Consider the following 57,015-nt stretch of genomic DNA (forward strand, 5'->3'; position numbering starts at 1 on the left):
GCCCGGCGCGACGGACGGAACGGATCGGCATCACCACGGCGTTGCAGCCCTCGCCTGCTTCGGGCCAGGCCTCGGTGCCATGGGTCTGCAGCACGGCCCGCGCCGTCAACTCGCCCGTGTCGCGGCCCATGGCGCCCGGCAGCCAGCTATCGAGCCGCCCCACCGACAAGGGCTCGCCCTGCCAGCAGAGCCGCATGACAGCGCCCGGCCCGTCCTCTTCCTCGATGACGATGCGGAAGGCACTTGCCAGCCCTTCGCCCGCGATCCGACCCGCCAGCCAGGCCCAGAAGGCGACGATCTCGAACCCGTCGACCTGCAGGATCAGGTCCAGGCTTTCCGTCTCAAGACTGAAGCCATCGGCCTGAAACCGGCCCTTCAACCCGTCGAGCAGATCGCCCGAGCGGGTGTTCATCAGCGGCCGCCAATCGGTCTGGATCGCGTCATAGCGCGCGCCGAGCTCGGTGATGGCCAGCGTCAGCGCCTCAATCTCGGCCCGCATCGCGGCCGACAGATCGGGCGCGTCCTCGGCCCCCTCCAGTTCCGAGAGCACACCGATCACCGTCTGCAGATTGGCCGCCGGACGCCGCACGCGGTCGAAGACTTCGGACAGCAGCGCGTCGCGGCTGGTATGGGCGGCGATATCGGCGGTGACGTCGCGCAGCGTCAGCACATAGCCCGGCGCCACGCCCTCCTCCCGCCGTCTGAGCACCCGCATCCGGCCTGCCAGCAACCGCGCCCCGGTGACCGTGGTACAGAGAAGGTCCGAAGCCGCATCCGGATCCCCCGCCCCGGCCAGCCGGTCATAGGCATGGCGGATCGGCCCTTCGCGCAGGTAATCCAAGAGGTTGCGGTCCAGCCCCGGCGCGGTGCCGCCGCCGAGAATGTCTACCGCCTGCCCGTTGTAGAACGCCAGCTGATGCTCGGACGAACAGAGCAGAACCGCCACCGGCACATCGGCCAGCAGCGTCTCCAGCCGCGATTTCTCGGCGGCGAGGCGGGTGGTCTCCCGCGCGACGCTTTCGGCCAGGGCATTGCGGGTCTCGACCAGCGAGCGGGTCACGGCCTCGGCCGCGGGGGCGAGATCGCCCAGATAGCGCGCCGCCTTCGCCTCGGCCGCCAGATCGCGCTCGATCCCGGCATGCGCCCGGGCGCGGATCGCCGCGGCCAGCGTGTCGATGGCCCGGGCGACGTTGTGATCGAAGAGGAACCAGACCCAGACCACCAGCCCGAGGATCGCGAAACCCGCCACCAGCGCGCCCTGCACCGCCTCGGGCGCAAGCCCGCCGTGGCGCGCCGCGACCCAGAGGCCCGCCGCCACCGCCAGCACCGCACCGCCCGCCAGCAGCGCGAAGAACAGCAGGATCCGAAGCCTCAGCCCCAGCCGGTCAAGCATGGCGCGCCTCACCGGGCGCGCGGCTGGCATCGGGGTTGTCTTCGGCCGGCTCCCCGGCCAGGATCCGGCGAACCTCGGCGCGCAAAGCCTTCAACTCGAAGGGTTTCGAGATGAAGCCATCGGCGCCCATCGCCAACCCCTTGCGCCGCTCCATGGCCGAGCCGCGGGCGGTCATCATCAGGATCTTCACCGCGTTCAGCGAGGGGTCGAGCCGCACGTTCTGGCAGATCTCGTAGCCCGAGACCTCGGGCAGCATCACATCGAGCAGCACCAGATCCGGCCGCGTCTCGCGGATCAGCTCGACCGCGCCGGCGCCGGTGGCGATGCGCTGCTGGCTGTAGCCCTCGCGCGTCATCAGGTAATCCAGCGCGACGGCGATATTGTCCTCGTCCTCGACGACAAGGATGCGCTTAGGCTCCGTTGGCTGGTTCATTGCTCCCCTCCTCCTGAGCCGCGCAGGCGACGGCCAGCACCGCGTCATCGGCCTCGACCGGCACCCAGGTGGCCCCCTCCAGCGTGCCATCGGCATTGAGGCTCACGCCCTCGATCAGATCAGCCCGGGCGGGCGCCCGGCAATCGTAGACCACGGTCACGGCACGGATCGGCTCCCACCGGCCGATCAGCACTACGCGGGTCATCACCAGACCGGGCTGTTCGGGATGGGTGCGGGTCTGCGAGCGGTCGATGGCGATCATCCGCGTGGTGCGCGGGAAGACATAGCTCCAGGGCCGGTAGAAGGCAGGCGACCCGCTTTCGCGCGCCAGTTCCAGCTGCGGCATGGCGGCGATGGTGCGGTCGGCCCAGGTGTATTCGGCCCAGACCGTATAGCTGACCATGCCCAGCGCCACCGTCGCCGGATAGATCCATCGCCCGATACGGCCGCGCAGGAGCACCCGGTTGACCAGCAGGACCAGCCCCAGAAGGCCCAGTCCAGCGGCCAGCGCCCCGATCAGATCAAGCAGCATCGCGCGTCCCTTCTCTTGTCATCCCAGAACCCCGCTGCGCTGCCCCAGCGCCGATTGCATGGTGCGGATCACCACGAAGGCGTCCCGCAGGTGGCTGCGCTCGAAATCCGACAGATCCGAGGGCGCGAGGAAATTGTCGGGCTTGCGCCCCGCCTTGACCAGCGCCGCCTGGTTTTCCAGCCGAAGGCGGGCGATCAGGTCATAAGCCTCGATCAGGTCCCGCGCGCCCGAGACGGAGACGACGCCGACCGCTTCAGCCGCCTCGATCCGGGCGCGGGTGTTGACCTCGGTCAGTTCGCCGCGCAGGGCGTAGACCCGGGCGATGTCGGTCACCGGCACGACGCCGTTGTGCTTCATGTCGATGTGGTTCTTGTGCTCGCCCGAGCGGATCGTGGCGAAGCCCCGCAGCAGGCCCAGGGGCGGCTGGTGCTTCAGCGAGTTGGAAATCATGTGGGCGACGAAGATCGAGTTCTTCGCGGCCAGATGCAGCGTCTCTTCCTGCAGGTCGCGGAAGAGGGCGACGGTGCCGCCAATCGGCCGCAGGTCGAACATGACCGAAGCCAGCATCTGCGCCTCGGGGCTCGGCGTGTCGATCCAGCTGCGGAAATAGCGCCGCCAGACGGCCTTGGGCTGGCACCAGCGCTCGGCCGTGGCCATCATGTCGCCCGGGCAATAGACATAGCCCGCCAAGTTCAGCCCGTCCGAGACATAGCGCGCCAGTGCCTGGAAATAGGCCATGTCCGCCGGGGTGACGGCATCGTCGAGCACCAGGCAATTGTCCTGGTCCGAAACGCCGGTCTGCTCCTGCCGCCCCTGGCTGCCGCAGGCGAGCCAGACATAGGGCACGGGCGGCGGGCCAAGTTCGGCCTCGGCCAGTTTCAGCAGCCGGCGGGTCACGGTATCGGCCACATCGGTGATGAGCCGCGTCACCACCTCATGCGCGCTGTTGGCGGCGACCAGTTGCACCAGCAATTGCGGGATGCGGGCGGTGACGGCGGCCATTTCCTCGGGCGACTCGCCGGTCGCGGCATCGCGGACCAGCTGGGCGGAACTCACCGCCTGGAACCGGGTAAGGTCGGTCTGGGTGACCATGCCCTTCAGGCGGCCGTCCTGCACCACCGGCAGATGGCCGATCCGGCGTTCCAGCATCGTGTGCAGGATGTCCGAGCCCAGCGCATCGGGGCTGAGTGACAGGGGATCGGGGGTCATCACCGCGCTCAGCGGCGTGGCGCCCGGCAATTCCTCTGCCAGCACCTTTTCCGTCAGGTCGCGGGTGGTGACGAGGCCCAGCAGCATCTCGTCGCGCGTCACGGCGACGGAACTCACATGGCGCTCGCGCATCAGGCGGGCGGCCTCGGTTACGCTGGCCTCGGGCGGCAGGGTGATCGGCGCGCGGGCCATGAGGTCGGCGACCTTCAGCGTCGACAGGTCATTGCCCCGCGTCTCGGCCGAGCGGTTGCGGCTGAAGAAGCGCTCGAAAGCCGGGACCGTGGCGATGAGCTGGCGCCAGCAGACCTCGGGCAGGACCAGCACGACGGAGGGCTCGACCGCGGTGGCCGTGGTCACCGCCAGCCCGTCGCGCAACAGGCCCCGCTCGCCGAAGGAATTGCGCGGCCCGAGGATCGAAACGGTGACGCCGTTGCGGTCCGTCACCTCGACCGAGCCGCGCTTGATCAGATAGAGGCCCTTGAGCGGTTCACCCGCGGCATAGATCTCGTCACCGGCGAAGTATTCCCTGCGGCCGAAGGAGGCGGCGACCCGCGCCATCTCGTCCTGCGGCAGGCTGTCGTAGGGATGCACGGTTTCGAGGAAGGCGAGGATCGTCTCGATCTGCGTTTCCATCGGCATCTCCCGAAGTCGGAGGGGGGTGGAGGGGCGCGCAGGGCGCCCCTCCGGGTGATCAGGCGGGCAAGGCTCAGTGCGACTGGGCCGCACCGGCACCGCGCGGCACGCGGATCGATTCCACCAGCTCCTGGATTTCCGCCGGCGCCGGCTTGGTCATGGCGAGCACGACATAGGCGACGAGGAAGTTCAGGATCGCGGCGACCACACCGAACGAGGCCGGCTGGATCCCGAAGAGCCAGTTGTCGGCGGTGTTCGGCAGGGTGTTGGTGCCGGGGATGAAGAACCAGCCGAGGTAGGTGAAGATGTAGACCATCTCCACGACCAGACCGGTCAGCATGCCCGCGACGGCGCCCGTCGAGTTCATGGTCTTCGAGAAGATGCCCATCATGATGGTCGGGAACAGCGAGGCTGCGGCCAGACCGAAGGCGATGGCGACCACCTGGGCGGCGAAGCCCGGGGGGTTCAGACCGAGGATCGTGGCGATCAGGATGGCGATGGCCATCGAGATCCGCGCGGCCAGCATCTCGCCCTTTTCCGAGATACCCGGATTGAGCACCGACTTGATGAGGTCATGCGACACGGCCGAGGAGATGGCCAGCAGCAGACCCGCCGCGGTCGAGAGGGCAGCGGCCAGACCGCCTGCGGCGATCAGGGCGATGACCCAGCCCGGCAGACCGGCGATTTCCGGGTTGGCCAGCACGAGGATGTCACGGTTGAAGGTGGTCATCTCGTTCCCGGCCCAGCCCGATTCCGCGGCGATCGCCGGAGCGTTCGCTTCGTTGTAGTACTGGATCAGGCCGTCGCCGTTCTTGTCCTCGAACGCCAGCAGACCGGTGTTTTCCCAGTTGGTCATCCACTGCGGCTGGTCGGCATAGGCCAGCGGCGTGCCGGTGACCCCGTTCGGGTAGATGGTGTTGATGATGTTGAGGCGCGCCATGGCACCGACGGCCGGGGCCACGGTGTAGAGGAGCGCGATGAACACCAGCGCCCAGCCGGCCGAGGCGCGGGCATCGGACACTTTCGGCACGGTGAAGAAGCGGATGATCACGTGCGGCAGACCCGCGGTCCCGATCATCAGCGCCATGGTGAAGAGCACCATGTCGAGCGTGTTGGCGTGGTGCTCGGTATAGGTGCGGAAGCCCAGCTCGGTCAGCAGCCCGTCAAGGTGCGTCAGCAGCGGGGTGCCCGAGGCGTCCGAGCTGAAGAGGCCGATCTGCGGCAGGAAGTTGCCGGTCAGCTGCAGCGAGATGAAGATCGCCGGGATGGTATAGGCGACGATCAGCACGCAATACTGGGCAACCTGGGTATAGGTGATGCCCTTCATGCCGCCGAGAACGGCGTAGCAGAACACCACGGCCGAGGCGATCCACAGACCCGTCGAGCTCGACACTTCGAGGAAGCGCGAGAAGGCGACGCCGGCACCGGCCATCTGGCCGATCACATAGGTGATCGAGATGACGAGCAGCGCGATGACCGCCACGATCCGGGCAGTCTGACTGTAGAAGCGGTCACCGATGAAGTCCGGCACCGTGAAGCGGCCGAACTTGCGCAGATAGGGCGCAAGCAGCAGCGCCAGCAGCACGTAGCCGCCGGTCCAGCCCATCAGATAGGTCGAGTTGTCGTAGCCGACGAAGGCGATGATGCCGGCCATCGAGATGAAGGACGCAGCCGACATCCAGTCGGCGGCGGTGGCCATGCCGTTGAGCACGGGATGCACGCCGCGGTTGGCGGCGTAGAATTCCGACGTGGACCCGGCACGGGCCCAGATCGCGATCCCGATGTAGAGGGCGAACGACAGGCCCACCACAATCAGGTTAAGGGTAAATTGATCCATCTGTCCCCTGGCTCCCGGTTATTCGTTCACGCCGAAGTCGCGGTCGATGGCGTTCATCCGCGCGGCATAGAAGAAGATCAGCACGATGAAGGTCAGGATCGAGCCTTGCTGGGCGAACCAGAAGCCGAGATCCGTACCGCCGATGGCGATGCCCGAGAGCAGCGGGCGAAGCAGAATGCCGAAGCCGAAGGAGACGACGGCCCAGATCACCAGGCAAATGGTGATGAGCCGGATATTCGCCGCCCAGTAGGCACTGGCCGATTTGTCAGACATGATTGTCCTCCCGGTTTTTCCTCCTGCAGACGCCCCGGCACGGGACGCCCGCCTCTTTCACCAGCCGCCGCCCCTCCGTCCTGCGGGGCGGCGACGGTCAGGCCGTCACCTGCCCGACGATGGCGCCGAGCTCGGCCGCGATCGTGTCGATGGCTCCCATGCCATCGACCGTCCGCAGCACTCCGCGCGTCTCGTAGTAAGCGATGAGCGGCGCCGTCGAGGCGTGGTAGGCCGTCAGCCTGGCCCCCACCGTCTCGGCGTTGTCGTCGGCCCGGCGTTTGAACTCCGTGCCGCCGCATTTGTCGCAGCACCCGGCCACCGCCGGCTGCTTGAAGCTGTCGTGATAGCCCTCGCCGCACTGGGCGCAGGTGTAGCGGCCCGAGACCCGCGTCACCATGGCCGCGTCGTCAACCTCCATCGAGATCGCGGCCGAGATGGCGAGCCCCTGCTCGGCCAAGAGCGCATCGAGCGCCTCGGCCTGACCCGGGGTCCGGGGGAAACCGTCCAGGATCACCCCCTTGGCGGTATCGGGCTCGGCCATGCGGTCCTTCAGGATCGCCAGCACGATCTCGTCGGACACGAGGCCTCCCGCCTCCATCACCGACTTGGCCGCGCGCCCGGCCTCGGTCCCGGCCGCCACCGCGGCGCGCAACAGGTCGCCCGTGGACAGCTGCACCAGCCCGAATGTCTCTTCCAGCATGCGGGCCTGGGTGCCCTTTCCCGCGCCGGGCGGACCCAGCAGGATCAGCACGGCGGCCTGGGTCAGGGTGTCGTTCATGGCAGCCTCGGTCATGCGCGGTTCATCCGGTTCTCGATCAGCTCGTCGACGACCGAGGGATCGGCCAGCGTCGAGGTATCGCCCAGCGCGCCGTAATCGTTCTCGGCGATCTTGCGCAGGATGCGGCGCATGATCTTGCCCGAGCGGGTCTTGGGCAGGCCCGGCGCCCATTGGATCAGGTCGGGGCTGGCAATCGGGCCGATCTCGGTCCGGACCCAGGCGACCAGCTCCTTGCGCAGCGCGTCCGAGGGTTCGACATCGTTCATCAGCGTGACATAGGCATAGATGCCCTGCCCCTTGATCGCATGCGGGTAGCCCACAACCGCGGCCTCGGCGACCTTCTCATGCGCGACCAGCGCGCTTTCGACCTCGGCCGTGCCCATCCGGTGGCCCGAGACGTTGATCACGTCATCGACGCGCCCGGTGATCCAGTAATAGCCGTCCTCGTCCCGGCGGCAGCCGTCGCCGGTGAAGTAATAGCCGCGATACTGCGCGAAATAGGCTTCCTGGAAACGCTCGTGATCGCCCCAGAGGGTGCGCATTTGCCCCGGCCAGCTGTCGGCGATGCAGAGCACGCCTTCCGCTGCGGTCGCGCTCTGGATCTCGGCCGAGGCCGCGTCCAGCACCACCGGCTGCACGCCGAAGAAGGGCTTGGTGGCCGAACCGGGCTTCGTCGGGATCGCGCCGGGCAGCGGGGTCAGCATGTGGCCGCCCGTCTCAGTCTGCCAGAAGGTGTCGACGATGGGGCAATTCCCCTTGCCGACATGGGTATTGTACCAGTTCCAGGCCTCGGGGTTGATCGGCTCGCCGACCGAGCCCAGCAGCTTCAGCGACGACAGGTCGTATTTCTCGACCCATTCCGGCCCCTGCCCCATCAGCGCGCGGATGGCGGTGGGCGCGGTGTAGAACTGGTTGACCTTGTGCTTTTCGCAGACGGCCCAGAAACGGCCCGCATCCGGGTAGGTCGGCACGCCCTCGAACATCACGGTGGTGGCGCCATTGGCCAGCGGCCCGTAGATGATGTAGCTGTGGCCGGTGACCCAGCCCACATCCGCCGTGCACCAGAAGATGTCGCCGTCGTGGTAATCGAAGGTCATCTGCTGGGTCATCGAGGCATAGACCAGATACCCGCCCGAGGTATGCACCACGCCCTTGGGCCGCCCGGTCGAGCCCGAAGTATAGAGGATGAACAGCGGATCCTCGGCGTTCATCTCGGCATAGGGGCAATAGGGGCTGGCCTCGGCCATCTCGGCCTTGAGGTCGATGTCACGGTCCGAGATCCAGGTGGTCTGGTCGCCGGTATGCTTGACGACGAAACACTTCACCTTTTCCGAGCAATCAAACAGCGCCTTGTCGGTGTTCGACTTCAGCGGCGTCTTGCGCCCGCCGCGGGGGGCGAAATCGGCGGTGATGACGGCTTTCGCTTCCGAGTCGTTGATCCGGTTGGCCAGCGCATCGGGCGAGAAGCCGGCGAAGACCACGGAATGGATGGCGCCGATCCGGGCGCAGGCCAGCATCGCATAGGCCGCTTCCGGGATCATCGGCAGATAGAGCACCACGCGGTCGCCCTTGCCGATGCCATTGGCCTTCAGCACGTTGGCCATGCGGCTGGTCTGTTCCAGCAGCTGCGCATAGGTGATGTGCTGGGCCTCGTGCGACAGGGGATCATCGGGTTCGAAGATGATCGCCGTCTGGCTGCCCCGCGCCGCGACATGGCGGTCGATGCAATTGGCCGAGACGTTCAGCGTGCCGTCCTCGAACCATTTGATGTCGACCTTGCCGTATTCGAAGGTCGTGTTCTTGACCTTGGTGTAGGGGCGGATCCAGTCGATGCGCTTGCCGTGCTGGGCCCAGAAAGCCTCGGGGTTCTTGATCGAGGCGGCATACATCTCGTCATAAGCCTTGGCGTCCACATGCGCCTTGGCGACGAACTCCGCCGACGCTGGGTAAACCCCGGTTTGAGCCAGATCTGACATACGCAATCCTCCTGCCATGAGGCATTCCCGACCGCGAACCGCGTTGTCAGGGAATGCACCTCCTCCATCCACGGACAGCATACTCCACGGGTCAATTTTTGTGTAACTCTTTTTTTCTCAACGAGTTTTTTGTAAATTTCTTCACCGGATATCCCGGCAATCTGTAAACGCCCGCCAAGGAGGCCACAATTCCGCCATGTTTTTCAGCCGCCTGCGGGTCACGGAAAAGTCAACGCGATGACGCTAGGTCACGGCCCCGGCGGGCCCTGAACCGCCCGCGCCCGCCGACCCGCGCAAACCCGCCGCAAAGCGGCATCGCGCGCCGCCGCAGCGCGGCAAAACCGTGAGCGCTCGCAGTCAAGGTGATTCGCCTCTGACGCGAACCACCCGCTAGCGCCAACGCAAAACGCCGGCATCCTGGGGATGCCGGCGCCTGTCGCGCGATGCTTGCAACTGGGTCAGAGCGGGTTGTCGACCCGGATCGTCACCACCGCCCGCCCCCGCGTGGCGCTGGGCCAGGTCAGGCGCACCTCGTTCTTGTTGGTGCCCTGCTGGATCATCACATAGGGCATCGCCGTGCGCACCTCGTTGGTGGCCGAATTGGGCTGCCCCTCCATCACCAGGGCGCTGACGGTGCGGGCCCAGCCGTCGAAGGGCAGCCGGCCCTCGGTGCCGATGGTCCAGTTGGCCGCCGCCGAGCTCTGGTTGTAGCGCAGGGTCATCGGGCTTTCGGGCTGGATGGTGATGCCGTTATAGGTGTTCTCCTGCCAGATCACGTTGCGGAACCGCGAGTAATCGAGGTCGGCAATCGAGGTATTGACCGCATCGGGCCGGGTAGGCGAGGCATTGACCGCGCGGAACACATTGCCGGTCACCACCTGCCCCGACAGGAAATGCCCCGTGCCATAGGGCTTGACCACGACGAAGCGGAAGCTGGAAATCACGTTCGACACCAGGAACACGTTCGAGGTGATGCTGAGCCCGCCGAAACTGTACTCACCGCTCCAGTTCGGGGTGGAATCGTATTCGTTGGTATGCTCGATGAAGGTGTTGTCGACGTAATTGCCGGTGAAGGTCGACACCGTGTTCGGCGCGGCGAAGACCATCCCCGACTGGCGCACCGCGTTCGATTCATTGTCGCCGTGGTAAAAGTGGTTGCCCTCGACCAGGTGATAGCCCCCGCCCATCACCGCGAATTTGGCGAAGCGCTGCACCAGGTTCGAGCGCAGCTTCACGTCATTGGCGTTGACGTTCAGCGCGATCGAGGTCCGGTCCTGCGAGCGGTCGGGGGATTCGGCCGACAGGAAGATGCAATTGTCCACCAGCATGCCCTGACAGCCGCGGTCGATCGAGGTGATCGCCTTGTCCTTGGGCCGGTTGAAGGTGCAATTGCGCAGCGTGAAGATCGGCCCGTCGGTGGACAGGTTCAGCGTCGAACAGATGCCCTTGCACTGGAACTCGACCGAGTCGATCTCGAACCGCTCCAGCGTGCCGAAGCCCGACATGTCCAGCATGTACTGGAAGCGCCGGAAGGTGAAGGTCTGGGTCCCCACCGCGTCATAAAGCGGCTGGCTCAGCTGCAGGGTCTGGGCCGAGACATTGCGCGAGCGCACATAGATCTCGCGCCCGACGCCCACCCCTTCGACCCGAGCACCCACCGGGATGTTGGCGACATTGGTCACGCCGGTCAGCACGTAGGACTGGCTGGTCGAATAGGTCGCCTGCGAGGTCACGGTGACCGTGTTCCAGGCCGAACCCTCATTGGCCTCGATCAACCCGTTCTTCAGCACCCGCCGGATGGCATAGGAGGTCAGGCCCGTCGTCTCGGCCAGGTCGATGGGGGCATCGAGCAGGATGCGGCGGCCCTTCAGGTCGAACGTGTCGTGATCGGTGTACCAGAAGAGCGCCTCGAGCCCCTTGCGCAGCCCCAGCCCTTCGGAATTGAAGGCCGCGGCATAGGTCGGGAAGTCGAAGCTCTTGGACAGCTGCAGCCGGGCGCCGCCCGGCATGCTCAGATGCCCCTGAAAGCGCACCGGCGCCTCGATGGTCAGCGTCTGGCCGATGTAGTAATTCCCCTCCGACACCAGCAGCGACCGGCCCGAGGCCTCGGCCGCGTTGCTGGCGGCCACGAAGGCGGCGTAATCGTCGGTCGAGCCGTTGCCGATGGCGCCGTAATCGCGCACATCGACCCAATCCATCATGTCGCGCAGCCAGTAGCTGGTCACGTCCTCGACGCTGATGTCGTCGATCCGCACCACGCCGCCATTGGCCCCGGTCAGATCGAGCCCGATATGCCCATGATGCGCCCCGGCCCAGTTCATGTCGACGCCGGTGCGGCTGGCGGTGGCGATGATGGCGCTAACCTCGACCACCTGGCCATAAGTGGTGAGCGTGGTGCTGGGACCGCTGACCACCGCGCCCGGCACCGCCGCATCGCCCGCCGTCGCGGCAAAGCCCGCGATCCGCACCGAGGGCAGCGCCCCCGACATCGCCTTCACCCGCGCGGTGACCCGCAGATAGAGGCCGTTGATCACCGGCGTATTGCCCTTCCAGCGCAGTTTCTGCGTGCTCTGGGTCTTCAGCAGTTCCAGGCAGCCCTCGAAATCCGGGTCCGACGGCACATAGGCCGCATTCGGAGCCCCGTCATAGGTCGCCGAGCCCGGCGTGCCGTCACCACTCGACCAGACGCTCAATCCGCTGGCGAAGGGCGGCGGCATCAGGATCAGCCCCTCGGTCACTGCCTTGTTCATGTCAGACCCCTGTCTTGAAACCTCGACGCGCGGGCCGCAAGGGACGCGGCCTGTCGGTCACAGGGGGTAACAAGCGGGGCTTAAGGCGCCTTGAGGCGAGCGGGCGTTGCGGCCGGGCTCAGACCCCGGTCCCGGTCTCGGGCAGAAGCCGCACCCCGGCGATGCGCCGCGAGGGCCCCTCGCCGATGAACAGGTATTCGAGCAGGAAGACCGCGCCCGCCCGGTCCTCGATCAACACATTCTGCACCTCGAACCCGGCCCTCTCGCCGTGATCGAGGTAACGCACCTCGGCCGGGTCCAGCACCATCGGATAGCCGGTCTCGATCATGCGGCCGAAATTGCCGGGCGTGCCGAAGATCTCGTGCAGGGCGGGCGCGGCGAAGGTGAAGGCGGTCTCGTAATCGCCCTGGCGCAAGGCCTCGATCTGGGCGTCGATGACCTCGGTCGCGGATTGCCCGAGGGCGGGTCCGGCAAGGCTCAGGAACAGGGGCAGAAGCAGGGTCTGGCGCATGGGACTCTCCTGGCTGTGGGTCGGATACGCAGCCCGTAGCCTATCAGATTACCCGCCGCCTGTATCGCCCGAGACAAACGCGCACCCGCCATGGCAGGATGGGCCAATGCTGCTGCGCGTGACCCTCCTGGTGGCGCTCGCTTTCGCCGCCCTTCCCGCCCGCGCCTGCCGCCTGGCGCTGGCGCTGGGTTTCGACGTCTCGCGCTCGGTCGATGCGCAGGATTATCGGTTGCAGATCGACGGCATCCTCGCGGCGCTCTTCGACCCCGAGATCCGCGGCCTGATCCTGGAGGGCAGCGCGCCGGTCGCCATGGCGGTCTTCGAATGGGCGGGGACGCGCGAGCACCTGCTGGTGGCCGACTGGGCGCTGCTGGACAGCCCCGCCGCCATCGACCGGCTGGCGCAACAGGTGCTGGTCCATCAGCGCCAGGCCCAGGGCCTGACCGCGGTGGGCACCGCGCTCAGCTACGCCCGTGCGCTGATGGACCGCGCGCCCGACTGCCTGTGGCACACGCTCGACATGGCGGGCGACGGGCAGAACAATCAGGGCGACGAGCCGCAGCGCGTCTACGCGGCCGAGGATTTCAGCGAGATCACCGTCAACGGCCTGGCCATCGGCGCCCATGAATCGGGCGTCTTGCGCTGGTTTCAGGCCAATCTCCTGCACGGGCCGGGCGCCTTCGCCGAATACGCCCCCACGCATGAGGCCTTTGCCGAGACCTTCCGCCGCAAGCTGATCCGCGAATTGTCGGAGCACGTCATCGGCGCCCTGCCCGGCCTCCTGCCCTCAGGCCAGCCAGCGGAAAGCCCGGGTCAGTTCCGCCACGCCGTTCTCGGGATACCAGCGGCCATGCGCCAGGATCACCCGCTCGGGCCCCCAGTCGATCACCCGGGCGATGGCCTCCCGCGCCGCCTCGCGCCCCTTGCGGAAGGTGCGGCGCATGTCGACCGGCGCCTTGCCGTCGGGGTCGAGGTTGCCCGCCATGAACAGCAGCGGCACCATCCAGGCTGACACCGCCCTGCGTTCGAAATTCTCGATCAGGTCGGTCAGGATCAGCGTGGTCGTCGGCCGGTGGAAGAAGACCGCCTCGTGATGGGCGGAACTGCCCGGGATGACCAGCTGGTCGATGATCCCGGCCCATTCCGCGGGCGCCTCATCCGTCAGCTCGGCGTCGATGCGGATTGCCACATCGCGCGAGGCGGCGCGCTCGCGGACCCCGGGCGCGGCCCAGCAGCGGGCGTCCGGGTAGCGGTCCTGCCAGGCGCCGACGAAGGCGTAGTGGATCCAGTTGGGTGCGATCAAATAGCGGACCGGGCCCAGCGCCTCGACCTCGGCCATCAAGCCGGGATCGGGGGCGATGGGCGAATGCACCCAGAGCCCGCCGTCCGGCAGGCGGATCAGGGTCATGCGGGTGGTGAAGGGCAGGCCGTAGAAGCGGATCGGCGGGCCGTCGACGATCCAGACCTCCTCCGCCACCCTTTTCAACACGTTGAGCGGGGCATAGGGCGGCGGCGGGGCGTAGGCGGGATCAAGGCTCATGCCCCGTCCTAACGCAAAAGGGGAGGAAGGTCTCCCCTCCTCCCCCTGCTTTTTCGGCGAAGCGACCTCAGGCGACCAGCGCGCCCGACAGACCCTTCTCGATCAGCGCCACCGTCTCGGCCACGCCGTAAAGCGCGATGAAGCCGCCGAAGCGCGGCCCTTCGGAGGCACCGAGCAGCACCTCATAGAGCGCCTTGAACCAGTCGCGCAGGTTCTCGAACCCGTGGTCCTTGCCGACCGCGAAGACCATGGTCTGCAGGGCTTCGGCGTCGAGGCCCCCGTCCCAGACCTTCAACCGCGCCACCAGATCCCCCATCGCCGCGCGTTCCTGATCCGTGGGCAGGCGGAACACCCGCTTCGGCGCCACGAAATCGGTGAAATAGCGCACGGCGAACCCGGCCGCCTGATCGAGCTGCGGGTTGGCCTCGGGCGACGCCTCGGGCGCATAGCGCTTGATGAAGCCCCAGAGCCCCGCCGCATCTTTCGCCCCCGCCACCGAGGCGAGGTTCAGGAGCATCGAGAACGGCACCACCATGTCCGACGCCGGCGGGTTGCCGCCGTGGATGTGCCAGACCGGGTTGGCCAGTTGCTGATCGACCGACTGACCCGGATAGGCGCGCAGCTGCTGGTGGTATTCGTCCACTGCCTTGGGGATCACATCGAAATGCATCCGCTTGGCGGTCTTGGGCTTGAGGAACATGAAATAGGACAGGCTCTCGGTCGAGGCATAGGTCAGCCATTCGTCGATGGTCAGCCCGTTGCCCTTGGATTTCGAGATCTTCTCGCCGTTTTCATCCAGGAACAGCTCATAGGTGAAATGCTCGGGCTTCTTGCCGCCGAGGATCTCGCAGATCCTGTCATAGATCGGCGTGTTGGTGCTGTGGTCCTTGCCGTACATCTCGAAATCGACGTCGAGCGCCGCCCAGCGCGCGCCGAAATCGGGCTTCCACTGCAGCTTCACCTGCCCGCCGGTGACCGGCAGCGTCCATTCGCGCCCGTCCTCGTCGTCGAAGGTGATGGTGCCGTCCTTGGCATTCACCTCCTTCATCGGGACATAGAGCACGCGCCCGGTCTCGGGATGGATCGGCAGGAAGCAGGAATAGCTCTGTTGACGCTCCTCGCGCAGGGACTTCAGCATGACCTCCATGATTGCGTCATAGCGTTCGGCCGCGCGCAGCAGCACGGCGTCGAACTGGCCGGTCTTGTAGAATTCGGTCGCCGAATAGAATTCGTATTCGAACCCGAAGGTATCGAGGAACCGGCGCAGCATGGCGTTGTTATGCCCGCCGAAACTGTCGAACTGCCCGAAGGGATCGGGGACCGAGGTCAGCGGCTTCTGGATATTGGCGCGCAGCATCTCCTGGTTCGGCACATTCTCGGGCACCTTGCGCATGCCGTCCATGTCGTCCGAGAAACAGATCAGCCGGGTCGGGATGTCCGAGATCACCTCGAAGGCGCGGCGGATCATCGTCGTCCGCGCCACCTCGCCGAAGGTGCCGATATGCGGCAGGCCCGAGGGGCCGTAGCCCGTCTCGAACAGGACATAGCCCTTTTCGGGTGCCTTCTTCTCATAGCGTTTCAGCAGGCGGCGGGCCTCTTCGAAGGGCCAGGCCTTGGAGGTCATCGCGGCGTCGCGCAGAGAAGTCATGATCACGATCCTGTGGCGGGGGGGATCCCCGTTAGACCCCGGCTTCCTATTGCCGCCCCCCGCCCCAGTCAATATTCTGTCTCCCATGACCGAGACAGGACCCCAGATGAACGAAGCCGCCCCCCCGATGTCGCCGCAGGATTCGCTCGTTGCGGTGATGCTCACGGTTTCCGTGGCCGATTCGGCCATCCGCACCGAGGAATTGCTGGCCATCGAGCAGGTGGTGAACCAGCTGCCGGTCTTCGCCGGCTACGATGCCGACCGGATCAAGATCGTCTCGCAGACGGTTTTCGACCTGATCGAGGAAGAGGACGGGCTCGACGCCCTCTTCGGCCTGATCCGCGCCGCCCTGCCCGAGCGTCTTTATGAGACCGCTTATGCGCTGGCCTGCGATGTGGCGGCCTCGGACGGGATGCTGCGGCAGACGGAACTGAGGATGCTGGAAGAGATGCGGCACGAGCTGAACCTCGACCGGCTGCACGCCGCCGCCATCGAACGCGGCGCCCGCGCCCGTTTCGCCCATCCTTGAGCGGGGGCCGGGCGGCCCATCGGCACCGCCCGTGATGCGCAAGGCGATGGCCTGCGGCCTCAGCCGTGCAGGCCCGCCCAGCGCTCGATCAGATCCTGTTGCAAGGTCCTCGCCCGGCCGGTCCAGGCCCGCGCCCCGGCGGGACGCTCGCTTTCCTCGCTGCGGGTGCTCTCACGGCGCGGCAGATCGGCGCTGACGATGGCAAAGGCGATGGGCCGCCCGCCCCGGGGCTGGGCATAACCCGCCAGAGCCGAGACGAAATCCAGCGTCCCGGTCTTGGCGCGCACCTCGACCGGGTGGTTGGTCTGCGGGCGGCCATTGGCGTCGCGCATCTGGTGTTCGCGCAGCAGGCCCGGCAGGATCCCCTCGCGCCGTGCCGCCACCAGATAGGAAGCCATCGAGCGTACCGACACGCGCGAGGCCTCGGCCAGCCCGGAATGATCCTGCAGCGCCAGCCCCGAGGCGCCATAGCGCTCCGCCACCCAGGCATTGAGCCGCGCGGCCGAGGGCGCCAGCCCCTGCACCGCCCGCCCCTGCCGGAAGGTCGCCGCCAGACCCGCGCATTCGGCGGTGATGTTGGTCGAATAGCGCAGCATGTCGCGCAACACGCCCGGCAGCGTCTCGGACCGGTGCTCTGCCAGGATCTGCCCGGGCGGCACCGATTGCTGCCGCGGCTCGGGCAGCTGACAGCCGCGCGCCGCCAGCAGCATGCGGAACACGTCGCCCGCATAGGCCGCGGGCCTGCGCACCGGCAACCAGCGCGATCCCGACTGGTTCAGCGCCGAGGCGGCGACCGTCCAGCGCTCGCGCCCGCCCCGGCTGGCATAGGTATAGACCGGCAGATTGCGCGACACCGCCTCGATGCCGATGACCGAGACCGGCGGCACCTCGCGGTCGGACCGCGCATCCATCGACAGCTGCGTCCGGCCATTGGCCACTTCCCAGCCGAAATAGACCCGGTTGAAATTCAGGTTCAGCCCGGCGATCCCGGGATTGTAGCCCGCCGCCACCGGCTGTTCGGGGTCGATCTGCTCGATCGAGGGCAGCGCCTGATCGTCGACGATGAACCGCCCCTCGATCCGCCGCAGCCCGCGCTCGACCAGTTCCGCCGCCAGCCGCGCCAGATGGTCGGTCTGCAACGTCGGATCGCCGCCGCCCCTGAGGATCAGATCGCCCCTGAGCGTGCCATTCTCGATCCGCGCGCCCGTGCCCGTCTCGACGCGGGTCGTGAAACGGAATTCGGTGCCCAGCGTCTGCAGCGCATACATCGTGGTCAGCGCCTTGGCGGTGCTGGCGGGCGGCACCCGCAGATCGGCGCGATGCTCCTCGATCACCGCGCCTGTCTCGGCATCGACGGCGATCACCGTGGTATCGCCGGTCAGACCCGCGCGCTCCAGCACCGTGCTCAGCGCCCCGGTCGGCGCGCTGCGCGTGGTCCCGGCCTCGGGCGCCAGCGCGGCGATCTGCGCCGAGGCGGGCCGCGCGGGCGGGCGCGGGGATCGCAGCGGGGCTGTCGCCAGGACGGGGGTTGCAGCGCCGGCCAGAAGGCCTGCCAAAACGGATCTCCGGCTCAATGCCGATCGGTCGCGAAGCATTTCAATACCTTGACGTCAACCAATGCGTGTGGGCCCGCAACGGACCGCTTGCATCCATCTTACATGAAATTTCGTCACGCAAATCGGTTAATCTGCGGCGCAAAGCAGGCAGTCACGGGGCATTTCGCCGGGCCCGCCGGATCGCGGTCGAGGATTCGGGCCGCATCGGCATATCGAGATAGAGCCAGACTGGCGGCGCGATCCGCCCCAGCCGCTCGGCATCGCGGGCGGGCAGCCGCTCCAGCCGGAAGCGCTGCGCCGCGTGCGAATGCAGCGCCCGCATCCGCTGGCCGGGCCGGGCCAGCACGGCGACAGGCACCCGGGCCATGATCTCGGGCCAGCGGTCCCAGGTGTGGAACTGCGCCAGATTATCCGCGCCCATCAGCCAGACGAAGCGCACCAGCGGATAGGCGCGCTGCAATTCCCTCAGCGTATCGGCCGTGGCCCGCGTGCCGAACCCCGCCTCAAGATCGGTCACCTTCACCTTGGGGTGGCGCATGATCCCCCGCGCGGCCGCCATCCGCTCGGCCAGCGGCGCGGGCGGGTTCGGCTTCAACGGGTTGCCGGGGCTCACCAGCCACCAGACCTGATCCAGCCGCAGCCGCTTCAGCGCTTCCCGCGTCAGATGCACATGCCCGGCATGGGGCGGATCGAAGGATCCCCCCAGCAAGCCCACGACCTGACCCGGTGCCGCCCAGGGTTTTCCCATGCCAAACTCCCGCCTCTGCGGCGAAGATGGCCCGGATCGGCGGCGGCGCCAAGGGCTGCTGTCACGAAAAGGTCAATACCATTGGTCCGCAACGGCCTGTTTTCGCTGCCGAACGAAGTCTTTCAGCGCCTCGTCCAACCCCTCGTCCAGCGCCGGCGCCTCGTAGGTCGCAAGCTTGCGCTTCCAGAGCGTATTGGCCCGCGTCGCCGCATCCGTCTGCCCGGCCGCCTCCCATTTCTCGAAAGGCTCGTTGTCGGACAGTTCGCTGTCCCAATAGGCCGTCTCGTAATGCCTCAGCGTATGCTGGGTGCCGAAGAAATGCATCCCCGGCCCGGTTTCCTCGAACGCGTCCATCGCCAGATCCTCGTCGCCGACCGGCACGCCCTTCAGATAGGCATGCATCGCCCCGCAGAGGTCGCAATCCAGCACGAATTTCTCGTAGGACATCGACAGCAGCCCGTCGAGGAACCCGGCCGAATGCAGCACGTAATTGGCCCCGCATTGCACCGCGGCCAGCATCGACATCGTGCCCTCCATCATCGCCTGCGCGTCGGGCAGCTTCGAATTCGAGAAATTGCCCGAACACCGGAGCGGCAGGTTCAGCCGCCGCGCCAGCTGCCCCACGACCATGCTGCCAATCGCCGGTTCCGGCGTCCCGAAGGTGGGCGAGCCCGACCGGAGCGCCGTGGACGACAGGAAATTCCCGAAGATCACCGGCGCCCCCGGCCGTTCCAGCTGGGTCAGCGCGCAGCCTGCCATGGTCTCGGCCAGAGATTGCGCGATGGCGCCCGCGTTGGTCACCGGCCCCATGGCCCCGCCCAGGATGAAGGGCACGACCACCACCCCCTGATTGGCCCGCGCATAGGCGCGCATCCCCCGGGTCATCGTCCCGTCCCAGACCAGCGGCGAGTTGACGTTGAAATTGCCCATGATGACGCAGTTCTGATCCGCGAAATCGCGCCCGAACAGCAGCCGGGCCATGTCGATACTGTCCTCGGCGCGCTCCTCGGCGGTAACCGAGCCCAGAAACGCCCGGTCCGAATACTTGATATGGGCATAGACCATGTCGAGATGGCGCTTGTTCACGGCGATATCGGTGGGCTCGCAGATCGTGCCGCCGGAATGGTGCAGCCAGGGGCTCGATTGCGCCAGCTTCACGAAATTCTCGAAGTCCTCCAGCGTGCCGAAGCGCCGCCCCTTGTCCAGATCCATGACGAAAGGGCTGCCATAGGCCGGGGCGAAGACCACGTTCTTCCCGCCGATCCGCACGTTATTGGCCGGGTTGCGGGCGTGCTGGGTGAACTCTGCCGGTGCGCTCTTAAGGATCTCCCGCAACAGCCCCTTGGGGAAGCGGACCCTGAGGCCATCGACCTCGGCCCCCGCCCGGCGCCAATGGTCCAGCGCCACCGGATCGTCGCGGAAATCTATCCCGATCTCGGCCAGGATCCGGTCGGCGATGGCCTCGATCCGCAGCAGACTCTCCTCGCCCAGAATGTCATAGGTCGGGATCCCCCGCACGATATAGGGCGCACGCAGCACCGAAGGGGCGGCGCGTTCGGCCCGGCGCGCTGCGCGGCCAGAGCGGGGTCGGGGAGCTTCGGTCAGGGTCATGGCGGCACCTGTGACAAGGGAATGGCTCAGGCTAGGCCCGGACACGCCCCCTGTGACGCGCAGAAATGCACCCGCCTTGAATGACCTGTGCTTATGCCTGCGCCGCCTCGAACGCGCCGACCAGCCAGTCGGTGAAGACCTGCGCCTGCCGGGATGCCCGCCGCTGGGTCGGCACCAGCAGCATATTGGCCTCGTCCGGCACCACCTCGGCGCTGCCCAGCCGCACCAGCCGCCCCTCGGCCAGATGGCCGCCGACCAGCGCCTGCCAGCCCAGCGCCACCCCCTCGCCGCCGATCGCCGCATAGATCGCGTCGGAATATTGCGTGAAGCGCAGCGCGCTGGGCCGGGTGATCGGCGGCAGACCCGCAAGTTGCGCCCAGCGTCGCCAGCCGAGCCACGAGGGTTCGACCCATTCGCAGGCGATGAGGGGCAGCGATTCCAGGGGCTTGCCCGCCAGCACCGGGGCGCAGACCGGGAACACCCGCTCGGGCAGCGCGGCGAGGCAGCGCGCGCCCTCCACCGGCGGTTTGCCATAATGGATCAACACATCCACCGCGTCGCGCCTGAGGTCGAAGCCGGTGTCCTGCGACACCAGCCTGAGCTGCACCTCGGGATGCGCGGCGCGGAAGGCGGGCAGCCGGGGCAGCAGCCAGAAATGGGTGAAGGCCAGCGTCGCCGCCACCGTCACCACCTTGCCCGCCACCGGGCGACGAATGGTGTCCAGGGCCTCGGCCACCTGGTCGAAGGCCCCGGTCAGCGCCCGTGACAGCACCAGCCCGGCGGGTGTCAATTCCACCCGCCGGTGGCCCCGCACGAAGAGCGGCATGTTGAGTTCGGCCTCCAGCAGCTTGATCTGGCGCGAAACGGCGGCCTGCGTCACGCCCAGTTCCTCGGCGGCGCGGGTGAAGCCCATGAGCCGCGCCGCCGCCTCGAAAGTGGCCAGCGCCCCCAGCGAGGAAACCTCGCGCCGAAATCCCGCCATTGCCCGATCCTCACATAAGCCCCACTCATGGCAGTCTGGCGCGGATTTCGGCTTGAGGGAAGTCCCGGCGCAGGCCAGTCTGGGTCCAGACCAGCAAGGAAGCCCCATGTCCGCCGCCGACCCTCTGCTCCAGCCCTTCCAGCTCAAGCACCTGACGCTCAGGAACCGCGTCTTCATCTCCGCCCACGAACCGGCCTATGCCGAGGACGGCATGCCCAAGGGCCGCTACCGCGCCTATCACGCGGAACGGGCCAAGGGGGGCGTGGCGCTGACCATGACCGCCGGCTCGGCCAGCATCTCGCGCGACAGCCCGCCGGTCTTCAACAACATCCTCGCCTGGAAGGACGAGGTCGTGCCCTATGTTCGCGACCTGACCGATGCGGTGCACGAGCATGGCGCGGCGGTGATGATCCAGATCACCCACCTCGGCCGCCGGACCCGCTGGGACAAGGGCGACTGGCTGCCGGTCCTCAGCCCCAGCCACGAACGCGAACCCGCCCACCGCGCCTTTACCAAGCAGATGGAGGAATGGGACATCGAGCGGGTGATCCGCGACTATGCCGATGCCTGCGAACGGATGCAGGCGGGCGGCATGGATGGGGTCGAGTTCGAATGCTACGGCCATCTGATGGACCAGTTCATCTCGCCCCTGACCAACCACCTGCCCGCGCCCTGGGGCGGCGATCTGGACAACCGCATGGCCTTTCCGCTGGCCGTGCTGAAAGCCTGCCGCGACCGCGTCGGCCCCGATTTCATCCTGGGCGTGCGCTATGTTGCCGACGAGCGCCTGCCGGGCGGCGTCGAGGCCGCCGAGGGGATCGAGGTCGGCCGCCGCTTCAAGCAATCGGGCCTCGTGGATTTCCTCAACGTCATCCGCGGCCATATCGACACCGACCCGGGCCTGACGGATGTGATCCCGATCCAGGGCATGCCCTCGGCCCCGCATCTGGACATGGCGGGGGCGGTGCGGCAGGCGGTCGATGTGCCGATCTTTCATGCCGCGCGGGTGCCGGACGTGGCCACGGCGCGCCATGCCATCGCCGCGGGCAAGGTCGACATGATCGGCATGACCCGCGCCCATCTGACCGAGCCGCATCTGATGCGCAAGATCCGCGACCGGCAGGAGGACCGCATCCGCCCCTGTGTCGGCGCCAATTACTGCCTGGACCGGATCTATCAGGGCGGTCTGGCCCTGTGCATCCACAACGCCGCCTCGGGCCGCGAGGAGAGCCTGCCGCAGGACATCCCGCCCGCGGCCGAGCGCAAGAAGGTGGTGATCGTCGGCGCCGGTCCCGGCGGGCTGGAAGCCGCCCGCGTCGCCGCCGCCCGGGGCCATGAGGTGACCGTCTTCGAGGCGGCCGACCGACCCGGCGGCCAGATCAGGCTGACCGCCCAGAGCCACCGCAAGAAGGAAATGATCGGCATCATCGACTGGCGCATGGCCGAATGTAGCGCCCTGGGGGTTAATTTCCGGTTCAACACCTATGCCGAAGCCGAGACGGTGCTGGCCGAAAACCCGGACATCGTGATCATCGCCACCGGCGGCCTGCCCAATACCGAGATCCTGGAGCGCGGCAACGAGCTGGTGGTCAGCGCCTGGGACATCCTCTCGGGCGATGCCAAGCCCGGGCGCAACGTGCTGGTCTTCGATGACGCGGGCGATCACGCCGGGATGCAAGCGGCTGAAATGATTGCCGAGTCGGGCGCGAGGGTCGAGGTGATGACTCCCGACCGCGCCTTCGCGCCCGAGGTGATGGCGATGAACCTCGTCCCCTATATGCGCAGCCTGCAGGCCAGGGATGCGACCTTTACCGTCACCTGGCGGGTGAAGGCGGTCGAACGCGCGGGCAACCAGCTCAGGGCGGTGATCGGCAGCGATTACGGGCCGATGCAGCAGGAACGGCTGGTCGATCAGGTGGTGGTCAACCACGGCACGCTGCCGCTCGACGAGCTTTATCTGGCGCTGAAGCCGCAATCGTCGAACCTGGGCGCGCTGGACCATGAGGCGCTGGTCGCGGGCCAGCCGCAGACCCGGGTGGACAACCCCGAGGGGCGCTTTGCGCTGTGGCGGATCGGCGATGCCGTCGCCTCGCGCAACACCCATGCGGCGATCCTGGACGCCCTGCGGCTGATGGCGGTTCACTGAGCGGGCCGGGTCAGGGGGGCCGTCTGCCCCCCTCGCCCTGCGGGCTCACCCCCCGAGGATATTTGCCGAACGAAGAGGGGCGCAAGGGGCGCGTTAACCTTAATGGGTGGTCACCCGCCGGATCCGGCGGGCGCGATGGTGCGCCACCGAGACCCCGGCGCCCCCCGCCCGTCATCACCGGGATCGGCACGCCCGCCGCCCCGCGCTTGCCTTTCGTCCTGCCACCGCTAAGGTCTTGGGCAAAGGATGTTCCATGCACCAGCTGACCCTCGGCCGCGACGGCACCGCGATCCCCGATTTCTGCTTCGGCACCATGACCTTCGGCCGCCAGACGCCCGAGGCGGAGGCCTTCCGCCAGCTGGACATGGCGCGCGAGCGGGGTCTCACCTTTCTCGACACCGCCGAGATGTACCCGGTCAACCCGGTCGAGGCCGGGACCCGCGGCCTGACCGAGGCGATCCTCGGCCGCTGGATGGCGGCGCGGGGCGGACGCGAGGGGCTGGTCCTTGCCACCAAGGTGACCGGCGAGGGCAGCGCGGTGATCGAGGGAGGCTCGCCACTGATCGACCGGGCGCGGCTCAGGACCGCGGTCGAGGGCTCGCTCGGGCGGCTCGGCACCGACCACATCGACCTTTTTCAGCTGCATTGGCCGAACCGGGGCTCCTATCATTTCCGCAAGCATTGGTCCTACAGGCCGGGCGCCGGTGCCGCGGGGGTCCGCGCCCATGTCGAGGAGGTCCTGACCGAGGCGCAGGCTCTGATCGCCGAGGGCAAGATCGGGCGGCTGGGGCTGTCCAATGAAACCGCCTGGGGCCTCGCGCAGTGGATCCGCGCGGCCGAGGAGCGGGGCTTGCCGCGCATCGCCTCGATCCAGAACGAATATTCCCTGCTGTGCCGGCTCTTTGACACCGATCTGGCCGAGGCGAGCGTCATGGAGGAGGTGCCGCTTCTGGGCTTCTCGCCGCTCGCCACCGGGCTGCTGACCGGCAAATACGCGGGCGATGTGACGCCCGAGGACTCGCGGCGCGCGCGCAACCCCGACCTCAGCGGACGGATCACGCCGCGGGTCTTCGAGGCCGTCGCCGCCTATCGCGGGCTGGCGCTGGACTGGGGAATGGATCCGGTGGTCATGGCGCTGGCCTGGTTCCGCAGCCGCCCCTTCACCGCGATCCCGATTCTGGGCGCGACGACGGCGGCGCAGCTGGAGCAGCAACTGCCCGCGCTGGAGACCGTCCTGCCGGAGGCGCTGGTCGCGGCCATCGACCAGGTCTACCGCGCCCATCCCCTGCCCTATTGAGCGGCCGATGCGGGGGCTGCTGATCACGGTGCTGGTGGTGGGCTTGCTGGCCGGATGCCGGATCGCCGGGCCGGGCGGCGATGCGGCGGCGCCCGCAGGCAACGTGATCACCGAACAGACCCTGCCGCCGCAGGCCGAGGCGCCCCTACCGGAGGTGCAACCGGAACCCGAGCCCGCCTTTCTGGCCGAACAGCGCCGTCTTTGCGAGCGCGGCGGCGGGCAACTGTCGGCCCGGGGCCGTGGTGTCGTCGCCTGCGTGCGCCCGACCCGCGACGGTGGCCAGCGCTGTCAGGCCGCTGCCGATTGCGAGGGTCTGTGCCTGGCGCGCTCGGGCAGCTGCGCGCCGATCTCGCCGCTGTTCGGCTGTCAGGAGGTCTTCACGGCCCGGGGCCTGCGCGAGACGCTCTGCACGGAGTGATTGACGCGCCCGCGGGCCGGGCGTAGGACACCCCTCGCGCGGATGGCCGGACGGCCGCGGGTCTTCGGATCCGAGGAAAGTCCGGACTCCATGAGGCAACGGTGCCGGGTAACGCCCGGCCGGGGCAACCCGAGGGAAAGCGCCACAGAGAAGAGACCGCCCAAGCCGCGAGGCGCGGGTAAGGGTGAAACGGTGGGGTAAGAGCCCACCGCGGGACGGGCAACCGGACCGGCAAGGCAAGCCCCACCGGGAGCAATGCCGAATAGGGGCCTCGCGCGGGCATGATCGGGTCTCCCGATATCGCCGCAGGGACGCGTCAGCCCAGAGGCCCGGGTTGGCAGCTCGACCCCGCCGGTAACGGACGGGGCAGATGAATGGCCGTCGAAGGGGGCAACCCCGGAACAGAATCCGGCTTACAGGCCATCCGCGCAAACCGGCTTTTTCGTCGAATTCCAGCCAATTGCCACATTTGTGCCCGATGGCCTGCTTAGCGTTCAAGCGTTCAACGGGGGCTGGCCGCGATTCGGCTTGGCCCGGCCCTGCCATCGCGGGGTGGAAGGTGAGTTCATGACCGAGACCGCATCGCGCAAACGCCTTTTTACCGAAGCCAACCGTCGCCGGCCCTGGACCGGCCGGGCGCGGCCCCGTCTTTTGGGCGGGCAGGCACAGGCCGCGGCGCAGCGGCTGAGCCGCCCGTCGATGAAGCCGCAGGTGCTGGGCTATCTGCAGTTCTGCGTCGATGTGCTCTCCGTGGGGCTGGCGGGGCGTCTGGCCTTCCCGCTGGTCGAGGAGGCGATCTTCTCCGACCTGCAGCGGCTCGAGGTGATCTGGCTGGGCGCGCTCAGCGTGGCGCTGGTGGGCCGCATCGCCGGGGCCTATGGCTTTCGCTGCATGCGCAGCCTGTGGCGGGCGACGGCCACCGCGCTGGCCTCGCTGATCATCGGCCTGATGCTGCTGGCGGGGCTGCTCATCCTGGCGGGTCTGCCGAGCGGCACGGTCGAGGCTTCCCTGCTCTTCTGGTTCATCGCCGCGGCCGGGTTCATGCTGACCTCCCGCGTGGCGATGGAATTGCGCATCGCCCATCTGGTGCAGACCGGGCGGCTCGAACATCGCATCGTGCTGGTCGGCGGCGGCGACACGCTGGAGCCCCTGGTGCGCGAGATCGACCGCGAGCGGCGGCGCGGACGCAGGCTCTGCGCCTTCTTCGACGAACGCATGGACGACCGCTCGCCCGCCATGGTCGCGGGTCACCACAAGGCCGGAGATGTCGACGATCTGGTCGAATTCGCCCGCCTGGCCAAGATCGACACCGTGATCATCGCCATCCCCGGCGCCTCGCAACAGCGGATCCGCGAATTGCTGGGCCGGCTCTTCGTGCTGCCTGTCGACATCCGCGTGCTGGACGGCGCCGAGATCCCCGAATTCTCGCGCAAGCGGCGCTCGCGCATCGGCCCGTTCCAGCTGATCGAGATCTACAAACGCCCGATCGGGGGATTCGCCGCCGTGCAGAAAAGGGCCTTCGACATCGTGCTGTCCCTGATCGCCATCGCCCTCTTCGCGCCGTTGATGCTGGCCGTGGCCATCGCCGTGCGGCTTGAAAGCCCCGGTCCCGCGCTCTTCCGCCAGAAGCGGCATGGCTACAACAACAAGCCCATCGAAGTGCTGAAATTCCGCTCGATGTTCACCGACCAATGCGACCCCACGGCGGTCAAGGCCGTGCGGCGGGGCGATTCCCGCGTGACCCGGGTCGGCCGCTTCATCCGCCGCACCTCGATCGACGAATTGCCGCAATTCTTCAACGTCCTGAAGGGCGATCTGTCGATGGTCGGACCACGGCCCCATGCCCTGACCGCGCGCACCGGCGACATCGTCTATGACCAGATCACCGAGGCCTATTCGGCCCGCCACAAGGTCAAGCCTGGCGTTACCGGCTGGGCCCAGATCAGCGGCTGGCGCGGCGAGATGAACTCGCCCGAGAAGATCCGCGCCCGCATCGAGCATGACCTTTACTACATCGAAAACTGGTCGCTCTGGCTGGATCTGAAGATCGTTCTGCTGACGCCCTGGAGCCTGGTCACCACGAAAAACGCCTATTGAGCGAAAACCCCGTCCCGAGGGCCCATTCGCCCGTTGACTCTGGCGCTTCCATGCGTAAAAGGCGGGCTTCATAGGAATTCATCGGCAGCTGTTCGACTGCCGTGCGCAGGAGATACCGATGGCGAAGCCGACGACGATCAAGATCCGTCTGAATTCGACGGCGGGCACTGGCCACTTCTACGTGACCAAGAAAAACGCCCGGACGATGACTGAAAAGATGACCATCCGCAAATTCGACCCGGTGGTCCGTCAGCACGTGGAATACAAGGAAGGCAAGATCAAGTAAGATCCGCCTCCACTTCCGACTGGGGCCGTTCCTTCGGGAGCGGCCCTTTTCGTTTGCCCTGCCCCCAATTGACGCCCCCTCGCCCGGGCGCTACGACGGGGCCATGGAAAACACCCTGATCATCGCATGCTTCTGGTGGCTGGCTCCCTGACAAGGCGGCCGGACCAGCAGATGTATCCCGAGGCCGCCGCTGGGGCGGCCTTTTTGTTTTCCTCGCGTCCCCCGCGGCCCTCTTCGCTCCAAAGAGAGACGCACCATGGACAAACCCGTCATCCTCACCGGCGACCGCACCACCGGGCCGCTTCATATCGGCCATTACGCCGGTTCGCTCGCCAACCGGCTGCGCTATCAGCAGACGCATGAGCAATTCCTGCTGCTGGCCGATACCCAGGCGCTGACCGACAACGCCCACGACCCCGGCAAGGTGCGCCGCAATGTGATCGAGGTGGCGCTCGATTACCTCGCCGTCGGCATTGACCCCGCGCAATCGACGATCTGCCTGCAATCGCATCTGCCGGCGCTGGCGGAGCTGTCGATGCTCTACCTCAACTTCGTCACAGTCGCCCGGCTGGAGCGCAACCCGACGATCAAGGACGAGATCCGCGCCCGGGGCTTCGGCCGCGACATTCCCGCGGGATTCCTCTGCTACCCCGCCGCGCAGGCCGCCGACATCACCGCCTTCAAGGCCACCGTGGTCCCGGTGGGCGAGGATCAGGCGCCGCTCATTGAACAGACCAACGAGATCGTGCGCCGCATCAACGCCACCGCGGGCAGCGCGATCCTGCCCGAGGCGCAGGCGGTGATCCCCGCCGCGGGTCGGCTGCCCGGCATCGACGGCAAGGCCAAGATGTCGAAATCAGGCGGCAATGCGATTGCCCTCTCGGCCTCGGCCGACCAGATCCGCAGCGCCGTGCGGGCCATGTTCACCGACCCCGATCATCTGCGGATCGAGGATCCGGGCCGGGTCGAGGGCAATGTCGTCTTCGCCTATCTCGACGCCTTCGACCCGGACCCAGACGGGCTGGCCGAGCTGAAGGCGCGCTACCGGCGGGGCGGGCTGGGCGACGGCGCGATCAAGGTCCGGCTCGAGGAGATCCTGCAGGCCCTGCTGGCGCCGATCCGCGCGCGTCGGGCGCAGCTCGCCACCGATCCGGGCCATGTGGTCGAGGTGATCCGCCAGGGCACAGCCCGCGCCCGGGAACGGACCGAGGCGACGCGGCAGGAGGTGGTCGCGGCGCTGGGGCTCTTCCAGCTCTAGCCCCCGATGCGGAACCCGGCCCCCGGCTCGCGCGTTTTCCCTGCATCGCAACCACTCTCAGGGAGAGAGACGATGCCGACCCAAGCCAAACCCGGATCGCAGACCAAGAAACCCGCCGAGGGCCAGCCCAAGGAAAAGGCGAAGATCATCTCGGAAGAGAACAAGGAAACCGGCAAGGGCAAGAGCGCCAAGCGCTGAGGCCCCGGTTCTGGGGCGGCGACGGGCCTTCCGCCGCCGCCTCCGAGCGGCTATGATGGCGCAGGCATCCCCGGTGGGAGAGTGTTGACGAAATCTGAACGGCACAGAACAAGTCCCTGAATTCGCTCAACCCGCCACACTGTCCCACGCGTGGGACACTTGTTTCCGGCAGCCGATGCACAGCAGTTTCACCCTACAGACCCAAGGCCCCGGCCTTTACGATCTCACCCCCCAGGTCGCCGCCTGGGTCGGCCGTTCGAAGCCCGACGAGGCGCTTCTGACGCTCTTCATCCGCCACACCTCGGCCAGCCTCCTGATCCAGGAGAACGCCGACGCGGACGTCCAGCGCGACCTCAAGACCTGGCTGAACCGGCTGGTCCCGCCCTCGAACGATCCCTCGATGCGCTGGATCACCCATACGCTGGAAGGCCCCGACGACATGCCCGCCCATATCAAGGCCGCGCATCTGCCGGTCAGCCTGCAGATCCCGGTGATCTCGGGCGAGATGGCGCTGGGAAGCTGGCAGGGGATCTATCTGGTCGAGCACCGGATGAAGCCCCACAAGCGGCAGGTCGTCGCCCTGTTGCGGTGACCTTCGCCCTGCCCGCCCCCGAGCTGGCGCCCCTCCTTCTGGGCGCCAGCCTGACCGTCCGGGGCTGCACCGGCCGCATCGTCGAGACCGAGGCCTATACCCCGGACGACCCCGCCTCGCATTCCTTCCCCGGCCCGACCAGGCGCAACGCCGCCATGTTCGGCCCGCCGGGGCACGCCTATGTCTACCGGATCTACGGGCTGCACTGGTGCCTGAACGTGGTGGGCCTGCCCGGCCATGCCGTGCTGATCCGGGCACTGGAGCCGCTATCCGGGCTCATGGCGATGCAGGCCCGCCGCGGCCCGGGCAAACCGCTCTGCAAGGGCCCCGGCATGCTGGCCGAGGCGCTGGGCATCACCGGCGCCGATGACGGCCGCCCCTTTGGCAGCGCCGATTTCCAGCTGGAGCTGGACCCGCCCGAGGCCTACCTGACCGGCACCCGCATCGGCATCACCAAGGCCGCCGACTGGCCGCTGCGCTTCGGCCTCAGGGGCTCGCGCCACCTGTCGCGGGGCTTCTGACGGCGCCCCCCTTGCCTTTCCCGACGAATCGTAATAGTTGAAGTTACATGAACCGCGACAGCCGCCTTTCCAACGTCCTTCACGCGCTCCTCCACATGGCGGAGCATGAGGGGCCGATGACCTCGGAAACCCTGGCCCTATGCATGCGCACCAATCCGGTGGTCGTGCGCCGGACCATGGGCCTTTTGCGCGACAAGGGCATCGTGGCCTCGGCCCGGGGCAAGGCGGGCGGCTGGACCATCGCCGCGGATCTGGCGCAGATCAGCCTGCGCGACCTCTACGACGCGTTGGGCGAACCGGCGATCTTCGCCATCGGCCACCGCAGCGACAACCCCGATTGCCTGGTCGAACAGGCGGTCAACGCGGCCCTGGGCGACGCTTTCGCCCAGGCCGAGGCGCAATTGATGACACGGTTCGGCGCCGTCTCTCTGGCCGATCTGGCCGAGGATTTTGCCCGGCGCCACCGACAGGTCCGACAACACAGGGATTGACCAATGTACGACGTGATCGTGGTAGGCGGCAGCTATGCCGGGATGGCGGCTGCGCTGCAATTGCTGCGCGCCAGACGCCAGGTGCTGGTGATCGACGCGGGCCAGCGGCGCAACCGCTTTGCCAGCCATTCGCACGGTTTCCTGACGCAGGACGGCGTGGATCCGGCGGTCATCGCCGCCACCGCCCGGGCGCAGTTGCAGCGCTATCCCACGCTGTCCTGGCGCGAGGGTGCCGTGACCAGTGTCAGCGGCGCCAAGGACCGGTTCGAGGTCACAACCGAAGACAGCGAGCGTCTGGCCTCCCGCCGGGTGATCCTGGCCACCGGCCTTGCCGACACGCTGCCCCAGATCCCGGGACTGGCCGAACGCTGGGGCAAATCGGTGTTTCACTGCCCCTATTGCCACGGCTATGAGCTGGATTTCGGCCGCATCGCCCTGATCGCCAACGGGCCCGAGGCGATCCATCACGCCCCGCTCTTCACCGAGTTCGGTCAGGCGACGCTGCTGACCAACGCCCTCGTCCCGCTGGAGCCCGAGACCTGCCGCACCCTCACCGACCGGGGCCTGACGCTGGAGGGCCGGGCGATCCTCGAGGTGGCGGGCCCGCTGGAGGGGCCGGTCGAGGTGCGGTTCCAGAGCGGCGAGCCCCTCAGCTTTGCCGGCCTCTTCGTCGCCACCAAGACCCGGCCCGCCAGCCTGCCCGCCGAAGCTCTGGGCGTGGCGATGGAAGAAACGCCGATGGGCGTGCAATACCGCACCGACGGGTTCAAGGAGACGTCGATCCCCGGCCTCTATGCCTGCGGCGACGCGGCGCGCGTGCCGCATTCCGTCTCGCTGACGGTCGGCGACGGGGCCTGGGCGGGGGCGATGGTGCACCGCTCGCTGGTCTTCGATCCCGCCCTCTGAGCCGCAAGTGGCGGGTTTCCGGCGCGGATTCCCGCCGCTGGCGCAGATTTTTGCGCTTGTGGGCGCTAACGTCCCGACGCCGCCATTGCCGCGTCACCAAGGCCCGCGTATCCAAGGCGCCAGCAGTCAATCCAAAGGGGACCCGCCATGCGCGCCACCAAAACCGTTCAGCGAATCCTGGCCAATTACGAGGGGGAAACCCCCGGCGTGAAGGCCAATCTGGCCCGCATGCTGATGGAGGGCAAGCTGGGCGGCACCGGCAAGATGATCATCCTGCCGGTGGACCAGGGCTTCGAGCACGGCCCCGCTCGCAGCTTCGCCCCGAACCCGGCGGGCTACGACCCCCATTACCATTACCAGCTGGCCATCGACGCGGGCCTTTCCGCCTATGCCGCGCCGCTGGGTCCGCTGGAAGCGGGCGCCGACACCTTCGCCGGTCAGATCCCGACCATCCTGAAGGTGAACTCGTCCAATTCGCTGATGTCGTCCTCGGCGCCGAAGAACCAGGCGGTGACGGCCTCGGTCGATGACGCGCTGCGCATCGGCGCCTCGGCCATCGGCTTTACCATCTACCCCGGCTCGGACAGCGCGCTCGACATGTTCGAAGAGATCGTCGAGATGCGCAAGGAAGCCGCGTCCAAGGGCATCGCCACGGTGATCTGGTCCTATCCGCGGGGCGAGGGCATCTCGAAGGACGGCGAGACGGCGATCGACGTGGCGGCCTATGCCGCGCATATCGCGGCGCTCTTGGGTGCGCATATCATCAAGATCAAGCTCTCGACCGACCACATCATGCAGCCCGAGGCCAAGAAGGTCTACGACAAGGAAGGCATCGACATCTCGACGCTCGCCGCCCGCGTCAAGCATTGCGTGCAGTCGTCGTTCAACGGCCGCCGGATCATCGTCTTCTCGGGCGGTGCGGCGAAGGGCACGGATGCGGTCTATGACGACGCCCGCGCGATCCGCGACGGCGGCGGCAATGGCTCGATCATCGGCCGGAACTCGTTCCAGCGCTCGCGCGAGGATGCGCTGGCGATGCTGGGCAAGCTGGTGGACATCTACAAGGGCAAGGCCTGAGCCTTTCCCGACAGCATGCGAAAGGGGGCCGCGAGGCCCCCTTTTTTCATGCCGTCACCAGGGGCGGTCAGCCGCCGTTCCCTTCGGCCGGAGCCTCGGGCGCCGCATCGGGCTCGACCAGCACGCCCTGATCCCAGCGGCCGGACACGACCTGCCCCGCCGCATAGGTCAGCCGACCCTGACCGACGCGCTGGCCGTCGACGAACTGGCCGACATAGACATCGCCCGTGGGATAGGTCGCGGTGCCCTGCCCCTCGATCCGGCCGCCGCGCCAGTCGCCGGTATAGGTGAAGCCATCGGCCAGGGTGATCGTGCCTTGCCCCTCGCGCTCGCCATTCGCGAAGCCCCCCTCATAGCGGGTGCCGTCCGGGTAGGTCATGACGCCCTGCCCTTCGCGCAGACCGGCCTCGAAGGCGCCGACATAGACGCGGCCATCGGGGTATTCCATGCGGCCCTGACCCTGCGGCTGACCGGCGCGGAAGCTGCCCTCGTAGATCAGGCCCTCGGCCATGCGGGCGCGGCCCTCGCCCTCGATCCGGCCCTCGGACCAGGTGCCGTTATAGCCGGTGCCGTCGGCATAGGTGATGACGCCCTCGCCATCGGGCACGCCGTCGCGGAACCGTCCCTCGTAGCGCGCGCCGTCGGGGGCGGTCATCACCCCCTCGCCGGTGATGCGGTCGGCCACCCATTCGCCGGAATAGACATAGCCGTCCGCCGTGGTCAGGCGGCCCCGGCCCTGGCGCAGGTCATCGACGAAATCGCCCTCGTAGATCGCGCCATCGGCCATGATCAGGCGGCCGACGCCCTGCAGCATGCCCTGCACGAAGCTGCCCTCGCGCCGGTCGCCGCCTGGCAGCGTCAGCACGCCCGCCCCGTTCAGCATCCCCTCGGACCATTCGCCGTCATAGATCGTGCCATCGGGCCGCGTCAGCCGCCCCTCGCCATGGCGCTGATCGGCGAGCATGCCGCCGGTATAGACCGAGCCGTCGGGGTAGGTGATCGTGCCCTGCCCCTCGCGCAGGCCATGCTGCCACTCGCCCTCGTAGCGCAGGCCGCCAGGGCGCTCCATCACGCCGCGGCCATGCGGCTGGCTGTCGTCGAAAGCGCCGGTATAGACCACGCCGGTGACATAGCGCCGCGTGCCCTCTCCCATGATGCGGCCCGCGTCCCAATTGCCCTCGTAGGACGAGCCGTCGGCAAAGACCATGCGGCCCTGGCCATGGGGGCGTCCATCCTCGAACAGCCCTTCATAGACCGAGCCGTTGGGATAGCGCGCGGTGCCGGTGCCGGTGATCTGGCCGTGTTCCCACGAACCGGTGTATTCGAAGCCGTTCGGCAGCCGGTAGGTCCCCTGCCCGTGCTGCAGCCCGTCCAGGAAGGTCCCCTCGTAGATGCCGCCATCGGCGTATTGTCGGGTGATGACCTCGGACAGATCCTGCGAGAGCGCGGGCCCCGCCGCAGGCAGAGCGAGCGCGAGCATCAGGGCAGTGACGAGAGGTGCTTTCATGGTCCTTGCCATCGTGGCGCCCGGGAGGCTCCCCGCGGCGTCTCAAACCTAGTGTAAAGGCTGATGAAAAGACAAGCGGCCAGGCCGCGATTCACCGGTGCCCGGTCGGGAACCCGCCTGCCGGACGGCGGAACCGGCCAGCCGGCCCCCGGTTCCTCAGGCGCTGCACGCAACTGATCCCGAAAACACCGCGGCCGCCCTTCGCAACGAAGGACGGCCGGGGACGTTCGGGTCTGAAGGCCGTTCAGCCCGCGTGGACGCTCGGCGCTTCCAGCGCGCCGAAGCCGTAATGCCGGAGCCAGCGCAGGTCCGATTCGAAGAAGGCGCGCAGGTCCGGGATGCCGTATTTCAGCATCGCCATCCGGTCGATCCCCATGCCGAAGGCAAAGCCCTGCCATTGGTCGGGGTCGATCCCGCCCGCGCGCAGCACCTTCGGATGCATCATGCCCGAGCCCAGCACCTCCAGCCAGCCATCCCCCTCGCCCACGCGCAACTGCCCGTTGACCCAGGAGCACTGGATGTCGACCTCGGCCGAGGGCTCGGTGAAGGGGAAATGCGAGGCGCGGAAGCGCGTCTTCACCTTGGTGCCGAAATAGGCGGTGAAGAATTCCTCCAGCACCCATTTCAGGTTCGCCATCGAGATGTCCCTGTCGATGGCCATCCCCTCGATCTGGTGGAACATCGGCGCATGCGTCTGGTCCATGTCCATGCGGTAGACACGGCCCGGCGCGATCACGCGAATGGGCGCGCCCTGCTCCTGCATGGCGCGGATCTGCACCGGCGAGGTATGGGTGCGCAGCACATGCGGCGGGCGGTTGTCGCCGGGCGCACGGTGCATGAAGAACGTGTCATGCTCCTGGCGCGCGGGATGCTCCGGCGCGATGTTCAGCGCGTCGAAATTGTACCAGTCGGTCTCGATCTGCGGGCCTTCGGCGACGCGGAAGCCCATGTCGGCGAAGATCGCCGTGCATTCCTCGGTCACCTGGCTGACCGGATGGATCGTGCCGCGCGGACGGTGGCGGGCGGGCAGCGTGACGTCGAGCCACTCGGCCTTGAGCCGCTCGTCCAGTGCCGCATCCTCCATCGCCGCCTTGCGCGCGCGCAGAGCCGCGTCCAGCTCGTCCTTCAGGACGTTGAGCGCCTTGCCGTAGGTCTGGCGCTCCTCGGGCGACATCTGGCCCAGCTCGCGCATCTTCAGGCTGATCTCGCCTTTCTTGCCCAAGGCGGCGAGGCGGACCTCCTCCAGCTGGGCGGCGTCGGCAGCCCCGGCGATCCGGGCGAGATAGGTGTTGCGCAGGTCTTCCATCCGAGCCTCCTGAACTCCGCGCCCCTGCTATCCGTGACGTGGCGTGATTGCAAGCGCACAGCCTTGTTGCCGCGGGGGCGGCGGGCAAGAATGGCGCGGTTCGGGCAGGAGGATCCCATGACGCACCAAACCAAGGCCCCGGCCAATCCCTGGCTGGTGCTCGTGGGCCTGTCGCTGGGCGTGCTGGTGACCAACGGTTTCGGCCGCTTCGCCTATGGGCTGATCCTGCCGGCGATGCGCGCCGATCTCGACTGGACCTATGCCCAGGCGGGCTGGCTGAACACCGCCAACGCGCTGGGCTATATCGCCGGGGCCGTGGGGACCATGCTGGCGCTCAGGCGCCGCGGCCCGGCGGGGCTGTTTGCGCTGGGGCTGGCGGTGACGGCGGTGGCGCTGGTCGCGACCAGCGCCCTGCCCGCGCTCTGGTGGCAGAGCCTCTGGCGCTTCCTGACCGGGCTCTTCGGCGCGCTCTCCTTCTCCACCGCCGGGGCGCTGGCGGCGCGGCTCTGGGCCGACAACCCGCGGCTCAACGCGCTGGGGATCGCGATCCTGTTTGGCTCGGGCGGCGGCTCGGCCATCGTGCTTTGCGGCGCCACCCTGCCGCCGATGCTGGCCGAATGGGGCGACGGCTCCTGGCGCTGGGCCTGGGTGATCGTCGGCGTCCTGAGTCTGCTCATGGCGCCGCTGGGCCTGTGGGCGGCGCGTCGCGCCCCGGTTCCCCCCAGGCGCGAGGTCAGCGCGCCGCCTCTGCCCTCCCGGCGGATGCTGGCGGAATATGCGGGCTACGCGGGCTTCGGGCTGGGCTATATCGTCTATCTCACCTTCCTCTCGGCCTGGATGAAGGAACAGGCGGCCTCGCCCTTGCAGGTGGCGCTGGTCTGGGTGCTGCTGGGCAGCTGCATCACCGTCTCGCCCCTGCTGTGGCGCGGTGTCTTCGCCCGCCATGCCTCGGGCCGCCCGCTGGCCCTGGTGCTGACCGGCATCGCCTTGGGATCGGCCCTGCCGGTCCTCTGGCCCACCCTGCCCGGGCTGGTGGTTTCCGCCGTGGTCTTCGGCAGTTGCGTGTTCATGGCGCCCTCGGCGGTGACCAATTTCTCGCGCAAGAACCTGCCGCCCGAGAGCTGGGGCAGCGCCATCTCTCTCTTCACCGTGGTCTTCGCCGTCGCCCAGACCATCGGCCCCTATGCCGCGGGCGCGCTGGGGGATCTGACCGGCAGCATCGGCACCAGCCTGCTGGCGGCCTCGGCGATCCTGCTGGCGGGCGCGGCGGTGGCGGCACTTCAACGGCCGCTCGCCCCCGAGAGCCATTGAGCCCGTTCACGCCATCTTAAGACGCCCCGTGCTTGGATGAACCCCCAGACCAGAGGGGTGCGCCTGTGCCGTTTCGTGTGAGTGATCTGCTGTTGCGCCTGGCGCCCCTGGTAACGATCGGGCTGGTCGCCCTCGGGCTGATCGCCAATCTGGCGGGCGGGCCACGCCCCGGCCACCCGGCGCTGGCGCTGCCGACAGCGCTGGCCTATGCGACGATGGCGATCCTCTGGCACCGGGACCGGACCCGGCCTGACCATCGCCCCCACCCCCGGCTGACGCTGGTCCTGGGCCTTGCCATCGCCGCTGCCTGCCTGCTGACCCTCGCCGACCGCTGGACCGGCCTCTTCGGCGGCAGCCTCGACGCCGCGCTCCGGGCGGCCGAGCTGGGCGCTTTGGGCCTCAACGGTCATGTTTCCAGCAAATCGCTCCTGTTCATCGCCACCTGCGCGCTGGCGCTCCTCGGCGCGCGGCGCAGCCGATTGCTCTCCAGCCTCTTCGTGCTGGCACTGCTGGCGATCTGCAACGTGGCGGTCGTTGATCTGGCGATGTCAGGCGCGCTGTGGGACCGCGAATTGTCGGTCTGGTCGACGCTCGCCGCCTTCACCCTGACGCTCGCCGCCGCCCTGCGCCTGCGCGAGCGCAGCGTCTTCTCCGCGCTCTTCCTGCCCGGCGCCGCCGGGATGGCGCTGCGCCTCATGGCCGGGCTCTCGCTGGTCATGCCGATGCTGGCGGGCTGGATCTATGCCTATCTGATGGCCCCCAAACCGCAGGAGGCCGATCTCATCGCCCAGCTGTTCGGCGGGCTGGGCTGGGTGATGTTCCAGATGACCTTCCTTCTGGGCTTCATCATCGCCCGTGAGCTGCGCAAGACCGAGGCGACGGCACAGCAGGACCTCCTGACCGGGCTGCTGAACCGGGCCGGGATCGCCGCGGCGGTGCGGGGGATCAAGGCGGATGTCGCGGGAGTCCTGATGGCCGAGGTCGATGGCTTCGCCGGTCTGAACGACACGCTCGGCAATCCGAAGGGCGACGCGCTCCTGCGCGATATCGCGGCGGCGGTCCGGGCCGAGATGCCGGAAGACGACGCGATCATCGGCCGCCTGTGGAACGACGAATTCCTGATCGTCGTGCCGAACCTGGTACTCCCTCAGCTGGAGCAACGGGCCGAGGCCTTGCGGCTGGCCGTCTCCCGCCTGCCGCCTCTGGCGACCGGCGAAGGGCTGCACCACCCCCGGCTCACGGTCGGCTGCGCGACCTTCATTCCGTCCAGAATGTCCTTCGACGCGCTGCTGAACGACGCCGACAGCGCCCTGCACTGGGTCACCACCGCCCGCCGCGACTGGTTCACCGAGGCGGAAGATGAGGATCACGCCCCGCCCACTTCCCCGCCGGAGGACGCGAGCGCGGTCCCCGCAGCGGCAGGTCGGGCGGGCTGAGGGCTAGAGGGCCCCGGTCATCAGGGTCTTGGCGCCGGGCAGGTCTCAGCGCTGAGGAGCGCTCAGATGGGCGATCACGGCTTGCGCAGTCTCCGCATCACGCACACGGAGCGAGACTTCACCCTTCGGCGTCACATGGGCCGTCGGAAAGGCGGCGCGCACGGCATCCGCCTCGACCAGATGATCGCGGAACGCGGGCTTGCGGAAGTACCACAGCACCCAGTCCTCGTTCAGCACGGCCGAGAAATACCAGAAATCCCCGTCCTCGATGCGCAATTCATGGGCGATGAAGCCCTTGGAGGTCGCACGCGCGGTCAGCCCGCCCGGATACTCGGCATGGGCGAAGGCGGTGAAAGCATCGCGCACGCCCCCCTCGGGGGCATGCGCGACATGGGCATCGAAGTCGTCGGGATTGAGGAGCAAGGTCACTGATCCAGGAACGAGCGCAGCTTGCGGCTGCGGCTCGGATGTTTGAGCTTCCGCAGAGCTTTGGCTTCGATCTGCCGGATCCGTTCGCGGGTCACGCTGAACTGCTGGCCGACCTCTTCCAGCGTGTGGTCGGTGTTCATGCCGATGCCGAACCGCATCCGCAGAACCCGCTCCTCCCGCGGGGTGAGCGAGGCCAGGACCCGCGTCGTCGTCTCGCGCAGGTTCTCCTGAATGGCGGAATCGAGGGGCAGAACGGCGTTCTTGTCCTCGATGAAATCGCCAAGCTGGCTGTCCTCCTCGTCGCCGATCGGGGTTTCCAGCGAGATCGGCTCCTTGGCGATCTTCAGGACCTTGCGGACCTTGTCGAGCGGCATCTGCAGCTTCTCGGCCAGTTCCTCGGGCGAGGGTTCGCGGCCGATCTCGTGCAGGATCTGGCGCGAGGTCCGCACCAGCTTGTTCATCGTCTCGATCATATGGACCGGGATGCGGATAGTCCGCGCCTGGTCGGCGATCGAGCGGGTGATGGCCTGACGGATCCACCAGGTCGCATAGGTCGAGAATTTGTAGCCGCGGCGATACTCGAACTTGTCGACGGCCTTCATCAGGCCGATGTTGCCTTCCTGAATGAGATCAAGGAATTGCAGCCCGCGGTTGGTGTATTTCTTGGCAATCGAGATCACCAGACGCAGGTTGGCCTCGACCATTTCCTTCTTGGCCTGACGCGCTTCCTTCTCGCCCTTCTGCACCTGGCTGACGATGCGGCGGAATTCGCTGATGTCGACGCCGACATAGCGCCCGACCTCGGCCATATCCTCGCGCAGCTCGACGACCTTGTCGCCGTGCCGCTCGAACAGCGTCGCCCAGCCGCGGCCCTTGGCCTTGGCCATCCGGTCGCACCAGGTCGGGTCCAGCTCATAGCCGCGGTATTCGTCGATGAATTCGCGCCGGTTGATCCGGGCGGCATCGGCGATCTTCACCATCGCCGAATCGATGGTCATGATCTTCTTGTTGATGCCGTAAAGCTGGTCGATCAGCGCCTCAATGCGGTTGTTGTGCAGGTGCAACGAGTTCACCAGCTCGACGATTTCCGACCGCAGCTTCTGATAGGCGGTCTCTTCGGCGGCCGAGAAACGGGCCTTTTCCTGCAGCGTCGCCTGCATCCGCTGATGCTGCATCTCTTCCAGCATGTCGTAGTCGCGGGCGATCTGGTCCAGCGTCTCCAGCACGCGGGGCTTGAGCGAGCTTTCCATCGCCGCAAGCGACATGCTCGACTGGTCGAAATCGTCGTCGTCGTCGTCCGCACTGGAGATCGGGTTGCCATCGGCGTCGAGTTCGGGCTCCGCCCGGCGGGCCGCGCGCGGCTGGCCGTCGCTGTCGGTGCCGCCGACGCCTTCGACCACCGGGCCGTCCTCGTCGTCGTCGAGCGCATTGCCGAAGGTCGCCTCGAGGTCGATGACCTCGCGCAGCAGCACCTCTTCGGACAGGAGTTCGTCGCGCCAGATGATGATCGCCTGGAAGGTCAGCGGGCTTTCGCAGAGCCCGGCGATCATCGTGTTGCGCCCGGCCTCGATCCGCTTGGCGATGGCGATCTCGCCCTCGCGGCTCAGCAGTTCGACCGAGCCCATCTCGCGCAGATACATGCGCACCGGGTCATCGGTGCGGTCCAGCGTCTCGCTGCCGCCCGAGGCCACGACCAGTTCGGTCGAGCCGGAAGCAGTGGCTTCAGGCGCGTCGGGGGTTTCCCCCTCCTCGGCTTCTTCTTCTTCGACGACGTTGATGCCCATTTCCGAGAGCATGGACATGACGTCCTCGATCTGCTCGGACGAGACCTGATCCGGCGGCATCACCTGGTTGAGTTGCTCATAGGTGATGAACCCCCGCTCGCGTGCGGCGGCGATCATGCGCCGGACCGAAGCCTGGCTCATGTCGAGGGTAAATTCGCTGTCCTGATCTTCGGGCTTCGCGTCGTCGGTATCTTTGGCGACCATGGTTCCTCCGGGCAGGGGACGAGGCGTGATTCGGCTTTTTCACAGAGATAGCCCTTGGGCGAGCCGAATCACAGGGGGCGTGGCAAGATTCACTGATTCGGGGGCCGTCGACTCACGGCGGCCCGGGTCTTCGCTTCTTTTTCACCCAGACCTGGGCGTCGATAAGGGACTGAAGTTGCGCCGCAAGCTCGGCGCGGTCCTCGCCCAGATCGGTCGTTGATTCGTTGCTCGCACCGCGTCCGGCACGGTCCAGCGCCGCCGCCGTCTGGCCAAGCCGCCAGGTCAGCGTGTCGTCGGGGATGTCCTCGATCTCGGCCGCCAGTTCGTTCAGCTCGCGCTTGAGAGCGCGGCGCGAAAGCAACACCTGGAAGTCCTCGGTCAGGCAATTGCGCACGAAATCGGGCGCCACCTCGGGGCGCAGCATCGGCGCGATGGCCACATGCGGCAGCGCATGCAGCGTCGCCAGCGCCTCGCCCGCGCGCTCGGCCAGCACCGCGCGGCTGGGGGCCGGATCCTCATGCGCAGCGGCGAGCAGCACAGCCTGCAGGCGGCGGTGATCCTCGCGCCGGGGCTCCAGATCGACCAGCGGGCCGTCGAAATCGGTGATCAGGACGGGATGGGCGAAGAGCGTGGCGAGAATCAGCGCCTCGCGCAGATCCTCGTCCGCGCCCTCGGCCCCGGCGGCCAGCAGCGACCCGCGGGTGCCGGGCAAGGGGGCGGCGGATCCGCCGCCCTTCTTGTCCCAGCCCTTCTTGTCCCAGCTGCCCTTGCGGCCCGGGCGGAACCCGCCGCCGCTGTCGCCGGAAAAGAGCGCCCGGCGCTGCTGGCGGAAATCCTCGGCGTAATGCTCGCGCAGGTTGGGGTCGGTGATGCGGTTCAGCATCTCGCGCAGCCGCCGGTCCAGCGCCGCGCGCCGCTCGGGGCTGTCGAAGACCTGACCCTGGATCTCGCGGTCCCAGAGGAGCCGGGCCATGGGCACGGCGCGGTCCAGCACCGCCTTCATCGCCCCGGCGCCCTGCGCCTTGATCAGGTCGTCCGGGTCCTGCCCGCCGGGCAGAAGCGCGAACCGCAGCCCCTGCCCCGCCGAGACCAGCGGCAGCGCCAGATCGGCCACCCTGAGCCCCGCGCGCAGGCCCGCTGCGTCGCCATCGAGCGCGATCACCGGCTCCTCGTGGAGCCGCCACATCAGGCGCAGCTGATCCTCGGTCACCGCGGTGCCGAGGGGCGCCACCGCGCCCTCGAAACCCGCGTTGACCAGCGCGATCACGTCCATATAGCCCTCGGCCACGATCAGCGGCTGGCCCTTGCCGGTGGCGTTGCGGGCGGGCGCGTGGTTGAAGAGCGCGTTCCCCTTGTGGAAAAGCGGCGTCTCGGGCGAATTCAGATACTTGGCCCGCGCATTCGGGTCCATCGACCGGCCGCCGAAAGCGATGCAGCGCTCGCGCCCGTCGCGGATCGGGAACATGATGCGGCCGCGGAACCGGTCATAGGGTGCGCCGCCGCCGTCGGGCGTGGCGCAGAGACCGGCCTCGATGATCAGCTCGGGCGCGATGCCGGCCTGGGTCAGATGCTGGAACAGCGCCTGACGCTGGTCGGGGGCAAAGCCGATCTCCCACCGCTCGCGCTGCTGGGCGCTGAGCCCGCGCCGGTCGAGATAGGCGCGCGCCTCGGCCGCCTGGGCGCCGTTCAGCTGCATGCGGTAGAAGCGGACCGCCTTTTCCATCACCTCGACCAGCGTGGTGCGCCGGTCGTCGCGCTGGCGCTGGCCGGGGTCGCGGGCAGGCATGGTCATCCCGGCCTCGCGCGCCAGCGTCTCGACCGCCTCCATGAAGCCGAGGTTCTGCGTCTCCTGCAGGAATTTCAGCGCGTCGCCCTTCGCCTGACACCCGAAGCAATAGTAATAGCCCTTGCGGTCGTCGACGTGGAACGAGGCGGTCTTTTCATGGTGGAACGGGCACGGCGCCCAGAGGTCGCCCTTGCCCTGGTTCGACTTCCGCAGATCCCAGGTCACGGCACGGCCGACCACCTGCGCGATGGACACGCGCGAGCGCAGTTCCTCCAGAAATCCGGGCGGCAGCGACATGAATTCCGGCTCTCGGGGTTGTTGGACCCATCATATAGGACGCGGCGGGCGGCCGCGCCACCATTGTGCGATCACGCTTTCCGCCTCGCCGGGCATTCGGGGCCTGAGGGGCGGCAGGGGCTCAGGAAACGAACGGGGACCCGAAGGTCCCCGCAGCGTCCTGGTCCGGTCATTCCGCCGCCGCGTCGGGGGCGGGCTCGGTCGGAGCCTTGGGCTTGCGGCTGCGCGGTGCGCGCGGCTTTTTCGGCGCGGGCGCTTCGGCGGCCGGAGCCTCGGTCGCCGGGGCCTCGGGCGTCTCGGCCGGGGCGGCGGGCGCGGGCGCCATCACCTCGGGCTGGTCGTTGCGACGCGATTCCGGCGTTTCGACCAGCATCGACTCGGGTTCGGCGGGGGAATCGTCGCGCGGATCGCTCGACTCGCGCTGCTGGCGACGTTCCTCGAAGCGGCGGTTGCGCTCCTGCTTCCAGGACGGGCGCTGGTCGCCCTCGCCTTCGCCACCCTCACCGCGCTGATCCCGCGGCTCGTTGCGGCGGTTCTGCTGGTTGTTCTGGTGGCCCTGGCCGCCGTTGTTGTTCTGGTTGTTGGTGTTCTGGCCACCATTGTTCTGGCTGTTGTGGTTCTGGCCGTTTCCGCCCTGCCCACCGCCATTCTGGCCGTTGTTCTGCCCGCCGTTGCCGGGGTTCTGGCCGCCCTGGAACTGCTGGTCGCGCCGCTGTTCGGCCTCGCGCGCCAGTTCGGCCTGGGCCTCGTTCAGCATGCGGGTGTAATGCTCCGCGTGCTGGAGGAAATTCTCGGCCGCGACCCGGTCACCCGAGAGCTGGGCGTCGCGCGCCAGCACCGAATACTTGTCGATGATCTGCTGCGGGGTGCCACGCACCTTGCCCTCCGGGCCCGACGAATCGAACACCCGGTTGACGATGTTGCCCAGCGAGCGCGGACGGTTCTGTTTGGAGCGCGAACGTTTGTTCGATGGTCTCATGAAATCGAGTTCCGGCCTTGGTCGGGTCGCTTGACCCCAAGGCTTCGCCCGAAAGGGCGCGTCAGGGTCAGTCAGTCTGGATTAGCGTGCTCTGGGGCGGAGCGACAAGCGGTGCGACCACTCCCGGCACACCCCGGACTAACCACGCGCCCGGGATCGAGACAAGCCCGAAAGTGGAAAAAACCTGTGAACATCGGCGTCTTTTCGCACAAACGTGGCGGAAAAGGCGCAGAACCGGTCTAGAGGGGCCAATGCGCCGAAACCACGCGGTCGCGGCCGTCGAAATCGGGGTGCAGGGCGATTCCCTGCAATCCGGCCGCCGCCATCAGCCCGGCGACCGCCGCGCCCTGGGTCGGCCCGATCTCAACCATCAGGCGCCCGCCCGGGGTCAGATGCGCCCCGGCACCCCGGGCGATGGCGCGATAGGCGTCGAGCCCGTCGCCCCCGGGGGTCAGCGCCATCCGCGGCTCGCGCAGCACTTCGGGTGCGAGGCCCGCCATCTCGGCCTCGGCGATGTAGGGCGGGTTCGAGACGATCAGATCGAACCGCCCCTCGACCGGCCCGAACCAGTCGCCCTGCCGGAACTCCGCCCGCCCGCTCAGCCCCAGCGTGGCGGCATTCCCCTCGGCCACGGCCAGTGCCGCGGGCGACAGGTCGCAGCCCAGCCCCCGCGCCGCGGGACGCTCGGCCAGCAGCGTCAGAAGGATCGCCCCCGACCCGGTGCCGAGGTCGAGGAGCCGCGTGAAGGGCGCACCCAGCGCCTCGGCGATCAGCGTCTCGGTCTCGGGGCGCGGGTCCAGCACATCGGCGGTGACGTGGAACGCGCGCCCCCAGAAAAGCCTGCGCCCGGTGATATGGCTGACCGGCTCGCGCGCCGCCCGGCGGGCGATGGCTTCCCCGAACACCGCCTGTTCCGCCCCGGCCGGATCGCGCAGGACCAGCGTCAGGCGGTCGGGCGCGATGCCCAGCGCATGGGCCAGCAACAGCCGCGCATCGCGGGGCGCGTCGGCGATCCCGGCGGCGTCGAGCCGCTGGACGGCCTGCGCCAGCGCCTCGCGCAGGATCATCGGGCAAACCCTTGGAAACCCGGGGCGCTCATGCTTCCAGCTCCGCCAGCCGCTCGGCCTGATCCTGGGCGATCAGCGGCTCGACGACACCATCCAGATCGCCGCTCAGGATCTGCGGCAGCGCATAGAGGGTCAGGTTGATCCGGTGATCGGTCAGCCGCCCTTGCGGGAAATTATAGGTGCGGATGCGTTCGGACCGGTCGCCCGACCCCACCTGCGCCTTGCGGTCGGCGGCGCGGGCATCGGCCTGTTTGCGGCGCTCCAGATCGAAGAGCCGGGCGCGCAGCACCTCCATCGCCAGCCGCCGGTTCTGGTGCTGCGATTTCTCGGCCGAGGTGACGACGATGCCGCTGGGCAAGTGGGTGATCCTGACCGCCGAATCGGTGGTGTTGACGTGCTGGCCGCCCGCGCCCGAAGCCCGCATCGTGTCGATGCGGATGTCACTGTCGGGGATCTGCAGGTCGACCTCGCTCGCCTCCGGCAGGACGGCGACGGTCGCGGCCGAGGTATGGATGCGCCCGCCCGATTCGGTGACCGGCACACGCTGCACCCGGTGGACACCCGATTCGAACTTGAGCCGGGCGAAGACCCCCTCGCCCACCACCCGCATCACCGCCTCGCGCAGGCCGCCAAGCTCGGTCGCGGTCTCGGAAATCAGCTCGCAGCGCCAGCCCTTCAGATCGGCATAGCGCTGGTACATCCTGAGCAGATCCGCAGCGAAAAGCGCCGCCTCCTCGCCCCCCGTGCCCGGCCGGATCTCCAGGATCGCGGGCCGCTCGTCGGCGATGTCGCGCGGCAGGAGGGCGATCTTCAGCTCGGCCTCAAGGGCCGGGATCGTCTCGTCCAGCGCGGCCAGTTCCTCCTGTGCCAGCGCTTTCATCTCGGGATCGGCCAGCAGCGCCTCGGCCTCGGCCTTCTGCGCCAGCGCGTCACGCCAGGCGGCAATCGCCGCGACCACCGGCTTCAGCCCCTGATACTCGCGCCCGATCTCTGCCAGCGCCGCGGGGTCGGCCCCGGCGGCGAGTTGCGCTTCGAGATACTCGAAGCGCCGGGTGATCTGATCAAGCGTGTCACGGGGCAGCATGGGGCGGGTTTGCCGCCCCGGCCCCGGCGCGTCAAGGGCGGCCATCTTTGTGCGGGCAATATCCTCGGGGGTTTCTCCAGTAGGGAAACTCCCCTGCGCGGGGGACGTCGCCTCCCGCAACCGGTCACCCGGGACAGAGGGAAACGAGGGCGAAACCCCTCAGCCCCGCCTCACATCCCGACCAGAGCCCGCAGCGCGCCCCAGATCTGGCTCGATTGCACCGTCACCTCGGCCGAACTGCCGACCGGCGCGGTCAGCGGGCGTTCAGGGCGGATCTCGACCCTCGCATAGCGGCCGGCGGCAAAGACATCGTCGTCGAGCCCGGCATAGCCCTGCCAATGCGGATCGAAGCTTACCCGCTCGACAATGCCCGCCATCGAGGTGCCATCGGCCAGCCGGATCCGCGCATGGTTGCCGACCGCGACCTCGCGCGCCTCGTTGCCCAGCAGCAGTGCATGCACGCTCGCCGCCTCACCGGCGGTCAGGACGGCCAGCGGCATGTCGGGGTCGACCCAATCGCCGTTGTGATGGTTGAGCGTCAGCACCGTGCAATCGCAGGGCGACAGGATCGGCGCGCCGGGCTGGCCCTCGCCGGGCGGGACCGGCATGGCGGCGAGTTCGGCGGCGATGACGGTGAGGCGCAGATCGGCGGCGTCGAGCGCGCGCGCATTTTCCTGCGCCGCGCCCTCGGTCTCGCCCAGCGCCGCCTGCACCGCGCGCTCGCGCAGCGTCTCGCGCTCGGCGCTGAGCGTGGCCTGTTCGGCCAGCAGCGCCTGACGGCGGCGGCCGGTCTCGGTCAGCGAGAAGTCGATATCGGTCTGGCGGATGGTGCCCAGACGCTCGCCCAGCGCCACGGCGCGGCCTTCGGTCACGCTCAGATCGGTGACGAAACCGGCTTCGGGCGCCCTCATCTCAGTGGCGGCAACGGTGACCGCGCCGAAACGCGAGGCGATCGAGGATTGGGCGTTCCAATAGACCCCGCCCGCGATCAGCGCGGCCAGGGCCAGCGACAGCCTGAGGCCTATGGCAAAACCGCTCCGAGGCTTGCGGGGTTCGACTTTCGGCGCCTCGGCCACCGGCGCGGCGGCGGCGGCCGGGCTTTTCGGCTTCGGCTGCAGGATCGGCGAGGGATAGGGCCAGGCCTCGGCTTCGGGCTGACGGGGGGCAGGCGCGGGCTGCGGCGAGGCGTAATGCGGAGCGTACTGTTGCGGGGCCTGGGGCGGCAGGGCGGCGTCGGTTTCCTCGAACATCTCGGCCAGCGCCCGGGCCCGATTGGCCAGTGCGTGTTCGGCGATGCGGCGCAGAACTTCGGCCTGCGCGGGCTCCAGGTCGATGAAGGCATAGCGCGCCGGGCGCACGCCGGGATCGGTCTCGGCCGCGACCTGCACCTGCAGGGCCAGCCGCGTCACCCCCCGGGCGATCATCAGCGTCACCTCGGTGATCGGCGCTTCGTCGGCCCCGGGCAGCGGCGCGGCCAGGGTGAAGCCGTAGACGCTCCAGGTCTGGGTCGCGTATTCGAGGCCGCGGAAGGCCACCGCCATCGGCTCGCGCACCAGACCGGGGCCGCGCTGGGGGGCGGCACGGCGCGGGGGGGCGGGCTGGCGGGCTTCGGCCGCGTCGTTCTCCCAATCCTGCAACGAGGCGCCACGGGGGGCGCTGTGACGGAAAGGCGCGCGCTCGGCCTGGGTCGGGGCAGGCATCGCGCCTGCATAGGGCGCTTCGGCATCGTCCTGCCAGGCGGTTGCCGGGTCGGCACCGTCGAAGCCGGGTTCCGCCTGCGCGACAGAGACCGGCTGGGTCGCGAGGGCCTGGCTTCCATTCGGGCGGCGATAGACCGGACCGGCGATGGCGTGATCGTAGCCAGAGTCACCGCCGACGGCCATGGCTACAGCCTGGCGCTGGAAACCGTAGCCGGGAATGTAATGCTCGACCGGGGCGCGCGTGGCCTCGGCCTGCGGCGCCTGCGGCACAGCGCGGACCGCCGGGCGCGACGCGGCAAGGGGTTGCAGCACCGGATCGGGCGCCGTCAGGCGCGCGGCGATCCCCTGTTCGGCGCGTTCGGGGTTGCGGGGCGCTTCGGGCGCGCGGGCAACGGGCGCGGCGGCGCGGGGCGCCGGGGTGGACTGACGGCGCGGATAGACCGGCGGCTGCACGATGGGCGGCAGCTCGCGCGTCGGGCGGTCGGGCTTGGCGCCACCGAGATTGAGGAAATCCTCGGGATCGAAGGGATCATGCCCCATGGCAGCCTCCGTTCGCGCGGGGGGCAGAGGGGCGCAGACCCGTCAGACGGGGCCCCGCCATGTGCCGCTCGGTCAGGCACGGACCCTGGCGGAGGAGATGGATCGAAAGCGCGGCCATGCCCGAACTCGCCTCAAAGATGTGGAAGCCCGGGCGACTCACCCGGAATCGCTTCCCTGTTCATCTTGTTCTCGTCACCAATCGGGGCGAAATTGAGACACAGTCTCGAAAATTGCGTGAACGACCCGACTTCTGGCCGCGACGCCCAGCCGTGCCGGTAACCCCGATGACCGGGTCAGAGGGGCGGGTTCGCACCTAGCCCAGCCGGGCCAGAACCCGCTGGCGGCCCAGCGCGCTGTCATGGTCCGAAACGGCGAGCAAGGGCGCCAGACGGCGCAGCAGCGCGTCTTCCTCGGGATCGCGGTCGTGGTCGATCAGCACGATCTCCCACAGCGCCTCCATCAGCCGGATGCGCTCGTCTTCGTCCATGGCGAATTTCACCACCCGGGTGAAGCGCACGATATCGGCGGCAGCGGCCTGCGCCGCCTCGCCCTTTTCGCACAGCAACTCGGCCTCGGGATGTTCGAGCCCGAACATGTGCTCCAGAAGCGCGACGACGGCGCGGCGCTCCTCGGGCTTGTACTGGTCGTCGGCGCGGGCGGCATCGACCAGCAGCGCGGCGACGGCGACATCGGCGGAAACCTCGGACCGCGGGGCGGCGTCGGGACGAAACAGGGTGCGGAGGACGTCGATCATGACCCCAAGATGCGCGTTCCCGCCGCCGGGGACAAGCGCCCCTTCCGACACGCCAGCGTGAGGCCCCTGCCCCGCCGCACCTGCGCCTAGGTGCCAGACGTCGGCAGCGTCTCCTGCAGGGAGCGCAGCTTGCCCTCCAGATGCGCGGCGAGAAGCCGCCCCAGCCCCTCGGCATCGCGGGCCGTCAGGGCGGCGAGGATCTCGCGGTGTTCCTCGATCGCGTGCTGCCAGCGGGCGCGGGACATATTGGCCATGAAGCGCGCGCGCCGCACCCGGCCCGAAAGCGAGCGATGCGTGGCCACCAGCGCCTCGTTGCCGCTGCCCTGCAGGATCGCCTCGTGAATCGCCTGGTTGGTGCGGAAATAGGCGCTGATGTCGCCGGCCTCGTATTCGGCCTCCATCCGGGACTGAAGGTCGGCGATGGCGGCGATCCCCGCCTCGCTCATCTTGGCCGCGGCCTTGCGTCCGGCCAGCGATTCCAGCGCCATCAGCACCTCGAAGACCTCGGCCAGCCCCTCGGCGCTGATCTCGGCCATGCGGACGCCGCGGTTGGGCGTCCAGGTCAGCAGGCCCTCGGAGGCCAACACCTTCAGCGCCTCCCGCAGCGGCGTGCGCGAGACACCATAGGCACTGGCGAGCGCCTGCTCGTTCACCTTCTCGCCCGGCTTCAGCGGGCCTTCGGTGAAATAGCTGCGCAACTGCTCGACCAGCTGGTCATGGAGCGAGGGGCGGTGGATCGGCTGGAGCAAGGTCATCGGGTCCGCTGGGGCTGCGATCATTGTTTCCTGCATTTCCGGGCAAGACAAGAGGAGCCCGCCGCGAATTGAATGCTTGATTCTGTATTTTGAATACAATATGCACGATTCTCAGGGAAGACAAGACGATCCGGTCCGCAGCGACCGGAGGGGGAGCCAAGACATGACCGGACGCCATCACCTGTTCATTCCGGGGCCGAGTGCCCTGCCCGATGACGTGATGCGGGCCATGGACCGGCCGACCATCGACCACCGCGGCCCGGCCTTTCAGGCACTGGCCCATGACGTGCAGGACGGCCTGCGCTGGATCTTCGGCTGCGCCGGGCCCGTAGTGACCTATCCGGCATCGGGCAGCGGCGCCTGGGAAGCGGCGCTGGTCAACACGCTGTCGCCGGGCGATCATGTGCTGATGTATGAAAGCGGGCAGTTCGCCAGCCTCTGGGCCGAGATCGCCGGGCGCCTCTCGCTCAATGCCGAGATCCTGCCGGGCGACTGGCGCCGCGGGGCCGAGGCCCAGCGCATCGAGGACCGGCTGCGGGCCGATCCCGGGCACAAGATCCGCGCCGTCTGCGTGGTGCATAACGAGACCTCGACCGGCTGCACCGCCGACATTCCGGCGATCCGCGCCGCCATCGACGCGGCCGGGCATCCGGCACTGCTGATGGTCGACACGATCTCGTCCCTGGGCTCGATCCCCTACCGTGCTGACGACTGGGGCGTGGACGTGACCGTCGGCGGCTCGCAGAAGGGGCTGATGCTGCCGCCCGGGATTTCCTTCAACGCGCTGGGGCCCAAGGCGCTGGAGGCGGCGAAGACCGCCACCCTGCCCCGCTCGTACTGGGCCTGGGAGCCGGTGATCCGCATGAACGCGGACGGTTTCTTCCCCTACACGCCCGCCACCAACACGCTGTTCGGCCTGCGCGCCGCGCTTGCCATGATGCGGGCCGAGGGGCTGGAGGCGATCTTCGCCCGCCACCGGCGCCTGGCCCGCGCGACGCGCGCCGCCGCCACCGCCTGGGGGCTGGAGCTGCAATGCGCGGTGCCGTCCGAATACTCCGCCGCCCTGACGGCGCTTCGGGTTCCCGAAGGCGCCTCGGCCGACCGGCTGCGGCAGGTGGCGCTGGCCTCTTTCGATCTATCCTTGGGTAACGGGTTGGGAAAACTCGCCGATCGCGTGTTCCGCATCGGCCACCTCGGGCATCTCAACGACCTGTCGCTGATCTCGGCGCTGGCGGGGGTGGAAATGAGCCTCGGCCTTGCCGACATCGCCCACCAGCGGGGCGGCGTGGCGGCGGCGATGGGCGTCATGGCCGAGGCACAGCGGCAGGGAGAACCGGCATGAAAACCCATCGTCTGGTCCGGGAAATACCCGTCGAAAGCCGTTACGACATTCTGGTGGCGGGCGGTGGCCCGGCGGGTACGGCGGCCGCGATCTCGGCCGCGCGGCTGGGCGCCAGGGTGCTGCTGGCCGAGGCGCAGGGCTGCATGGGCGGCATGGGCACCTCGTCCTATGTCACCACCTTCGGCCCGATGGGCGATGGTGAAAAGGCGCTGGTCGGCGGCTTCTGCCGCGAGCTGGTGGAATCGATGCACCAGCGCGGCTACCTCGGCCCCGGCGTGACGCCCGATTTCTGGCACAAGCATTACAACCGCTGGATCCCCTTCCACCCCGAGGGGCTGAAGCGCCTGCTGGACGAAAAGGCGACCGAAGCGGGTGTCGATGTGCGCTATTTCACCCGGGTGATCGATTGCGAGACCGACGGCACCCGCATCATCGGCGCCGTGCTGAGCAATGTCGAGGGCTATACCTTCGTCGAGGCGGGCGCCTTCATCGACTGCACGGGCGATGCCGCGCTGTCGGCGCTGGCCGGGGCGGAATGCAAGGTGGCGGGCATCGACTGGCCCGATACCGCGCCCGGTACGCTCTGCTCGCTGGTGGGCGGGGTCGACTGGGACGACCCGGCCTATGCCGGCGGGGTCGAGGCGATGGACGAGGTGAAGCTGCGGGTCCGCAAGGAGATCCTGCCGCAGGCGGTGGCCGACGGCCATTTCTCGGAACATTTTCGCTTCATCCCCGGCATGAACAAGCTGGGCGACAGCATCGCCAACATCAACGCCGGTCATGTCTACGGGCTGAACGGGCTGGACAGCAAAAGCCTGTCCGAGGGGATGATGCGCGGCCGGGTCGTGGCGCAGGAATTCCTGGATTTCTACCGCAAATACGTGCCCGGCTGTCAGGACATCGAGCTGGTCTCGACCGCGCCGGTGATGGGCGTGCGCGACACGCGGCGCATTGTCGGCGAATTCACCCTGACGATCGAGGATTATCAGGCCCGCCGCCAGTTCCCCGATCAGGTCTGCGTCTACAACCGCCCGCCGGACAATCACCCGACGAACACCTCCGAGGCCGAATTCGAGCGTTTCAAGCGCGATTTCGAGGGCAACGGCAAGCTGGACCGCGGCGCCTCGGTCGGGATTCCCTATTCGATCCTGGTGCCCAAGGGATGGGAGAACCTCTGGGTCGCCGGGCGCTGCCATTCCAGCGGCCATGCCGTCCACGGCTCGATCCGGGCGCAATCGGCGGCCTATATGATGGGTCAGGCGGCGGCGACGGCGGCCAAGCAATCCCTCGAAACCGGGCAGCCGGGCTGCGACCTCGACACCGAGGCGCTGGTTGGACGCCTGCGCGCGCAGGGCTGCTACCTGCCGCAGACCGAGCTGAGCAAGACCATGACGCGCTGAAGGCAAGGATCACCCGCAAGGGTGAGGCATAAGGGGAGGAGACCACATGCCGAGAACTACCGTACTGGCCGGTCTGGCCGCGCTGGCGCTGGGGACGGCCCCGGCCGTGGCCGAGGACCGCTACGAAGGCGAGACGATCCGCATCGTCATCAACCTCGGCGCCGGGGGCTCGACCGGGGTGATGGCGCAGCTCTTCGCCAATCATTGGGCCGACCATATCCCCGGCAACCCCGATTTCATCGTCCAGCCGGTCACCGGCGGCGCCCAGATGGCGGGCATCATCGAGGCCCGCAATGCCCGCCCCGATGGCCTGACGCTGGCCTGGGTCAGCTGGTCGGGCCCGACCCGCGCCATCGGCCCGGCCTCGCAGAACGTCGACTGGTCGGAATTCGAGGTGATCGCCGGGATGGGCGTGCCGACCATGGCCTATATGCGCAACGACGTGGGCGGCGCCACGGTCACCGGCCCCGGCGATCTGGCGGGCCTCAGCGGGCTGCAGCTGGGCGGCTACCGGCCGGGCTCGTATCTCGACCTGATCGGGCGGATGTCGCTGGATCTGCTGGGCATCGAGTATGGCTACACCACCGGCTTCGGCGACGGGTCGAGCATCGTGGCGGCGCTGCAGCGCGACGAGGTCAATTTCCACGTCACGCCTGCCGGCAATTACTTCGGCGGGATCGAGGACAATGTGGTCGGCGCCGGGATCGGCCTGCCCCTGTGGTACTACGAACTGGCGGGGCCGGATGGCCAGCCGGTGGGGCTGGAGGGCTTCGGCGACATGCCGAGTTTCCGCAGCGTGGTCGAGGATCTGACCGGCGCCCCGCCCTCGGGCCCGCTCTATGACGCCATCGAATGGCTGAACCAGGGCATGGCGGGCACCACCTGGCTGATCGCCGCGCCGCGCGGCGTCGATGCCGAAACGCTGGCGATCCTGCGCGACAGCTTCGCCGCCACGGTCGAAGACCCCGCCTTCCGCGAGGCGGCCACGGCGACGGCGGGCTCGGTCCCGGTCTATACCGGCCCGGCGCAGATGGAGACGATGATCGACGGGCTGCGGGCGGTCGATCCGGCGATTGCCGAGACGGTTACCTCCTATATCGCCTCGGGCACGCAGTAAGCGGGCCCCTGATGCGGCGCGGCCCCCGGCCGTGCCGCATCGACGCTCTGGCACGGGACCGGGCGCGCGGGCCATGGTGGGATGAAATCCCACCCTACGGGCGCCTGTAGGGTGGGATTTCATCCCACCGTCGCCCGCCCCGCAGCGGCCGCGCACCGGGGTCACCACGACTTTCACGACGGGCAGGGGAGGCCCCGAGCATGATCGACGCATTCCTGAGCGGTCTGAGCCTGGTCTTCACCTGGCCCACGCCCCTGTATCTGGGGCTGGGGGTGCTGTTCGGCCTCTGGCTGGGCGCCGTGCCGGGGCTGGGCGGGATCACCGGCGTGGTCATCATCCTGCCCTTCACCTTCGGCATGGACACGGTGCCGGCACTGGCGCTGATCCTCGGCGTCTTTGCGGTGACCGCGACTTCGGACACCATCGCCTCGGTCATGCTGGGCATCCCCGGCACCGCGGCTTCGCAGGCGACGGTGATGGACGGCTATCCGATGGCGCAGAAGGGTCAGGCGGCGCGGGCCTTCGGCGCGGCCTTCACCGCCTCGGCCATCGGCGGCGTGCTGGGGGGGCTGGCCATGGCGGCCTCGCTGCCGCTGATCCGGCCCTTGATCCTGTCCTTCGGCACGCCCGAATTCTTCCTGCTGGGGGCCTTGGGCCTGACCATGGTCGCCACCGTCTCGGGCGGGGCGGTCTCCAAGGGGCTGGCCGCCGCCGCCGCGGGCCTCTTGCTAAGCCAGGTCGGCTTCCCGGTCGCCAGCGAGGAACCCCGTTACTGGTTCGAGATCATGTACCTGATCGACGGCTTCCCGCTGATCCCGGTGGTTCTGGGCCTCTTCGCCCTGCCCGAGATGCTGGACCTTGCCGTGCGCAACGCCTCGATCTCGCGCGTGGACCGGGACGAGACGGAATCCCTGACCGCCGGGATCCGCGATGCGCTCAGGAACTGGTGGCTGGTGATCCGCTGTTCGTGGATCGGCATCTATATCGGCATGCTGCCGGGCCTCGGCGGGATGATCGCCGATTGGGTGGCCTATGGCCATGTCGCGCAATCGAAGCGCCAGCCGGGCGAGCCCGAATACGGCACCGGCAACGTGCGCGGCGTGATCGCGCCCGAATCCGCCAATAACGCCGTCCTCGGCGGGGCGCTGATCCCCACCGTGGGGCTGGGCATCCCCGGCTCGGCCTCAATGGCGATCCTGCTAGGCGCCTTCACCATCCTCGGCCTCGCACCCGGCCGGGCGATGCTAAGCACCCAGCTCGACATCACCTTCTCGCTGGTCTGGATGCTGATCATCGCCAATATCTTCGGCGCGGGGCTTCTGATGCTGATCAGCCGCCAGATGGCGCGGCTGTCGTTCGTCAGCGGGCATCTGATCGTGCCGGGGGTGATCCTGTTCGTCTTCATGGGCGCCTGGCTCGACACGCCCAGCATCGCCAGCTGGCTGACCGTGCTGGGCTTCGGCGCGCTGGGCTATCTGATGAAGCGCGGCGGCTGGCCGCGGCCGGCGCTGGTGCTGGGCTTCGTGCTGGGCCCGGTGATGGAAAGCTCGCTGGTGCTGTCGTGGCAGAGCTTCTCGCCCGCCGATCTGCTGGCGCGGCCGCTGTCCATCGTGCTGGCGGTGCTGCTGGTCGTGGCGCTGGTCTTCGCCATCCGCTCGACGCTGAAGGCGCGGGACGTGTCGTCGCTGCGCGCCGCCAGCCGGGCGATGGGGGGGCATCCGGCCTCGATCTTCCTGGGTCTGGCGCTGACCGCCACCTTCCTTGCCGCCATCGCCCCGGCGCTGGGCTGGCCGCCCTCGGCCCGCCGCTTCCCGCTGGTCATCGCGCCGTTGGGGGCGCTCTTCGCCGCCATCGCCCTGCTCACCGACCTGCGCGCCTGGCCCAGGCGCCCCGCGCGCGAGGGCCGCGGTCCTGACCCCGAGACGCTGAAAAGCGCGGGGTTCCTGCTGGCCGTGGGCGCCATGATCGCCACCGCCTGGGCCTTTGGCCAGCCCGTGGCGCTGGTGGGTTTCGTCGCGCTCTATCTCGGCCTTGCCACGCGCCACCGGCTCGGCTGGACGCTACTCTACGCGGCGGGCGCGGCGCTGGCGCTTTATGTGGTCTATCACCGCGTGCTGCACGTCCGCTGGCTGGAGCCCGCGCTGGCCTTCTGGAGCTGAGGCGGGGGCCGCAGGTATTCGAGGAAAATGCCCCGTATTCTCCGGCGAGGTGTTGAGACTTCGTAAATGACGACCGGCGATAAGGGGACGGTATCCCGCGCGGAGGACCAGAAGGTCCGGCTGCCATAGCCCGGGACGGCGACCGCATCCTTCATCCCCGGCCCTGCCCCATGACCCTCACCGACCCCATTGCGCGCGCCGCCCTGGCCGCCAGCCGCTTCGGGCTGGGCGCCCGTCCCACGACCCTGCAGGACATCGCCTCGGACCCGCGCGGGGCACTGGTTCAGGAACTGACTACGGGCTGGGTGCGGCGCCTGCGCGGCACCCAGCTGCCCGATCCGGCCCAGGCCGCCGCGACCGGCGTATCGGGCAGTTTCACCGACTACGAAGCGATCAACCGGGCCGAGACCATCGCCGCCTTCCGCAAGCGCATCTTCGCCCCGGTCGGCTTCTTTGAACGGCTGGTCATGTTCTGGTCCAATCACTTCAACATGTCGGTCGAAAAGGCCGCGCTGGTGCGCGGCATGCGCGGGGTGATCGAACGCTGCGTGATCCGCGGCACGGCGACGGGCCGGTTCGAGCGCATGCTGACCGCGATCCTGACCCAAGCGGCGATGCTCTGTTACCTCGACAATCAGGAGTCGATCGGCCCCAACAGCCTGATCGGTCTGCGGCGCGGCGCCGGCGTCAATGTCAACCTGGCGCGCGAGGTCCTGGAACTGCACACGCTGGGCTATGGCGCGGGCTATACCGAGGGCGACATCCTGCAGATGGCCTATGTTCTCAGCGGCCACAGCTATGTCCGCGGATGGGAGGCCGACCGCAACCTGAACGGCGGCAGCGACGCGACCCGCGGCCAGTACATCTTTCGCGCCGATTGGCACGAACCGGGGCCGCGGCGCGTTCTGGGCCGGCGCTATACCGGGCGCGCGGGGCAGCTCACGGCCGTGCTGACCGATCTGGCCCGGCATCCGGCAACCGCGCAGCACCTCGCCTTCAAGCTGGTGCAGCATTTCCTGACCGATACCCCCACGCCCGAGATAGTCGACCCCATCGCCCGCGCCTATCTCGACAGCGAGGGCGACCTGATGCAGACGGCGCTCGCCCTCATCGACCTGCCCCAGGCCTGGACCCTGCCGCAGACCAAGCTGCGCACCCCCTACGAGCTGATGGTGGCGCAGGCCCGGGCACTCAACCGGATGTGGCACGATGACGACCTCTGGCTGCTGGTGCAGATCCTCGACGCGCTGGGCCATCGGCCCGGCTACTGGGAGACGCCGGATGGCTATCCCGACGAGACCGCGCATTGGCTCTCGCCCAATGCGCTGCGGATCCGGGGCGACGCGCTGCAGAAAGCCACGCAGCTGCTGCTGACCCGCGCGCCCCTGCCCCAGCCGCCGCGACGGCTGGCCGCCCGGGTACTGGGTCCGGCGCTGAGCGTCGAAACCGCCACCGCGGTGCGCGATTCGGCCGATCCCGTGCAGGCGCTGACCCTCCTCTTCATGGCCCCGGAGTTCCAACGCAGATGACCCGCCCCCAGCCCTCGCCCCATGACTGCGCCGACCACCGCCTGTCGCTGACCCGGCGCGGGCTGATGGGGCTGTCGGTCGGCCTGTTTTCCTCGGCCTTCCTCGGCGAGCGGGCCCGCGCCAACACGCTGAGCGAGGCGCGGCTGCTGATCGTGGTGCTGAGGGGAGGCATGGACGGGGTCTCGCTGCTGGTCCCGGCCTTCGACCCGGCCTATTACGCGGCGCGGGGCGCGCTCGCCGTCCCGCCCGAGGCGGCACTGGCCCTGTCGGGCGGCTTCCTGCTGCATCCGGCGATGCGCGAAG

At 68.4% G+C, this 57,015-nt stretch carries 48 protein-coding genes, 1 other RNA gene and 1 pseudogene (1 of these 50 only partly in view); 23 read left to right on the forward strand and 27 right to left on the reverse strand.

What is annotated here, in order from left to right; genetic code table 11:
- The 10 genes from VDQ18_RS06370 to VDQ18_RS06415 form a co-directional block, all read right to left on the reverse strand.
- A partial coding sequence (locus VDQ18_RS06370; RefSeq protein ID WP_323020151.1) for a DNA polymerase III subunit epsilon occupies nt 1-1,393 on the reverse strand: 1,393 nt, incomplete at its 3' end.
- Complete coding sequence (locus VDQ18_RS06375; protein WP_323020152.1) at nt 1,386-1,826, reverse strand: response regulator; 441 nt, start codon at nt 1,824-1,826, stop codon at nt 1,386-1,388. The genes VDQ18_RS06375 and VDQ18_RS06370, both read right to left, overlap by 8 nt.
- On the reverse strand, nt 1,804-2,358 hold the full coding sequence (locus VDQ18_RS06380) for a hypothetical protein (RefSeq protein ID WP_323020153.1): 555 nt from the start codon (nt 2,356-2,358) through the stop codon (nt 1,804-1,806). Before VDQ18_RS06380 ends, VDQ18_RS06375 begins: the two co-directional genes overlap by 23 nt.
- 18 nt (nt 2,359-2,376) lie before the next feature.
- Nucleotides 2,377-4,200, reverse strand: a complete 1,824-nt coding sequence (locus tag VDQ18_RS06385) for a DUF294 nucleotidyltransferase-like domain-containing protein (protein WP_323020154.1) — start codon at nt 4,198-4,200, stop codon at nt 2,377-2,379.
- 73 nt (nt 4,201-4,273) lie between these two features.
- Nucleotides 4,274-6,037 (reverse strand): sodium:solute symporter family protein, encoded by a 1,764-nt coding sequence (locus VDQ18_RS06390; RefSeq protein WP_323020155.1) that lies wholly within the window; start codon nt 6,035-6,037, stop codon nt 4,274-4,276.
- Nucleotides 6,038-6,055: 18 nt separating this feature from the next.
- Nucleotides 6,056-6,310 carry a DUF4212 domain-containing protein gene (locus VDQ18_RS06395; RefSeq protein ID WP_192883708.1) on the reverse strand — a complete coding sequence of 85 codons (255 nt, stop codon included), beginning with the start codon at nt 6,308-6,310 and terminating at the stop codon, nt 6,056-6,058.
- Between the two features lie 97 nt (nt 6,311-6,407).
- Complete coding sequence (locus VDQ18_RS06400) at nt 6,408-7,103, reverse strand: adenylate kinase (RefSeq protein WP_323020156.1); 696 nt, start codon at nt 7,101-7,103, stop codon at nt 6,408-6,410.
- Complete coding sequence (acs, locus tag VDQ18_RS06405) at nt 7,100-9,064, reverse strand: acetate--CoA ligase (protein WP_323020157.1); 1,965 nt, start codon at nt 9,062-9,064, stop codon at nt 7,100-7,102. The genes VDQ18_RS06400 and acs overlap by 4 nt, the downstream gene beginning before the upstream one ends.
- Nucleotides 9,065-9,522: 458 nt before the next feature.
- Entirely contained in the window at nt 9,523-11,814 is a 2,292-nt protein-coding gene (locus tag VDQ18_RS06410) for a glycosyl hydrolase family 28-related protein (protein ID WP_323020158.1), read from the reverse strand.
- 118 nt (nt 11,815-11,932) lie between these two features.
- Nucleotides 11,933-12,325, reverse strand: a complete 393-nt coding sequence (locus tag VDQ18_RS06415) for a DUF4864 domain-containing protein (RefSeq protein ID WP_323020159.1) — start codon at nt 12,323-12,325, stop codon at nt 11,933-11,935.
- Nucleotides 12,326-12,431: 106 nt separating this feature from the next.
- Between VDQ18_RS06415 and VDQ18_RS06420 the strand changes: the two are divergent.
- A pseudogene (locus VDQ18_RS06420) lies at nt 12,432-13,067 on the forward strand (DUF1194 domain-containing protein); the annotation flags it as partial.
- A 45-nt stretch (nt 13,068-13,112) separates the two neighbouring features.
- Here VDQ18_RS06420 and VDQ18_RS06425 read toward each other — a convergent pair.
- Entirely contained in the window at nt 13,113-13,865 is a 753-nt protein-coding gene (locus tag VDQ18_RS06425) for a DUF4336 domain-containing protein (protein WP_323020160.1), read from the reverse strand.
- A gap of 67 nt (nt 13,866-13,932) precedes the next feature.
- Nucleotides 13,933-15,513, reverse strand: coding sequence for a lysine--tRNA ligase (locus VDQ18_RS06430; protein WP_323020161.1), 1,581 nt, complete (start codon nt 15,511-15,513; stop codon nt 13,933-13,935).
- A 106-nt stretch (nt 15,514-15,619) separates the two neighbouring features.
- On the opposite strand from VDQ18_RS06430, the gene VDQ18_RS06435 reads away from it, so the two are divergent.
- A complete protein-coding gene (locus VDQ18_RS06435) occupies nt 15,620-16,042 on the forward strand; it encodes a tellurite resistance TerB family protein (RefSeq protein WP_107754892.1) in 423 nt (140 codons plus the stop codon).
- 59 nt (nt 16,043-16,101) lie between these two features.
- Here VDQ18_RS06435 and dacB read toward each other — a convergent pair whose 3' ends face one another.
- The 4 genes from dacB to VDQ18_RS06455 form a co-directional block, all read right to left on the reverse strand.
- Entirely contained in the window at nt 16,102-17,598 is a 1,497-nt protein-coding gene (gene dacB / locus VDQ18_RS06440; protein WP_323020162.1) for a D-alanyl-D-alanine carboxypeptidase/D-alanyl-D-alanine-endopeptidase, read from the reverse strand.
- Nucleotides 17,599-17,749: 151 nt separating this feature from the next.
- Nucleotides 17,750-18,346 (reverse strand): nicotinate-nucleotide adenylyltransferase, encoded by a 597-nt coding sequence (locus tag VDQ18_RS06445; RefSeq protein ID WP_323020163.1) that lies wholly within the window; start codon nt 18,344-18,346, stop codon nt 17,750-17,752.
- A gap of 72 nt (nt 18,347-18,418) precedes the next feature.
- A complete protein-coding gene (locus tag VDQ18_RS06450) occupies nt 18,419-19,957 on the reverse strand; it encodes a trimethylamine methyltransferase family protein (RefSeq protein ID WP_323020164.1) in 1,539 nt (512 codons plus the stop codon).
- Nucleotides 19,958-20,048: 91 nt separating this feature from the next.
- The gene (locus VDQ18_RS06455; protein ID WP_323020165.1) at nt 20,049-20,939 is read right to left on the reverse strand and encodes a LysR substrate-binding domain-containing protein; all 891 of its coding nucleotides are present in this window, start codon (nt 20,937-20,939) and stop codon (nt 20,049-20,051) included.
- A 106-nt stretch (nt 20,940-21,045) separates the two neighbouring features.
- Between VDQ18_RS06455 and VDQ18_RS06460 the strand changes: the two genes are divergently transcribed.
- The 13 genes from VDQ18_RS06460 to VDQ18_RS06520 all read left to right on the forward strand — a co-directional run bounded on the left by VDQ18_RS06460 (nt 21,046) and on the right by VDQ18_RS06520 (nt 32,226).
- The gene (locus VDQ18_RS06460) at nt 21,046-23,085 is read left to right on the forward strand and encodes an NADH:flavin oxidoreductase (RefSeq protein WP_323020166.1); all 2,040 of its coding nucleotides are present in this window, start codon (nt 21,046-21,048) and stop codon (nt 23,083-23,085) included.
- Between the two features lie 253 nt (nt 23,086-23,338).
- Nucleotides 23,339-24,382 (forward strand): aldo/keto reductase, encoded by a 1,044-nt coding sequence (locus VDQ18_RS06465; RefSeq protein WP_323020167.1) that lies wholly within the window; start codon nt 23,339-23,341, stop codon nt 24,380-24,382.
- A 7-nt stretch (nt 24,383-24,389) separates the two neighbouring features.
- A complete protein-coding gene (locus tag VDQ18_RS06470) occupies nt 24,390-24,800 on the forward strand; it encodes a hypothetical protein (protein ID WP_323020168.1) in 411 nt (136 codons plus the stop codon).
- A gap of 38 nt (nt 24,801-24,838) precedes the next feature.
- Nucleotides 24,839-25,232, forward strand: an RNA gene (rnpB, locus tag VDQ18_RS06475) — RNase P RNA component class A.
- A 135-nt stretch (nt 25,233-25,367) separates the two neighbouring features.
- Nucleotides 25,368-26,897 carry an undecaprenyl-phosphate glucose phosphotransferase gene (locus tag VDQ18_RS06480; RefSeq protein WP_323020169.1) on the forward strand — a complete coding sequence of 510 codons (1,530 nt, stop codon included), beginning with the start codon at nt 25,368-25,370 and terminating at the stop codon, nt 26,895-26,897.
- Between the two features lie 118 nt (nt 26,898-27,015).
- A complete protein-coding gene (gene rpmG, locus VDQ18_RS06485) occupies nt 27,016-27,183 on the forward strand; it encodes a 50S ribosomal protein L33 (RefSeq protein WP_068303983.1) in 168 nt (55 codons plus the stop codon).
- Between the two features lie 256 nt (nt 27,184-27,439).
- The gene (trpS, locus tag VDQ18_RS06490) at nt 27,440-28,441 is read left to right on the forward strand and encodes a tryptophan--tRNA ligase (RefSeq protein ID WP_323020170.1); all 1,002 of its coding nucleotides are present in this window, start codon (nt 27,440-27,442) and stop codon (nt 28,439-28,441) included.
- Nucleotides 28,442-28,513: 72 nt separating this feature from the next.
- Nucleotides 28,514-28,639 (forward strand): hypothetical protein, encoded by a 126-nt coding sequence (locus VDQ18_RS06495; RefSeq protein WP_323020171.1) that lies wholly within the window; start codon nt 28,514-28,516, stop codon nt 28,637-28,639.
- Between the two features lie 175 nt (nt 28,640-28,814).
- Entirely contained in the window at nt 28,815-29,231 is a 417-nt protein-coding gene (locus tag VDQ18_RS06500; protein WP_107754903.1) for a secondary thiamine-phosphate synthase enzyme YjbQ, read from the forward strand.
- Nucleotides 29,228-29,752, forward strand: a complete 525-nt coding sequence (locus VDQ18_RS06505; protein ID WP_323020172.1) for a DNA-3-methyladenine glycosylase — start codon at nt 29,228-29,230, stop codon at nt 29,750-29,752. The genes VDQ18_RS06500 and VDQ18_RS06505 overlap by 4 nt, the downstream gene beginning before the upstream one ends.
- Before the next feature lie 47 nt (nt 29,753-29,799).
- Nucleotides 29,800-30,243 carry an Rrf2 family transcriptional regulator gene (locus tag VDQ18_RS06510; protein ID WP_107754905.1) on the forward strand — a complete coding sequence of 148 codons (444 nt, stop codon included), beginning with the start codon at nt 29,800-29,802 and terminating at the stop codon, nt 30,241-30,243.
- A gap of 3 nt (nt 30,244-30,246) precedes the next feature.
- Nucleotides 30,247-31,149, forward strand: coding sequence for an NAD(P)/FAD-dependent oxidoreductase (locus VDQ18_RS06515; RefSeq protein WP_323020173.1), 903 nt, complete (start codon nt 30,247-30,249; stop codon nt 31,147-31,149).
- Between the two features lie 147 nt (nt 31,150-31,296).
- Nucleotides 31,297-32,226 carry a class I fructose-bisphosphate aldolase gene (locus VDQ18_RS06520; RefSeq protein WP_323020174.1) on the forward strand — a complete coding sequence of 310 codons (930 nt, stop codon included), beginning with the start codon at nt 31,297-31,299 and terminating at the stop codon, nt 32,224-32,226.
- 67 nt (nt 32,227-32,293) lie between these two features.
- Here VDQ18_RS06520 and VDQ18_RS06525 read toward each other — a convergent pair whose 3' ends face one another.
- Together VDQ18_RS06525 and pheS are read right to left on the reverse strand one after the other, a co-directional pair.
- A complete protein-coding gene (locus VDQ18_RS06525; protein WP_323020175.1) occupies nt 32,294-33,733 on the reverse strand; it encodes a 2-isopropylmalate synthase in 1,440 nt (479 codons plus the stop codon).
- Nucleotides 33,734-33,977: 244 nt separating this feature from the next.
- The gene (gene pheS, locus VDQ18_RS06530; RefSeq protein ID WP_323020176.1) at nt 33,978-35,039 is read right to left on the reverse strand and encodes a phenylalanine--tRNA ligase subunit alpha; all 1,062 of its coding nucleotides are present in this window, start codon (nt 35,037-35,039) and stop codon (nt 33,978-33,980) included.
- A gap of 117 nt (nt 35,040-35,156) precedes the next feature.
- Between pheS and VDQ18_RS06535 the strand changes: the two genes are divergently transcribed.
- Both VDQ18_RS06535 and VDQ18_RS06540 read left to right on the forward strand, forming a co-directional pair.
- Complete coding sequence (locus tag VDQ18_RS06535) at nt 35,157-36,350, forward strand: YbfB/YjiJ family MFS transporter (RefSeq protein WP_323020177.1); 1,194 nt, start codon at nt 35,157-35,159, stop codon at nt 36,348-36,350.
- Nucleotides 36,351-36,442: 92 nt separating this feature from the next.
- Nucleotides 36,443-37,786: a GGDEF domain-containing protein gene (locus VDQ18_RS06540; protein ID WP_323020178.1), complete on the forward strand. Its 1,344-nt coding sequence runs from the start codon at nt 36,443-36,445 to the stop codon at nt 37,784-37,786.
- Between the two features lie 45 nt (nt 37,787-37,831).
- On the opposite strand, the gene VDQ18_RS06545 is transcribed toward VDQ18_RS06540, so the two are convergent.
- The 9 genes from VDQ18_RS06545 to VDQ18_RS06585 form a co-directional block, all read right to left on the reverse strand.
- A complete protein-coding gene (locus VDQ18_RS06545; protein WP_323020179.1) occupies nt 37,832-38,209 on the reverse strand; it encodes a hypothetical protein in 378 nt (125 codons plus the stop codon).
- 2 nt (nt 38,210-38,211) lie between these two features.
- On the reverse strand, nt 38,212-40,203 hold the full coding sequence (rpoD, locus tag VDQ18_RS06550; RefSeq protein ID WP_323020180.1) for an RNA polymerase sigma factor RpoD: 1,992 nt from the start codon (nt 40,201-40,203) through the stop codon (nt 38,212-38,214).
- A 112-nt stretch (nt 40,204-40,315) separates the two neighbouring features.
- The gene (gene dnaG, locus VDQ18_RS06555; RefSeq protein ID WP_323020181.1) at nt 40,316-42,286 is read right to left on the reverse strand and encodes a DNA primase; all 1,971 of its coding nucleotides are present in this window, start codon (nt 42,284-42,286) and stop codon (nt 40,316-40,318) included.
- Nucleotides 42,287-42,455: 169 nt separating this feature from the next.
- Nucleotides 42,456-43,265, reverse strand: a complete 810-nt coding sequence (locus VDQ18_RS06560; RefSeq protein ID WP_323020182.1) for a DUF4167 domain-containing protein — start codon at nt 43,263-43,265, stop codon at nt 42,456-42,458.
- 239 nt (nt 43,266-43,504) lie between these two features.
- The gene (gene prmC / locus VDQ18_RS06565; RefSeq protein ID WP_323020183.1) at nt 43,505-44,332 is read right to left on the reverse strand and encodes a peptide chain release factor N(5)-glutamine methyltransferase; all 828 of its coding nucleotides are present in this window, start codon (nt 44,330-44,332) and stop codon (nt 43,505-43,507) included.
- 28 nt (nt 44,333-44,360) lie between these two features.
- Nucleotides 44,361-45,416, reverse strand: a complete 1,056-nt coding sequence (gene prfA / locus VDQ18_RS06570; protein ID WP_323020199.1) for a peptide chain release factor 1 — start codon at nt 45,414-45,416, stop codon at nt 44,361-44,363.
- Nucleotides 45,417-45,586: 170 nt separating this feature from the next.
- Nucleotides 45,587-47,656 carry an HlyD family efflux transporter periplasmic adaptor subunit gene (locus tag VDQ18_RS06575; protein WP_323020184.1) on the reverse strand — a complete coding sequence of 690 codons (2,070 nt, stop codon included), beginning with the start codon at nt 47,654-47,656 and terminating at the stop codon, nt 45,587-45,589.
- Nucleotides 47,657-47,969: 313 nt separating this feature from the next.
- Nucleotides 47,970-48,410, reverse strand: coding sequence for a TerB family tellurite resistance protein (locus tag VDQ18_RS06580; RefSeq protein ID WP_323020185.1), 441 nt, complete (start codon nt 48,408-48,410; stop codon nt 47,970-47,972).
- An 86-nt stretch (nt 48,411-48,496) separates the two neighbouring features.
- Entirely contained in the window at nt 48,497-49,165 is a 669-nt protein-coding gene (locus VDQ18_RS06585; RefSeq protein WP_323020186.1) for a GntR family transcriptional regulator, read from the reverse strand.
- A 163-nt stretch (nt 49,166-49,328) separates the two neighbouring features.
- Here VDQ18_RS06585 and VDQ18_RS06590 point away from each other — a divergent pair, with 163 nt between their 5' ends.
- The 6 genes from VDQ18_RS06590 to VDQ18_RS06615 all read left to right on the forward strand — a co-directional run.
- Nucleotides 49,329-50,507: a pyridoxal-phosphate-dependent aminotransferase family protein gene (locus tag VDQ18_RS06590; RefSeq protein ID WP_323020187.1), complete on the forward strand. Its 1,179-nt coding sequence runs from the start codon at nt 49,329-49,331 to the stop codon at nt 50,505-50,507.
- A complete protein-coding gene (locus tag VDQ18_RS06595) occupies nt 50,504-51,907 on the forward strand; it encodes an FAD-dependent oxidoreductase (protein WP_323020188.1) in 1,404 nt (467 codons plus the stop codon). The genes VDQ18_RS06590 and VDQ18_RS06595 overlap by 4 nt, the downstream gene beginning before the upstream one ends.
- Before the next feature lie 46 nt (nt 51,908-51,953).
- A complete protein-coding gene (locus VDQ18_RS06600; RefSeq protein ID WP_323020189.1) occupies nt 51,954-53,024 on the forward strand; it encodes a hypothetical protein in 1,071 nt (356 codons plus the stop codon).
- Nucleotides 53,025-53,224: 200 nt separating this feature from the next.
- Nucleotides 53,225-55,183, forward strand: a complete 1,959-nt coding sequence (locus VDQ18_RS06605) for a tripartite tricarboxylate transporter permease (RefSeq protein ID WP_323020190.1) — start codon at nt 53,225-53,227, stop codon at nt 55,181-55,183.
- Nucleotides 55,184-55,353: 170 nt separating this feature from the next.
- Complete coding sequence (locus tag VDQ18_RS06610; protein WP_323020191.1) at nt 55,354-56,712, forward strand: DUF1800 domain-containing protein; 1,359 nt, start codon at nt 55,354-55,356, stop codon at nt 56,710-56,712.
- On the forward strand, nt 56,709-57,015 hold the beginning of the coding sequence (locus tag VDQ18_RS06615; RefSeq protein WP_323020192.1) for a DUF1501 domain-containing protein. The gene runs 1,046 nt beyond the window's last position; only the first 307 of its 1,353 coding nucleotides appear in the window; it begins with the start codon at nt 56,709-56,711; the stop codon falls past the right edge of the window. Before VDQ18_RS06610 ends, VDQ18_RS06615 begins: the two co-directional genes overlap by 4 nt.

This window comes from Pararhodobacter sp. (assembly GCF_034676075.1).
Lineage (GTDB): Bacteria > Pseudomonadota > Alphaproteobacteria > Rhodobacterales > Rhodobacteraceae > Pararhodobacter.

Excerpts from the sequence above, each read along its gene's own strand:
- acs (WP_323020157.1), bottom strand. The coding sequence starts at position 9,064 with ATGTCAGATCTGGCTCAAACCGGGGTTTACCCAGCGTCGGCGGAGTTC.
- VDQ18_RS06415 (WP_323020159.1), bottom strand. The coding sequence starts at position 12,325 with ATGCGCCAGACCCTGCTTCTGCCCCTGTTCCTGAGCCTTGCCGGACCC.
- pheS (WP_323020176.1), bottom strand. The coding sequence starts at position 35,039 with ATGGAAGACCTGCGCAACACCTATCTCGCCCGGATCGCCGGGGCTGCC.
- rpoD (WP_323020180.1), bottom strand. The coding sequence starts at position 40,203 with ATGGTCGCCAAAGATACCGACGACGCGAAGCCCGAAGATCAGGACAGC.
- VDQ18_RS06390 (WP_323020155.1), bottom strand. The coding sequence starts at position 6,037 with ATGGATCAATTTACCCTTAACCTGATTGTGGTGGGCCTGTCGTTCGCC.
- VDQ18_RS06435 (WP_107754892.1), top strand. The coding sequence starts at position 15,620 with ATGAACGAAGCCGCCCCCCCGATGTCGCCGCAGGATTCGCTCGTTGCG.
- VDQ18_RS06425 (WP_323020160.1), bottom strand. The coding sequence starts at position 13,865 with ATGAGCCTTGATCCCGCCTACGCCCCGCCGCCGCCCTATGCCCCGCTC.
- VDQ18_RS06515 (WP_323020173.1), top strand. The coding sequence starts at position 30,247 with ATGTACGACGTGATCGTGGTAGGCGGCAGCTATGCCGGGATGGCGGCT.
- VDQ18_RS06585 (WP_323020186.1), bottom strand. The coding sequence starts at position 49,165 with ATGACCTTGCTCCAGCCGATCCACCGCCCCTCGCTCCATGACCAGCTG.
- VDQ18_RS06400 (WP_323020156.1), bottom strand. The coding sequence starts at position 7,103 with ATGACCGAGGCTGCCATGAACGACACCCTGACCCAGGCCGCCGTGCTG.
- VDQ18_RS06430 (WP_323020161.1), bottom strand. The coding sequence starts at position 15,513 with ATGACTTCTCTGCGCGACGCCGCGATGACCTCCAAGGCCTGGCCCTTC.
- VDQ18_RS06605 (WP_323020190.1), top strand. The coding sequence starts at position 53,225 with ATGATCGACGCATTCCTGAGCGGTCTGAGCCTGGTCTTCACCTGGCCC.
- VDQ18_RS06520 (WP_323020174.1), top strand. The coding sequence starts at position 31,297 with ATGCGCGCCACCAAAACCGTTCAGCGAATCCTGGCCAATTACGAGGGG.
- VDQ18_RS06600 (WP_323020189.1), top strand. The coding sequence starts at position 51,954 with ATGCCGAGAACTACCGTACTGGCCGGTCTGGCCGCGCTGGCGCTGGGG.
- VDQ18_RS06500 (WP_107754903.1), top strand. The coding sequence starts at position 28,815 with ATGCACAGCAGTTTCACCCTACAGACCCAAGGCCCCGGCCTTTACGAT.
- VDQ18_RS06595 (WP_323020188.1), top strand. The coding sequence starts at position 50,504 with ATGAAAACCCATCGTCTGGTCCGGGAAATACCCGTCGAAAGCCGTTAC.
- VDQ18_RS06535 (WP_323020177.1), top strand. The coding sequence starts at position 35,157 with ATGACGCACCAAACCAAGGCCCCGGCCAATCCCTGGCTGGTGCTCGTG.
- VDQ18_RS06375 (WP_323020152.1), bottom strand. The coding sequence starts at position 1,826 with ATGAACCAGCCAACGGAGCCTAAGCGCATCCTTGTCGTCGAGGACGAG.
- prmC (WP_323020183.1), bottom strand. The coding sequence starts at position 44,332 with ATGATCCTGCGCGAGGCGCTGGCGCAGGCCGTCCAGCGGCTCGACGCC.
- VDQ18_RS06410 (WP_323020158.1), bottom strand. The coding sequence starts at position 11,814 with ATGAACAAGGCAGTGACCGAGGGGCTGATCCTGATGCCGCCGCCCTTC.
- dnaG (WP_323020181.1), bottom strand. The coding sequence starts at position 42,286 with ATGTCGCTGCCGCCCGGATTTCTGGAGGAACTGCGCTCGCGCGTGTCC.
- VDQ18_RS06385 (WP_323020154.1), bottom strand. The coding sequence starts at position 4,200 with ATGGAAACGCAGATCGAGACGATCCTCGCCTTCCTCGAAACCGTGCAT.
- VDQ18_RS06510 (WP_107754905.1), top strand. The coding sequence starts at position 29,800 with ATGAACCGCGACAGCCGCCTTTCCAACGTCCTTCACGCGCTCCTCCAC.
- VDQ18_RS06480 (WP_323020169.1), top strand. The coding sequence starts at position 25,368 with ATGACCGAGACCGCATCGCGCAAACGCCTTTTTACCGAAGCCAACCGT.
- VDQ18_RS06380 (WP_323020153.1), bottom strand. The coding sequence starts at position 2,358 with ATGCTGCTTGATCTGATCGGGGCGCTGGCCGCTGGACTGGGCCTTCTG.
- VDQ18_RS06465 (WP_323020167.1), top strand. The coding sequence starts at position 23,339 with ATGCACCAGCTGACCCTCGGCCGCGACGGCACCGCGATCCCCGATTTC.
- VDQ18_RS06445 (WP_323020163.1), bottom strand. The coding sequence starts at position 18,346 with ATGGGAAAACCCTGGGCGGCACCGGGTCAGGTCGTGGGCTTGCTGGGG.
- VDQ18_RS06460 (WP_323020166.1), top strand. The coding sequence starts at position 21,046 with ATGTCCGCCGCCGACCCTCTGCTCCAGCCCTTCCAGCTCAAGCACCTG.
- VDQ18_RS06525 (WP_323020175.1), bottom strand. The coding sequence starts at position 33,733 with ATGAAAGCACCTCTCGTCACTGCCCTGATGCTCGCGCTCGCTCTGCCT.
- VDQ18_RS06580 (WP_323020185.1), bottom strand. The coding sequence starts at position 48,410 with ATGATCGACGTCCTCCGCACCCTGTTTCGTCCCGACGCCGCCCCGCGG.
- VDQ18_RS06560 (WP_323020182.1), bottom strand. The coding sequence starts at position 43,265 with ATGAGACCATCGAACAAACGTTCGCGCTCCAAACAGAACCGTCCGCGC.
- trpS (WP_323020170.1), top strand. The coding sequence starts at position 27,440 with ATGGACAAACCCGTCATCCTCACCGGCGACCGCACCACCGGGCCGCTT.
- VDQ18_RS06470 (WP_323020168.1), top strand. The coding sequence starts at position 24,390 with ATGCGGGGGCTGCTGATCACGGTGCTGGTGGTGGGCTTGCTGGCCGGA.
- VDQ18_RS06450 (WP_323020164.1), bottom strand. The coding sequence starts at position 19,957 with ATGACCCTGACCGAAGCTCCCCGACCCCGCTCTGGCCGCGCAGCGCGC.
- VDQ18_RS06395 (WP_192883708.1), bottom strand. The coding sequence starts at position 6,310 with ATGTCTGACAAATCGGCCAGTGCCTACTGGGCGGCGAATATCCGGCTC.
- VDQ18_RS06610 (WP_323020191.1), top strand. The coding sequence starts at position 55,354 with ATGACCCTCACCGACCCCATTGCGCGCGCCGCCCTGGCCGCCAGCCGC.
- VDQ18_RS06455 (WP_323020165.1), bottom strand. The coding sequence starts at position 20,939 with ATGGCGGGATTTCGGCGCGAGGTTTCCTCGCTGGGGGCGCTGGCCACT.
- rpmG (WP_068303983.1), top strand. The coding sequence starts at position 27,016 with ATGGCGAAGCCGACGACGATCAAGATCCGTCTGAATTCGACGGCGGGC.
- VDQ18_RS06590 (WP_323020187.1), top strand. The coding sequence starts at position 49,329 with ATGACCGGACGCCATCACCTGTTCATTCCGGGGCCGAGTGCCCTGCCC.
- VDQ18_RS06575 (WP_323020184.1), bottom strand. The coding sequence starts at position 47,656 with ATGGGGCATGATCCCTTCGATCCCGAGGATTTCCTCAATCTCGGTGGC.
- VDQ18_RS06495 (WP_323020171.1), top strand. The coding sequence starts at position 28,514 with ATGCCGACCCAAGCCAAACCCGGATCGCAGACCAAGAAACCCGCCGAG.
- prfA (WP_323020199.1), bottom strand. The coding sequence starts at position 45,416 with ATGCTGCCCCGTGACACGCTTGATCAGATCACCCGGCGCTTCGAGTAT.